The organism is Microbacterium sp. AK009 (assembly GCF_013410955.1).
GTDB lineage: Bacteria > Actinomycetota > Actinomycetes > Actinomycetales > Microbacteriaceae > Microbacterium.
On record NZ_JACCCG010000001.1, the window covers coordinates 761,719 to 817,196 of the forward strand.

Consider the following 55,478-nt stretch of genomic DNA (forward strand, 5'->3'; position numbering starts at 1 on the left):
CCAGTTGTAGACCCTGGCCCCACCGCCCCGCCCCCACGCTGATCGGGGGTGACGCGTGATGGATTACGTCATGTTGGGCGTGGGGCTCCTGCTGACCGTCGGCACCGGCCTGTTCGTCGCGAGCGAGTTCGCGCTGGTGAATCTCGACCGTGCCGACCTCGAGGCCCGCCAGGAGGCGGGGGAGTCGCGGCTGTCGCTGACCATCAGCGCGCTGCGCATCACCTCCACGCACCTCTCGAGCGCCCAGCTGGGCATCACCCTGACGACGCTGCTGACCGGGTACACGATGGAGCCCGCGATCTCCAACCTGCTGCGGCCGGTCCTGGTCGGCTGGGGATGGCCGGAGGGCGTGGTCGTGGCGTTGTCGTCGATCATCGGGGTCTCCATCGCCACGGTGTTCTCGATGATCATCGGCGAGCTCGTCCCGAAGAACTTCGCGCTGGCCGTCCCCCGCCAGACCGCCAAGCTCGTGATGCCCTTCCAGGCGGCGTTCACCACGGTCTTCCGTCCCGCCATCCGGCTTCTCAACGGCAGCGCCAACGCGGTGCTGCGAGCCCTCGGCGTCGAGCCGAAGGAGGAGCTGTCGGGAGCGCGCACGGCCGAGGAGCTCTCCAGCCTCGTCCGACGTTCGGCGAGCGCCGGCGTCCTGGAGAAGGACACCGCCAGCCTCCTGGACCGGAGCTTGAACTTCGCCCGGCTCACCGCGGCCGACGTGATGACGCCGCGCCCCAGCATCCATGCCCTGTCGTCGTCGGACAGCGCGGACGACGTCATCCAGCTCGCGCGTCGGACGGGTCATTCGCGCTTCCCCGTGACGGGGGAGTCGATGGACGACATCACCGGCATCGTGCACCTGAAGGCCGCGATCGGCGTGCCGCGGGAGCGGCGTGCCGACGTGCCGGCCGCGGCGCTGGCGAGCGAGGTCCTGCGGGTGCCCGAGGCGGTGCACCTCGACGCCCTGGTTTCGGAGCTGCGGGCCCGCGGATATCAGATGGCCGTCGTCGTCGACGAGTACGGCGGCACGGCGGGCGTGGTCACCCTCGAAGACCTCGTGGAGGAGATCGTCGGCGAGGTGCTCGACGAGCACGACCGCCGCCGCGCCGGCATCGTGCGCGGAAGCGGCTACGTGAGCTTCCCCGGCGAGCTGCGCCCCGACGAGGTGCGCGACCGCACCGGCATCCGCATCCCCGAGGGAGACGTGTACGACACCGTGGGTGGATTCATCATGAGCGTCCTCGAGCGCATCCCCGCCGTCGGCGACACGGTGAGCATCGAGGACGGCGACCTGGAGGTGCAGCGGATGGACGGCCGCCGCGTCGACCGGGTGCGCTTCACCCCGGCGGTCGTCGCCGCCCACACCCCGGCGGGGGGTGAGGATCGATGAGCGATTGGGCGGGACTCGCCTGGCTGGTCGTGCTGCTCCTCGGCAACGCCTTCTTCGTCGGCGCCGAGTTCGCCGTGATCTCGGCGCGGCGCTCGCAGATCGAGCCGCTGGCAGAGAGGGGCGTGCGCGCCGCTCGCACCGCGTTGTACGCCATGGAGCACGCGACCCTGATGCTCGCGACCTCGCAGCTGGGCATCACGATCTGCTCGCTGTTGATCCTGAACGTCTCCGAACCCGCCATCCACCACCTCCTCGAAGAGCCGCTGGCCCTCACGGGCCTCCCCGAGGGACTCGTCGACGCGATCGCCTTCGCCATCGCGCTCGTGCTGGTGTCGTACCTCCACGTCGTCTTCGGCGAGATGGTGCCGAAGAACCTCGCCTTCTCGGTGCCCGACCGCGCGGTGCTGATGCTCGCCGCCCCGCTGGTGTGGGTGTCCAAGGTCTTCCACCCGGTGATCTTCACGCTCAACTGGATCGCCAACCACATCGTGCGGCTGTTCCGGGTGGAGCCGAAGAACGAGGCCGCCTCGACGTTCACGCTCGAGGAGGTCGCCACGATCGTCAACCAGTCGCGCATCGAGGGTGTACTGGACGACTCGGCCGGGACGGTCGCGGCGGTGATGGAGTTCACCGACAAGCAGGCGAAGGACATCGCCGTGCCCCTGGCCGACCTCGTGACCCTCCCCGAGACCACCACGCCCGGCGACATCGAGCGTGCCGTGGCCCGGCACGGCTTCTCGCGGTACGTCATCGTCGGCGCCGACGGCGCCCCGGTGGGCTACGTGCATCTGAAGGACATCCTCCGCGTGGCCGAGGGGCCGGATGCCGCGGTGAACACCCCCATCCCGCCCAAGCGCATCCACCACATGGTGCCGGTGCAGGAGACCACCGACCTCGAGGACGCCCTCGCGCTCATGCGGCGCGACGGTCGCCACCTCGCCCAGGTGCGCGACCAGGGCGGGACGACCACCGCGGTGCTCTTCCTCGAGGACGTCATCGAAGAGCTCGTCGGAGAGGTGCAGGACGCGACGCGGCGCCGTCGCTGAGGCCGAGGCGAGGATCCGGACCCCTGAGTAGGGTGACGGGATGAGCACCTGGGACCTGTCCGCCACCGCGGCAGAGCTGCACGCCCCCACCGGCACCGACGACAAGTACCGCCGAGGCGTCATCGGCATCCGCACCGGCTCGGAGCAGTACCCCGGCGCCGCGGTGCTGGGCGTCGAAGCGGCGTGGCGGACCGGTGTCGGCATGGTCCGATACCTCGGTCCCGACCGGCCCACCGCGCTCGTCCTGCACCGCCGACCCGAGACGGTCACCTCGAGCGGGCGGGTGCAGGCCTGGGTGATCGGGTCGGGAACGGATGCCGCAACCAGGCCGCGCGGCGAGGGGTCGGCGCTTCGCGACATCCTCTCCCGTCCTGAACCGGTCGTCGTCGACGCCGGTGCCCTCGACCTCGTCGCCGACGGAGCGCGCGAGGGCGGGGTGCGGATCCTCACGCCGCACGATCGGGAGCACGACAGGTTGCGGGAGGCTGTCGGGCTGCCCCCCCTCGGCCCCGACGCCGGCGATCGGCGCGTCGATGGAGCCTCCGAGACCGCCCGCCGCACCGGCGCGGTGGTGGTGCTGAAGGGTGCGCGGACGGTCGTCGCTGAGCCGGGGGGATGGCACGCCGTGATCGCACAGGACGGCACCTCGTGGCTGGCGACCGCCGGCACCGGAGACGTGCTCGCGGGCGTCCTCGGCGCGGTCATGGCCGGTGCGGCGGCCCGCGAGGAGCGGGGGACGAACGCCGGGGATGGCGGGGGAGAGGCCGGTCTCGTGCCGTGGGCCCGGCGCGCCGCCGCCGCGGTGTGGCTGCATCAGCGCGCGGGCGCGCGGGCCGCCGAGCGGGCTGCGGGCGGCGCAGGGCGCGGTGGCGGACCCGTCACGGCGCTGGATGTGGCCGGGGCCCTCCCCGCCGTCGTCGCCGACGTGCTCGCCGACTGAGTCCGGCGCAGCGCCTTCGGGCAGACAGGGCGGTGCGGGCACCGCGTCCTAGGATGGGCGCGTGTCGAAGCGGGCGGTGCTCTGGGTCGCGTTCGTGCTGGTGCATGTCGCGGTGGCGGTGCTCGGCTTCCTCCAACCCAATCAGCCGATGGGCGATGTGTACATGGTCTACGAGCCGTGGGCGAGCCGCGCGGCGGCCGGCGCAGGGGTCGTCGGGATCACCGAAACCTGGGTCTACCCCGCCCTGGCACTTCTTCCCCTCCTCCTCACCCATGTGCTCGCGCCGCTGTTCGGCTCCTACATCGTCGCGTGGGCGGTCGTCGTCACCCTCGCGGATGCCGTGGCCTTCGCGCTCCTCGTCGGGCGGGGCCGGTCGCAGGGCCGGACGGTCGCGGCGTGGTTCTGGCTGGTGTTCATCCTGGCGCTGGGTCCGGTGGGGATGTACCGCCTGGACGCGATCACCGTGCCCCTCGCCGTCGCGGGCTGCCTCTGGCTGCTGACCCGCCCCTGGCTTGCGGCGCTCCTCCTCGCCGCGGCGACCTGGATCAAGGTGTGGCCCGCGGCGCTCCTCCTCGCCGCCGTGATCGCGGTGCGCCGCCGACTCGCGATCGTCGGCGCCGCCGCGGCGCTGTCGACGATCGTGATGGGGGTCGTCGTCGCCGTCGGCGGCGTCGCGCACGTGTTCGGCTTCGTCTTCGACCAGACCGAGCGCGGCCTGCAGGTCGAGGCCCCGGTCAGCGCGTTCTGGCTGTGGCGCGCCGTCGCGGGCTTCGCAGACTCGCGCGTGTCCTACGACGACGACCTCCTCACCTGGCAGGTGAGCGGCCCCGGGGCCGCGGCGGTGAGCGATGCGATGACCGCCGTGATGGTGGCGGCGATGGCTCTGCTGACGGTGATCGGAGCGGTACGCATACGCCGCGGCATCCCGTTCCTGCGGGTCTTCCCCGCTCTTGCGCTCGGCCTCGTGCTGGTGTTCATCGTGACCAACAAGGTCGGTTCGCCCCAGTACCTCACCTGGATCATCGCGCCGCTGGTCGTCGGGCTGGTTCTCGACCGTGACCGCTGGTGGTCGCCGGCCTGCCTGGCGCTCGTCGCAGCCGCCCTCACCCAGCTGGTCTACCCGCTCTGGTACGACCGCGTGCTCGGCGGGGACCCGATCGCCGTGGGCGCGCTCACGCTCCGCAACATCCTCCTCGTGGCGCTCCTGGTGTGGAGTGTCGCGCTGCTCGTCCGAACGCCCCGGCGCTCGCCGGCACCCGTCGTCGTCGACACCCTGACCTGATCCGCCACCCGAGAGGACCCCATGCTCGTCGCCTTCTCCGTTGCTCCGAGCGGCACCGGCCGCTCCGACGGCTCCGTTCACGATGCCGTCGGAGCCGCCGTCCGTGTGGTGCGCAGCTCCGGGCTGCCGCACCGCACCACGTCGATGTTCACCGAGGTGGAGGGGGAGTGGGATGAGGTGATGGACGTCGTCCGGCGAGCGACCGAGGCGGTCCTGCCCTTCGGCTCGCGGGTCTCACTCGTGCTCAAGGCCGACATCCGGCCGGGGCGGACGGGCGAGATCGACGCCAAGATCGAGCGCCTCGAGCGCGCGATCGGCGACGAATCCCGCCCCGACGTCGAGGCGTGACCGCGTCGGTGCCCGACGAGCCGGGGGCGGCGTCTGCGTCCGCGGCCGATCGGCTGGCCCGGGTGCTCGCCGACGCGTCCGGGCAGTCGCGCCCGCGCGTGGAGCGAGACGGCAACGATCCCGACGTTCCCGTCGCAGGCACCGCGGTCCTGCTGCGCGATACGGCCCGCGGACCGGAGGTGCTCATGCTGGAGCGCCCCGGCCGGGGGTCCTTCGCCGGGGCGTGGGTGTTCCCCGGCGGCAAGGTCGAGCCCGGTGATGCCGAGGGTGCGGGAGCGGCCGGTGAGGAAGCCGCGGCGCGGCGCGCGGCCGCGCGGGAGACGCGCGAGGAGGTGGGCCTCGTGCTCGACGGCGAGGCCCTGACCACGCTCTCGCGGTGGGATCCGCCTCCGGGCCTTGCGCTTCGGATCCGCACCTGGTTCTTCGTCGCGGGTCTGCGCGGTGACCTGGCCGCCGAAACGGACGGCCTCGCCCTCGCCGACGGAGAGGTCGTGCGCGCGCAGTGGCTTGCGCCCGGCGCGGCACTTGCCGCGCACGGGCGGGGGGACCTCGTGCTGTATCCGCCCACCTGGGTGACCCTTCACGACCTGGTCGACGCGACGAGCGTCGACGAAACGCTGCGGAGAACCCGGATGGCCCGGGTGCGGCGCTTCGACACGGTGGCTCGGACGGGACCCGACGGTCCGATCCTTCTCTGGGCAGAGGACGCGGAGTTCGACGCGCCCGGTCCTGGCATCGCCCGTCACCGGCTGGAGATCGGACGTCTCCCGTGGCGGTACCTGCGCAGCTAGGTCGCGAGCAGTCGCCCGAGGTGGAGTCCCACCGGCGAGGTCTCGATGAGGAAGCCGTCGTGGCCGAAGTCGCTGACGAGCTCGACAGCGCGGTCGCCGTCGATGTTGTGGCGGAGTCCGCGCGCGATGCGGTGCTGGCCGTCGACGGGGAAGAGGCGGTCGCTGTCGATCCCGAGCACGAGGGCGCGGGCCGTCACCCGCCCCAGGGCGCTTTCGACCCCGCCGCGGTCGCGGCCGATGTCGTGCGAGTTCATCGCCTCGACGAGGGTCAGGTAGCTGTTGGCGTCGAAGCGACGGGTGAACTTGTTGCCGTGGAAGTCCAGGTAGCTCTCCACGGCGAAGCGCCCGCCGTGGCCGAGCGGGCTCACCCCCGACTGCCACGACCGCTGGAAGCGCTGGTTCAGCTCTGTCGGCGAGCGGTAGTTCAGCAGGGCCATCCGTCGCGCGAGCGCGAGCCCCCGATGCGGACCGTCGCCGTCGCCGGCGTCGTAGTACTCGCCGCTCTGGAAGCGGGGATCGATCCGGATCGCCTCGAGCTGCACCGAGTTCAGCGCCACCTGGTCGGCCGTCGTCACCGGCGGGGCCGACAACACTGCCATCCGTTCCACCCGTTCCGGGTGCGAGACGGCCCACTCCAGCGCGTGCATCCCTCCCATCGAGCCGCCGACCACCGCACCCCAGGCGTCGATCCCCAGTGCGTCGGCGAGCCGCACCTGGGCGGCGACCTGATCGCGGACGGTGAGGTAGGGGAAGCGGGAGGCCCACTCGTAGCCGTCGGGCGCGATGCTCGCGGGTCCCGTCGAGCCCTGGCATCCGCCCAGCATGTTCGGCGCGACGACGAACCAGCGGTCGGTGTCGATCGGCCTGCCCGGGCCGACGATGTCGTCCCACCAGCCGTCGGTGGGGTGCCCGGGCCCCGCCTCGCCGGTGACGTGGCTGTCGCCGGTGAGGGCGTGGAGGACCAGCACCGCGTTGTCGCGCGCCGGGTTGAGCTCACCCCAGGTCTCGAACGCGATGCGGATGCCGGGGAGTTCGCGCCCGCCCTCGGTGCGGAACGCGCCGAACGCGGCGAACTGGCGTGCTCCCGCGGGGTCGCCGTCGCGCCAGGCTCCGGTCACGGGCGGGCGGCCGAGGAGCAGACGGGCGTCGGCCTCGGTCACGGGTGCGCTCGGCACCGTGTCTTCGGAGGTCTGCCAGTCCATGCCTGCCATTCTCGCCGCTGGTCGCGCCGGCCAGCGCTCTGTTACGACCCGGGCTATGGTGGGGCCGGGGGGACGGACGTGAACACAGCACACGACACGACGCGCCGCGAGATCATCGCGCAGTACGGCGTCGTCGGGGAACCCCCTGAGCCCGACCTCGAGGGTCTGGTGCAGCTGGCCGCGACGATCTCGGGCGTGCCGACCGCGGTGATCAACATCATCGACGATCGGCACCAGCATCAGATCGCCACGGTGGGGATCTCTCCCTCCGTCTGCGCCCGAGAGGACTCGATGTGCGCCGTCGTCTTCGCGGGTGCCGAGCGGGTCGTCGTCAGCGACGCGCGTCGCGACGAGCGGTTCGCGGCGAATCCGTTCGTCACCGGTGACATCGCCCGCATCAGGTTCTACGCCTCGAGCCCGCTCGTGACGCCGAGAGGAGTCCCGATCGGGACGCTGTGCGTCTTCGACGACACCCCCGGCCTGCTCACCGAGGAACAGGGCCGCGCGCTCGACGTCCTCGCCCATCAGGTGGTCGACGTGTTGGAGCTGCGCAGACTCGCGCGTGAGCTCAGACGATCCAACGACGCGCTGGAGGGTTTCGCCCGCCAGGTGAGCCACGACCTGCGCAACCCCCTCACCGCGATCAGCGGCTTCCTCGAACTCGCCGTCGACAGTCCGGAGCTCGCCGACGCACCCGTCGCGGCCCGCGCGATCGAGAGGGCGGAGGCAGCGGCCCACCGCATGTCCGTGATGTTGGACGATCTCCTCGCGTTCGCCCGCGTGGGCGGCGTGCCGCCCACCACGGTGAGTGTCGATGTCGGGGATCTCCTCGACGAGATCCAGGAGGATCTGCACGCAGCCCTCAGCGAGAGCGGTGCCCGCATCGATGTCACGGCCTCGACCGAGATCGAGGGAGACCGCACCATGCTCCGCGTCCTGGTGGAGAACCTCGTCGCCAACGCGGTGAAGTTCGCCGCCGCCGCAGGTCGCAGGCCGCACATCGATGTCCACGTGGAGAGGTCGTCATCGGGCATCCGGCTGATCGTCGACGACGACGGTCCGGGCATCCCCGAAGACGAACGTGAACGCGTCTTCGGGCTGATGGAGCGGGGCCACAACGCGCTCGCACCGGGCCTCGGGATCGGGCTGGCCACCTGCCGTCGCATCGCCGAAGCGCACGGCGGGCGGATCGGCATCAGCGATTCCCCGCTCGGCGGGGCCCGCGTGTGGGTGACTCTGCCCGGATCTCGCCGTTTCGAGCCCGCCGCGGTCTGAGCGCACGATGATGGGAGCATGGCGCGCTTCCTTCTCATCGCCGCATCCAGCGACATCGGTCAGGCCACCGCAGAACTGCTCCGACACAGCGGGCACGAGGTCGTCACGACGGCGCGCGGCGAGGGCACCATCACTCCCGACCACGTCGTGGACGCCACCGACTTCGCCGCCGTCGATGAGGTCTTCGCTGCGGCGGGAGAACTCGACGGCGTCGCCTGCTTCGCCGGGTCGCTGCTGCTCAAGCCCGCGCATCTGACGACCGCCGAAGAGTACGACGACGTGATCGCCGCGTCGCTCACAACCGCATTCGCGACCGTGCGGGGTGCCGGCAAGCACCTGAAGCGGGGCGGATCGGTCGTGCTCGTGTCATCCGCAGCGGCTCTGCACGGAACCGCCAATCACGAGGCCATTGCCGCCGCGAAATCGGGGGTGATCGGGCTCGCGCTGTCTGCGGCTGCGACCTACGCGTCGCGGAATCTCCGTGTCAACGCCGTCGCGCCGGGGCTCACCGAGACGTCGCTGACTGCATCGCTGACCGAGACCGAGGGGGCGCGGAAGGTGTCGGAGGCGATGCACGCCCTCGGGCGCCTGGGCAAGCCCGACGACGTCGCACGGGCGGTGGCCTTCCTGCTGGACCCCGCGAACGACTGGGTCACCGGTCAGGTGCTCGCCGTCGACGGGGGCCTGGCACGAGTGCGCCCGCGCATGAAGGTCTGACGCGGGGCGCGCGCGCCGCGCGCGCTCTCACGCCGGCGCGCCCGCGCCCCCCGCGTTCACGCGCCCACGCGGCTTTTCGCGCTCGTGAGGGCGAAAAGGGGCGAATTGGTCCGCGTGAGCGCGGATCTCCTCGTGGCGGAGAAGAGCGGGGCGAGCGTCACCCGCACGCAAGCAACGCCCCGCGAGCGGTCCAGCTGCTCGCGGGGCGTCGACGTGGAGCGGGTCAGGCGCGGGCGGCCTCCGACACGCGGCGCGCGGCTGCGAGGGCCTGCTCCAGGTCGGCCGTGAGGTCGTCGACGTTCTCGATCCCCACCGACAGACGCACGAGACCCGGGGTGACCCCCGCCGTCAGCTGCTGCTCCGGGGTCAGCTGCGAGTGCGTGGTGGATGCGGGGTGGATGACGAGCGAGCGGACATCGCCGATGTTGGCCAGGTGGCTGAACAGAGTCAGCGAGTTCACGAACTCGCGACCGGCGTCCACGCCGCCCTTCAGCTCGAACGACAGCACGGCGCCCACACCCTTCGGCGCGTAGCGGTTGGCTGCGGCGTACCACGGCGAGGTGGGAAGGCCCGAGTAGTTCACCGAGGCCACGTCGGACTGGTTCTCCAACCACTCCGCGATCTCCTGGGCGTTCTGCACGTGCCGCTCGATGCGCAGCGACAGCGTCTCGATGCCCTGCAGCAGCAGCCAGGCGCTGTTGGGGGAGATGGACGCGCCGAGGTCGCGCAGCAGCTGCACCCGCGCCTTGATGATGTAGGCCAGGCCGTCGCCCACCGCCGCGGTGTAGCTCGCGCCGTGGTACGAGGGGTCGGGCTCGGTGAACCCCGGGAAGCGGTCGACGTTCTTCGACCACTCGAACGACCCGCCGTCGACGATGACGCCGCCGATGACGGTGCCGTGACCGCCGAGGAACTTCGTCGCCGAGTGCAGCACGATGTCGGCGCCGTGCTCGAACGGGCGGATCAGGTACGGGGTGGCGATGGTGTTGTCGACGATCAGCGGCACACCGGCCTCGTGCGCCACGTCGGCGACGGTGCGGATGTCGAGGACGTTGATCTTGGGGTTGCCGATCGTCTCGGCGAAGAACGCCTTCGTGTTCGGCCGCACCGCCCGACGCCACTCCTCGGCGTCATCCTGGTTCTCGACGAAGGTGACCTCGATGCCGAGCTTGGCCAGGGTGTACTTGAACAGGTTGTACGTGCCGCCGTAGATCGAGCTCGACGAGACGAAGTGGTCGCCCGCCTGGGCGAGGTTGAGGATCGCGAAGGTCTCGGCGGCCTGGCCGCTGGAGACCAGCAGTGCGCCGGTGCCGCCCTCGAGCGCCGCGATGCGCTGCTCGACGACATCCTGCGTGGGGTTCTGGATGCGGGTGTAGATGTTGCCGAACTCCGCAAGGGCGAACAGGTTGGCCGCGTGGTCGGTGTTGTCGAACACGTAGGACGTGGTCTGGTAGATGGGCGTCGCGCGGGCCTTCGTCACCGGATCGGGCTGTGCGCCCGAGTGGATCTGCTTGGTCTCGAAACGCCAGTTCTCGGGGGCGGACATGGGCGGCTCCTACCGGTCGATGGGTGTCGCGGCGGGTTCCGCGACCTCTTCGAGGGTACGGAAGGGCCCCCTTGTCGACAACGCCGGGGAAATGTGACGTAATGCGGGCGCGCGCGGGCCGTGCGTCCGGCGCCGGGTGCTGCTTGTAGCGTGAGGAGTATGACCGATGCCTCGACGACGGATGCTGCAGATCGACCGACCGCCCGGCGTGCGGTGGTGACAGGGGCCAGCTCGGGAATCGGCGAGGCGACGGCGCGGAAGCTCCGCGCGCTCGGCTGGGACGTCGTCGCCGTGGCGCGGCGGGCGGAGCGGCTCGCGGCGCTGAAGCACGAGATCGGCGTGGTCGCGTTCGCCGCCGACCTCACCGCCGGAGCCGATGTCGAGGCGCTCGCCGAGTGGCTGGCGGAGACCGGACCGGTCGATGCCCTCGTCAACGTCGCCGGGGGAGCTCGCGGCACCGACCGCGTCGAGGACGGCGACCCGGACGACTGGCAGTGGATGTTCGAGGTCAACGTGCTCGCCACGCAGCGCCTCACCGCCGCCCTGCTGCCGCTGCTGCGCCGCACGGCGGCCGATCGGGAGTCGCACGCCGACGTTGTCTTCGTCACCTCGACCGCCGCGCAGATCGCCTACGCCGGCGGTGCCGGCTACAACGCGGCGAAGGCCGGGCAGTCGATGATCGCGCACGCGCTGCGCCTCGAGCTCAACGGCGAGCCGCTGCGGGTCATCGAGATCGCGCCGGGAATGGTGCAGACCGAGGAGTTCACGCTCAACCGCCTCGGCGGTGACCGCGCCGCGGCCGACCGCGTGTACGAGGACGTCCAGGCGCCGCTCACCGGCGACGACGTCGCCGACGTCATCGGCTACGCCCTGTCGGCGCCCGGGCACGTCAACCTCGACCTCGTCACGATGCGACCGGTCGCGCAGTCGGCGCAGCACCTCCTGGCCCGCGGGCCGCTGCACGTGCGCAGCGCCGGATGATGGCTCGTTCGCTCGACGAACTGGCCACCGCAGGTCTTCTGGATGCCGGGTGGGCGGCCGCCCTCGCCCCCGTCGCCCCCGACATCGCCGCCCTCGGCGAGCGCCTGCGCGCCGAGACCGCAGCGGGTGGGCACTACCTCCCCGCGGGTGACCGCGTGCTGCGCGCCTTCTCCCGCCCGCTCGATGAGGTGAAGGTGCTCATCGTCGGACAGGATCCGTACCCCACGCCGGGTCATCCGATCGGCCTCTCCTTCGCCGTCGATCCGCGTGTGCGGCCGCTGCCGCGGAGCCTTGGGAACATCTATCGCGAACTGAGCGACGACCTCGGCATCGACCCCGTCGCCCACGGCGATCTGTCGGCGTGGAGCGGCCAGGGCGTCATGCTGCTGAACCGCGTGCTCACCGTCCGTCCCGGGGAGCCCGGCTCCCACCGCGGCTGGGGCTGGGAAGGCGTCACCGATCACGCCATCCGCGTCCTCGCCGCACGTGATCGACCGCTCGTGTCGATCCTCTGGGGGAGGGATGCCGCAACCCTCCGCCCGCTCCTGGGCGACACCGCCGTCATCTCCTCGGCGCATCCGTCGCCGCTCTCGGCCAGCCGAGGATTCTTCGGGTCGCGGCCGTTCTCACGCGCGAACGAGATGCTCGCAGCCCAGGGTGCGGAACCGGTGGACTGGCGCCTTCCGGCCGCCGCGTAGGCTGTCGCCATGCTGGAGGAGGAGTACGAGACGGCAAGGCGCCGGCTCCCCCGTCATCTCCGCCGCAGACCCGAGCCGGAGCGCCCGTTCTCGTTCGAGATCCGCCCGGTCGTCGACGGCGACATCCCCGACATCCGTGAGATCTACAACTACTACGTCACCAACTCGGTGGTGACCTTCGACGAGAAGAAATGGACCGTCGCGCAGTGGCGTGAGAAGGTCGCGCACCTGAACAAGCTCGGACTGCCGTTCCTCGTCGCCGAGTCGCCTTCCGGCCAGGTGCTCGGCTACGCCTACGTGCAGCCGATGTCGAGCAAGTCCGCCTACCGCTATTCCGTGGAGAACTCCATCTACCTCGGACAGGCCGCGACCGGGAAGGGCCTCGGTCGGGCGCTCCTGGAGGCCCTCATCACGGCGTGCGAACAGGCGGGGATCCGCGAGATGGTGGCCGTCATCAGCGACAAGGGCGCCGAAGCGTCGATCGCCCTGCACGAGAAGCTGGGATTCGAGGAGGTCGGCCGCATGGGCCGGGTCGGCTTCAAGTTCGGCCGGTGGCTCGGAACGGTGTACCTGCAGAAGTCGCTGAAGCCCGTGAAGAAACGGCGCACGCTCTTCGGCCGGTGATCAGCCGGAGCGACCGTGCTCGCGCACGCGCTCCACGAGGGTCTGCCACGCACCCTCCAGCTCCGCGTCGCCGAACTCGGCTTCGCGATCGGCGCCGTGCGCGATGGCGTGCACGCGCCAGCGGAACCGGTCGGCGCCCCGCGTCGGACGACGATCCCCGTCCCAGGGGCACGCATCGATCAGGGCGATCCAGGATGATGCGTCATCGCCCTCGACCTCGGCGCGCCATCGACGGGGGATTCCGGTGACACCGCCAGTGCGTTCCACCAGGATCACCACGACCGCGTCGTCGCGACCGCTCTCGTCTGTGTGCTCGACCATCCCCGTCCACGGTGCTCTCGGGGCCGCGACGGTCACCCGGCGAGGTCGACGCCGACGCCCGCCCAGGCGGCCCGCACGGCCGCTGCTTCTTCGGATGCTCCACCGTACTCCGACTCCGTGACGGCGACGGTCGCGGAGGCGAACTCGGAGAAGTTCGCGGTGGGGGAGAGGGCACCCGAGGTCAGGGTCAGGTACCACACCCGCCCCGCGTGCTCCCAGGCGTACCCGCCGAGCGCCGTGGCGAAGAGATGGAACGCCCGGTTGGGGATCCCGGAGTTGATGTGCACGCCGCCGTTGTCGTCGGCGGTCACCACGTAGTCGACCATGTGGCCCGGTTGCGGGTCGCGGCCGAGGATGTCGTCGTCGTACGCGGTGCCGGGCGCCGCCAGCGACCGCAGCGCGCGTCCCTGCACCGCAGGGGTGAAGATCCCCTCGCCGACCAGCCAGCTCGCCTCATCGGCGGTCTGACCGAGGTGGTGCTGTTCGACCAGCACACCGAAGACGTCGGCGACCGACTCGTTCAGCGCGCCGGATTGGTCCTGGTACTCCAGGCCGCCCGCGGCCTCGATGACGCCGTGGGCGAGCTCATGCGCGATGACGGTCAGCGAACCGGTGAAACCGGTGAACACCTCGCCGTCGCCATCGCCGAAGACCATCCGCTCGCCGTTCCAGAACGCGTTGTCGTAGTCGCGTCCGAAGTGCACGGTCGCCAGCAGAGGCCCGCCGGCGTCGTCGATGCCGTTGCGGGCGAAGGCGTCCCAGAACGCGTCGAAGGTGACCCCGAGCCCGGCGAAGGCCTCATCGACGGCGGCGTCGCCGGTGGCGGGGTCGTCCTCGCCCCGCACGCGGCGACCGGGGAGCACCTCGCGCCGCTCGGCGTCGGAGATGGTGCGATCGGGCGCGGGTGCGGTGTCCGCGGTGATCGTGCCGTCGTCGCCGATCGACAGGCGGAGCCTGCTCCGGGTGATGCGGTACGGCGGGGTGGCCTGCAGGGTGGCGCGCGCCGCGGCCGCCGCGTGGGCGAAGGTCGGCTCGCGCACCGAGGCGATCCGGGCCAGGAGATACGGAGGGATGATCGCGCGCATGGCGACCACGCTAACGGCCCCCTCCGACGTCCGGGCGACCGGCGTGGGGATCGATCGTGGGCACCGACGCCAGAAGGCGCCGCGTGTAGGCCACCTGCGGTTGCTGGAGCACCTTCTCGGTGGGTCCCTCCTCGACGATGCGGCCGTCCTTCATCACCAGCACCTCGTCGCAGATGCTCTGCACGACGCCGATGTCGTGGGAGACCATCACGAGCGTGAGATCGTCCGCGCGCCGGAGATCCGCCAGGAGCGCGAGGATCTGCGCACGCACGGTGACGTCCAGGGCGGAGAGCGGCTCGTCGCCGACGAGCAGGCGCGGGCGGTGCACGAGGGCACGGGCCAGAGCGATCCGCTGGCGCTGGCCGCCGGAGAACTCGTGCGGGAACCGCTCGGTCATCCCGGCCTCCAGTCCCACCTGTTCCAGGACCTCGCGCACCCGCGCCCGCCGGTCGCCCTCGATCCCGAGCGCCCACAGCGGTTCGCCGACGATGCGCCCCACGCTCATCCGCGGATCGAGCGAGGCGTACGGGTCTTGGAACACCACACCGGTCAGGCGCCGGAGCCAGTGCAGCGAGCGCGCGGACGCGGTCGCTTCGACGGCGCGCCCGTCGACCTCGACGGTGCCCGAGGTGGGTGCATCGAGCCCGAGGAGGAGGCGCACGAGAGTGGACTTCCCCGACCCCGACTCGCCGATGATGCCCAGGGCACTCCCGGCGGTGACGTCGACGTCGGCGTCCTCGAGGGCGGTCGTGTAGGTGCGCCGTTCGAACAGCGTGGTCTTCGGCAGGGCGTGCCGGCGGGTGAGGCGCCGCGCGCTCACGAGGACGTCGCTCAACGCGTCCTCCCCTCGGGGCGCCACAGCGTGGCGGTGGCGTCGCGCAGGAGTCCCCGCGTGACGGGGGAGGAGGGGCTCCGCAGGAGCGTGGCGACCGGGCCGGTCTCCACGATCCGCCCGTCCTCGAGGACCACGGCGTCGGTCGCGACCTGCGACAGGACCGCGAGGTCGTGGGTGATGAAGATCAGCGACATCCCGTCGTCGGAGACGAGAGCGCGCAAGAGCTCGAGGATCTCGGCCTGGATCGTGACGTCCAACGCGGTGGTCGGCTCGTCGGCGATGAGCAGGCGCGGCCGGCAGGCGAGGGCCATCGCGACCGCGACCCGCTGGCGCTGCCCTCCGGAGAGCTGGTGCGGGTAGCGCCTGACGATCCCCTCGGGGTCGGGAAGGGCGACGCGCGCCGCCTCGGCGACGGCGCGGGCCGCGGCATCCCTCCGGCTCACGCCCTCGTGGATGCGCACCGACTCGGCGATCTGCCGGCCGACCGTCCGGATGGGGTTCAGCGCCGTGCGCGGCTCCTGGAAGACGATGCCGATCTCGTCGCCGCGGAGTGCGGCCAGTTCGCGATCAGGGAGGTCGATGAGCTCGCGGCCGTTCCACTGCACACTTCCCGACGCGGTCGCGCCGTCGGGGAGGAGCCCGAGGATCGCCAGCGCGGTCAGCGACTTGCCCGACCCCGACTCGCCGATGAGACCCACCCGCGCGCCGTCGGGAACATCGAACGAGATGCCGTCCACGACGCGCCGGCCGTCGATCTCGACGACGAGGTCTTTCACCGACAGGCTCATGCGACGACCTCCGGCACGTGGCTCCGCGCGCGTCGGGCCGAACCCCCGCGACGCGAGAGGGTCGGATCGGTGGCGTCGCGGATGCCGTCCCCCAGCAGGTTCAGCCCGAGCACCGTGAAGGTGATCGCGAGCCCCGGCCACAGCACCGAGAGCGGGTACACGGTGAGGTACTGCTGCAACTGGGCGAGGAGCAGCCCCCACGACGGCTCGGTGGGGGGCGCACCGAAGCCCAGATACGACAGCCCCGCCTCGGCGAGGACGGCGACGGCCATGCCCCACGACAGCTGCACGATGAACACCGGTGCGACGTTCGGCAGCAGGTGGCGGACGAGGTTCTGCGCCGGGGTGAGACCCGAGGCCCGGCCGGCGAGCACGAAGTCGCTCTGCAGCACGCGCCGCAGCTCGGGCCGGGTGACGCGCGCGATGTTCACGCCGAACCCGATGCCGACAGCCCAGATCACCACCCAGAGCGACCCGCCCCAGACCGCCGAGATCATCATCGCGATGAGCAGGACCGGGAAGGCGATGAGGATGTCGACGGTCACCGCGACCGCTTCGCGCATCCACCGGCGGGTGAGGGCGCCGAGCGCGGCGAGGGCGAGACCGATGACGGTGGCGACGAGGCCTGCGCCGACGGCGACGATCACGGTCGTGCGCGAGCCGGCGATGAGGAGGCTCAGGATGTCACGACCCGTGCCGTCGGTGCCGAGCACGTGCGGCCAGCCGGGCGGTGCCCATCGGTTCGGGATGTCGACCTGCTGCGGGTCGAAGGGCGTCCACACGAGCGAGAGCACCGCGGTGAGGAGGATCACGGCGACGACGATGAGGCCGAATCGGCCGGTCGACAGCCGCCACAGCCGGTGGAGCGCCCTCATGCGGCCTCCCGCTGCCGGGGGTCCAGGAGGCGGTGGACGATATCGACGAGGAAGCCCACGAGCAGCACGAACCCGGTCAGGATCAGCAGCTCGCCCTGCACCATGGGGAGATCTCTTCTATCGACGTCGGCCACCAGCATCCGTCCGATCCCGGGAAGACTGAACAGCTGCTCGATGATCACGGCGCCCACGACGATGCCGGCGACCTGGAGCCCCAGCACCGAGATCACCGACAGACCGACGTTGGGGAGGCCGTGCCGGATGAGGGCGGTGTTGCGGGTCAGCCCCTTCGCCGCGGCCGTGCGGACGTAGTCCTGGCCGATCGCCTGGAGGGTGGCGCTGCGGACGAAGCGCAGGAGCATCGCACCCTCGATGATGCCGATGGTGAGCGCGGGAAGGATGAGGGCCCGGAACGCGTCGAGCGGCTGGCTCCAGCCGCCCCGGGGGAAGCCCTGGGCGGGGAGCCACCCGAGCCACACCGCGAAGACGACGACGAGCATCATGCCGGCCCACACCACGGGGACCGCGGCGAGGGCCTGCGCCCCGACGCTCAGCGCGGTGCCGTCGGCCCGCCCGCGGCGGAGGGCTGAGAAGACCCCGAGCGGGATGCTGAGGGCGAGGGCGAAGACGAGGGAGAGGATGCCGAGGGGGACCGTCACGCGCGCCTTCTCGGCGAGCTCGGCGGTCACCGTCAGGCCCGTGTAGAGAGACGTGCCGAGATCGCCGCGGAAGACGCCGCCGATCCAGTCGGTGTACTGCGCCCACAGCGGCGCGTTCAGCCCGAGATTCTCGCGGATGGCGGCGACCTGCTCGGGGGTGCTGTTCGTGCCGGCGATCTGCTGCGCGACGTCGCCGGGGAGCACCCGGAGGGTGAGGAAGATCAGCGCGCTGGCCACGAACAGCCCCAGCAGCAGCAGGGCTCCCCGGGTCAGCGCGTACCGGATCACTCGCTCTTGGTCAGCTCTGCGAGGTTGAGGCGGGCGTTGACGTTGTCGGCGGGCATGCCGTCGATGCCGGTGGCGACGGCGCTGACCCCGGCCCAGTTGTAGAGCCAGTCGGCCGCGGAATCCTCGGCGACGACGCGGGCGGCCTCGGCGAGGAGGGCGTCGGCCTCTTCCTCGTCCGTCGCGCGCAGCGACTGCTCGTAGAGGTCCTGCACCTCGGGGTTGTCGTAGGTGAAGTAGTAGTCCGGGTTCGCCCAGTTCTCGAAGTCGCGGGGCTCGGCGTGGTTGACGTAGCTGAGCTCGTAGTCCTTGTTGGTGTAGACGTCGTTGACCCAGACGCCGAAGTCCACCGCGTCGACCTCGAGGGTGATGCCGACCTCGTTGAGGTTGGACACCAGGATCTGCGGAATCGTCGTGCCGTAGAACGACGGGATCGTGAGGGTCAGCTCGAGGTCTTCCACCCCCGCCTCCTCCAGCAGCGCGCGCGCCGCTTCGGGGTCGTACGGTGCGGTGTCGCTGAGATCCTCGTAGCCGGGGTCGGGTTCGGGGATCGGGCCGTAGAGGGTCTGCCCGGCGCCGACCGCCTCGACGATGGCGTCGTGGTCGATCGCCTGACGGATCGCCTGGCGCACCCGCTGGTCGTCGAGGGGCGCGGCGGTGCTGTTCATCGCCAGCACGCTCTTGTCGGTGGCGGTGCCGAGCACCACGGTCCAGTCGCCGTTCTGCTCGATCTGCTCGGCGAGGTTCGGGTCGAATCCGGTGAGCACATCCACCTCGCCCGCGGCGGCGGCGTTCACCGCGGCCTGGTCTTCGGCGATGTACTGGAACACCACTTCGCCGACGCCGGCGGCGTCACCCCAGTAGGCGTCGTTGCGGGTGAGCGTGATGCTCGCCCCCTGCTGCCACTCGTCCAGCATGAAGGGCCCCGTGCCGTTGGCCGCGGTCTGGTAGTCGACCGTGTCGCCCTCCTTCAGGATGATCCCGGCGCGGCCGGTGAGGTTCCACAGCAGACTCGAGTCGGGTTCGGCGAGGGTGAGGGTGACGGTCTGCCCGTCGGCGGCGATCGAGGTCACGTTCGCCAGGCGCGAGGACTCGGCCCACTCGGGGGTGTCCTTCCGGGTCTGCAGCGACCACACGACATCCTGCGGGGTGAGTTCCTGACCGTCGTGGAAGGTGACCCCCTCTTCCAGGGTGAACGTGTAGGTGAGCCCGTCATCCGAGACCTCCCAGTCGCTCGCGAGTGCCGGGACGATCTCCTGGTCGGTGGTCCGTGAGACCAGGCCCTGGTAGACGTTGTCGATGAGGACCTGGTCGAGGGCCGCCCCGGTGGTCTGGCGGATGTCGAGGTTCCCGGGCTCAAGCACGAGGCGCACCGCGACCGAGGCGTCGGGGTTCGGCTCGCCCGTCGCGCCCGTCGGACCCGGTTCGGCGGAGGAGGTGCAGCCGGCGAGCACGAGGGCGGACGCGGCGAAGAGTGCGGTGGCGGCGAAGGCCGTGCGGCGAAGCATGTGATTCCTTTCGGGACGGCATCCGGGGGAGGGAGATGCCAGCCGGCTCGTCCGAGCGAGCCGTGGTGCGGATACAGCCTAGGGAACCGCCGGGAACCCTGACGAACCCGTTACACCGAACGCAACAGAAGCGTTAATCCTTCCCCGCGGCCCGGCGCACCTCCGCCGCCAGGGCGACGGGGGCGTCCTCCTGCAGATTGTGGCCGCCGGCGAGGGTGAGGACGGATGCCGCGGGCACGCGCTCCCGGAACACGTCGACGTCGGCGGCCGTGACGTAGCCGCGCTCGCCGCGGATCAGCTGCAGCGGGGCGCGGACGGCGGCGAGGTCTTCCCAGCCCGCCTCGCCGAGGACGGCGGCCACGGCGTCGCTTCCCGCTCCCTCGCCCGGGGGTCGGTCGCCCGCGGACGCGGCGGCTGCGAGGTGGGCGAAGTGGTGCTTCCACTCCACCCGCCCGTCGGCGCGGACGCGCGAGTTGAAGTACACGCCCCGCGCGGCCTTCTCCCGCGTACCGCCGCCGAGCCCGAACGCCATTGCCCTGTCCACGAGCTCGTCGCGGTCGGCCCAATCGGTGGGTCCGGAAAAGAAGCGGCGGATCTCGGCGGCCCCGGCGTTCGGGTCGAGGCCCGGCGTGATGTCGATCACGACGAGGCGGTCGACGAGATCGGGGCGGGCGGCGGCGACGGCGGCCGCGGTGAGACCCCCGAGCGACTGTCCGACGAGCACCTGGGGTCGATCGGTCCACGCGGTCATCGCCGCTGCGACGTCGGGTGCCAGCATCCGCCCGACGTACGCGGCGTCGTCGCGCCACGACGAATCGCCATGACCGGGCAGGTCGATCGCAAGAGCCGGGAGGCCGAGGGCGATGACGGTGGTGTCCCACGTGTGGGCGTTCAACCCCGCACCGTGGAGGAACGTCACCACGGGCCGGTCACCGGGTGAGTCGAACCACCATCGCAGGCCACTGACCACCCGCCCGTCGGCAAGATCGATCTGCAGGCGCTCGCCGCGGGGGAGCGGGCCGGTAAGCCCGGCGTCGGCGGCCTGTTCGGGCAGGAACGAGAACTCGTCAGCGGGTTCGGTCACGCCGCCATTCTGCCTCAGGCCCGCTCGCGGCCGCGCGGGTAGGCTGGCGCCATGATCGCGGAACAGCGCGTGCACCTGGCGAAATCGGCGCCCCCTGCCTACAGCTCCCTCGCGGGCCTGGCCAAGCAGGTCGGGGCGATCGCCGCCGAGGCCGGGATCGACGACCGCCTGAAGGAGATCGTGCAGATCCACGTCTCTCAGCTCAACGGCTGCGCCTACTGCGTGCGCGTGCACGTGGAGAAGGGCGTGAAGGCCGGGCTCGACGCCGACGTCGTCGCGCAGATCGCCACCTGGCGCGATTCGGGCGTCTTCTCCGAGCGCGAGCGGGCAGGTCTCGAGCTGGCCGAGGCCTTCACGTTCATCCACGACGACGGGATCCCCGACGACGTCTACGACCGGGTCGGCGGCGTCCTCAGCGAAGCCGAGTACGTCGCGCTCAGCTGGATCCTCATCTCCATCAACGCCTTCAATCGCCTCGCGATCGCCGGGCGGTACCCGGTTCCGACGCGAGAGACCAGCGCGGCGACCCCCCGATGACCCCCGGTGACCCGCTCGTCCCCGGCAGCGTAAATTTCCGTGACACCGGGGGGCTCCCGGCCGGCCATGGCCGGACGCGATCCGGCGTCCTCTTCCGGTCGGGGAACCTCGCCCAGCTTGACGACGACGGGGTCGCGGCGATCGAACGCCTCGGCATCCGCACCGTCGTCGACCTGCGCGCCGACGACGAGGTCGCCCACGCCCCGAGCCGCGTGGAGTCGCTTCCGGTGACGACGGCCCACGTGCCGCTCTTCCTCGGATCGGTGACCTCGTTCTTCACCCAGGACATGAGTCTGTCCGACATGTATCGCTCGCTCGCCGAGGAATCGGGTGCGCAGATCGTGACCGCGATCCGCGCGATCCTCGACGATCCGCCGGCCCTCGTCCACTGCACGGTGGGGAAGGATCGCACCGGAGTCACCGTCGCCGTCGCGCTCGCCGCGGCGGGTGTGGACCGCGAGGCGATCGTCGCCGACTACGCCCGCACCGAGGGACTCCTGCCCGAGTGGCGCAACCGCGACATCGTGGCGCGGCTGCGGCAGTGGCATCCCGAGGCCGTGCATCTGGAAGAGCTGGCCACCCGATCTCCGGCACCGGTGATGCGGGCGTTCCTCGACGACCTGGAGACGCGGTACGGGTCGGCGGCGGGCTTCCTCACCGCACACGCGATGACCGAGCAGGAGGTGCGGCGGCTTCGCGACGTGCTGGTCGAGGAGGACACCGTCGCCGACAGCTCCGCCCCCGCCGAGAAAGACCTCGCGTCGAACGACTCAGGTTAGGCAACCCTTCCTCGGGGGTATAGTGGTGGAGCCATGTCGAAGACCATCCCGTCGCCCACCGAGCACAACACCGCAGCGTGCCGCTCGTCGCGGCACACGCGCGTGCAGCACGTGATCGCCGCCGACGAGTCGTCGCTCGTCGAACTCGAGACGCTGCTGGCGACCCTTCCGCTGTGCTCGACCGGGCGGGTCTTCATCGAGATCCCCGACAGCTCCGCGCAGCGCGACATCGCCGTTCCGCCGCGGATGGTGCTCACCTGGCTCGACCGCTCCCGCCGGAGCGGCGCACCCGGCACGGGTCGCGGCTGCGCCTCGGGCGAGGCACTGTCCCGCGCGGTGATCGCCTGGGCTGACGAGATGCTCTGCGACGACGGTGACGCCACTCGCATCCATCTCCTCGGCGGCTACCTGGGCACCGTCGACATCGTCGAGCATCTCACCGGCGTGCGCGGGATCGACCCGTCGCACATCCGCACCCCGGCTCGGTACGGGCTCAGCTCCGCGCGCTGACGCGCCCCGACCTGCGGGGAAGGTAGCGGCCGTCCTCCAGTCCGGCCTCGATCTCGAAGCGATTGCGCAGCGGATCACGCCCCGCCAGCAGGTAGAGCACCGGCAGTAGCAAGCCGTAGCGGCGCCACTGGCGCTTGTGCACGGCCTCGTGACGGAGCAGGCGATCATCGATCGTGCCCGCGCCGGTGAGGAAGCAGTCGCCGACGCACACACCGCCGCGGGCGAAGGTCCACGACGGCATGCCGCGGAAGATCACCAGGCCGCCCCGGCGCTCGACCCGCCCCGTGCTCCACAGCCCGCCCCACACGCGACCGAGGGCGCACCCGTAGAGGTACCCGAGATAGCTGACCGGTGAGTCCAGGAGCACCGCCGGGATGAACCGATCGGGGTCGGGCCGGTCGTCCGTCACGCGAGCGCCCCGACGATGCGCAGGATCGTGCCGAGGTCGTCCACGGCGGCCTCCGGAGCGGCGGGGGAGAACTCCGTCAGCGTCGCACCGGCGAGCGGGAGGCGCGCGCGCACCGCGCGGATGACCCCGACCACCTGATCGACGGTTGCGCCGAACGGCACCGGGTGACTCACCCCGCCGATCACGCTCGGGTCGAGGACGTCCAGGTCGACGTGGAGATACACCCGGCCGGCGCCGGTCGCCACGACGGCGTCGGCGACCGCGTCGGGATCGATGAGGGCGTCCGCACCGAGGAGGACCAGTCCGGACGCCGGGGCGAAGTCCTCCTCCTCCGGGTCGAACTCGCGGGTCCCCGCGAGCAGCACGCGATCCGCCGGCAGCGGCGGGTCCAGAGCCAGCCCCGCGGGGGCGTCACCGAGAAGCGCACGCACGACCATGCCGTGGAATGCGCCGCTGGGCGATGTCGCCGGCGTCTGCAGATCGGCGTGCGCGTCGAGCCACAGGACGGCCACGTCGGAGGTGTCGAGTGCTGCGAGGGAGGGAAGGGCCACGCCGCAGTCGCCGCCGACGATGACCGCCGGCCCCTCGCCGTCGGTGACCGCGCGCGAGACCAGCTCGGCGATGCGTGTCAGGGAGCTGAACCGGCGCACTCCCGAGCCGAGGTCCTCGCCGGCCTCGGTGGGGACCTCGAGGATGGTCGTGGCCGTGCGAGGGAGATCGCCGGCGATCGCGAGCGCGCCGTCGATGAGACGCATCGCCCGTGACGACGACGACCCCTGCCACTGCGGGACGACGATGAACCGTGCCACGTCGACTCCTTCCGTGAGAACGGCGACGGGGGTGGGCGATCGTGCGCCCACCCCCGTCGATGCGATCAGACCGCGTCGGGGCTGGCCGGCAGGGCCTGGGGCGTCGGGCCCCCGGTCTTCAGCGCAGCCAGCCGCGCCTCGACCTCGGTGAGCTCACCGACATCCTCCAGTGCGTTGAACTGAGCGTCCAGGCTTGAAGCGGCCAGTTCCTGCTTGCCCTGGGCCAGGGCCTCCTGGCGGCGGACCTTGTCTTCGAACCGGCCGAGCTCGCTGGTGGGGTCGAGCACGTCGATCGAGCGGACCGCGTCGTGCACCTTGGTCTGGGCCTCGGCGACCTTCGCGCGCGACAGCAGCTCGGAGCGCTTGGACTTCAGCTGGTCCAGCTTCTGCTTCATGCCGTTGAGGCCGTCCTTGAGCTTGTCGACGACCTCGGTCTGGGTGGCGATGGTCGGGGCGATCGCTCGCGCCTCGTTCTCCTCGCTGATCTGGCGCTGGAGCGCGATCTTGGCGAGGTTGTCGAACTTGTCGGCGTCCACGGTGTTGCCCTGGGCGCGCAGCTCGTCGGCCTTGCGGCTGGCCGCGAGCGCCTTGTTGCCCCATTCGGCCGCCGCCTGCACGTCCTCCTGGTGGTCGCGCTCGAGCAGGCGCAGGTTGCCGATGGTCTCGGCGATGGCCGACTCGGCGTCGGCGATGGAGTTGGTGTAGTCGCGCACCAGCTGGTCGAGCATCTTCTGCGGATCCTCGGCCTGGTCGATGAGGGCGTTGATGTTCGCTCGGACGAGCGTGGAGATGCGACCGAAGATGGACTGCTTGGCCATCATGTTTCCTTCCTGTCGGTACGTGGGGTGAGCCGGAGCTCGGGGTCGAACGATGTCGGTGGCGGTGGCGGTGGTGGGTGCGGAAGCGCTCGGCGGGTCAGAAGCGGCCACCTCCACGGCGTCCACGTGTGCCGCCCCCTCCGAAGCTACCGGTGCGGAATCCGCCGCCGCCCGATCGGCGCCCGAATGATGCCGACCCGCCGGAGCGCCGTGATGATCCGCCGCCTCCGCTGAGGAGGGAGTTGACCACGATGCCACCGAGGATCGCCCCGAGGACGTCGCTGCCGCCGCCTCCGGCTCGACCACCGCCGAACATGCCGTCGCTGCCGAATCCGCCGGCGTCGAACGCGCCGACATCCCGTTGGGCCGTGGCGAGGGCCTCGTCGGCGAGCGCCTGGGCGCGCTGCGCCTCGGCCAGCGCGGAGCGCGGATCGGAGGACTGCAACTGCTCAGCCCGGACGGCGGCGGCGCCGGCCTCGGCCAGCCGGGTGCGGGCGTTCGCGCCCACCGCTCCGCGCCGCGTCATGATGTAGTCCTCGGCGGCGGCGACCCGGGCGCGGGCGCCGGAGAGGGTGCGGGAGAGCGTCTCGGTCAGCCGGCGCTGCTCGGCCTGGGCATCGCGGATCCCCGCGACGAGCGCGTCCAGCTGCTGATCGGCGGCCTGGAGCCGCTGCAGCGTCGCGAACGGGTCGCGGGGGCTCGCCGAGATCTCGTCGCGGGCGAGCCCGGTGACCTGCCGCGTGGCGGTGACGGCGGCGGCGACCTGCCCGTCGGGGTCGGGAAGCGCCCCCGACGCGGCCATCTCGCGCTCGAGCTCGGCGATGAGATCGGATGCCGCCTTCTCGGCGGCGCTCAGATCGGTGGCCAGCTTCTCCACCGCGTTCTCGAGCACCTCGGCCTGGTCGACGGCCTCTTCGGCGGCGCGGATTCCGACGGCGGCCTCGCCGCCGTCGCCGCTCTCCAGGGCGGCCCGGGCCCCGGTCAGCTGCTGCTCGGCGAATCCGAGGCGCTGGCGCGCCTGATCGACGTTGTCGGCGACCGCGCTGAGAGCGGTGTCGCGGTAGGTCGTGCGCAGCCGCGTCAGCCGCTCGTCGGCGACGCCGAGGCGGGCGACGGCGTGCTCACGCTCGCTCGATACCCGGGCGAGGGCCTCGGGCGCGGTGCGCTCGAGCTCGCGCAGCGCATCGAAATCCGCGGCCTTCTCGTCGAGCCCGGCGTTGGCGGCCTGGCAGAGCTGGAGGATGCGCTCGTTCCACTCCCGCCGGTCCGCTTCGGTGTCGGCGATCTCGTCGTCGAGGCGCTGCTTGAGCGTGAAGGCCTCAGCGAGCTGCGCCTTGGCGGCGTCGAGGGCGGCGACGAAATCCGCGGTGGCGGCGTCGCCGAACTGAGCACGGGCGAAGCCGAGCTCCTGTTCGCTCGTGCGCACGGCGTCGTCGGTGTCGACCAGCGCCGAGGCGGACTGTCGCTCGAGTTCGGCCAGGGGAACCTGGGGGACCTCCGGCGAGCCGGTCTTCCCGCCGGCTCCGGCGGTGCGGCGGCGGCGCACGACGAGCCAGATGACGACGACGGCCGCGATCCCCACCAGGACGAGGACGAAGATCCACCCCGCCCCGGCGCCGGAGGTGGTGGCGGACTCGAAGCCGGCGACCGTCGTGGTCACGGCGCCCACCCAGTCTCCGTCGCGGAGGAAGGGCCGGATCTCTCCCTCGATGGCGGTCAGCTCGTCGGCCGACACCGGGCCTGCGCTGTCGGCGGAGATGTAGTACTCCCGCCCGTCGGTCGAGACCGCGAGCACGTACTGGTCGACGCCGAGGCCGTTGCGGGAGGCCACCTCGTCGGCCCACTGCTGGCTGCCCTCGGGGTTGGTGAACTCCGAGACGAAGACGGCGTAGAGGTCGATCCCGGTCTGGTCGTACAGCTCGGCGAGCTGATCCTGGACCGCCGATTCCTGCGCCTGGTCGAGCACGTCGGACTCGTCGACCACGTACCCGGCTCCCAGGTCCACCGGGTCGGTCGCCGACGCGGCGGGTCCGACCGCCACGAGGATCATCGTCAGCGCCGCCGTGACCGCCGCCGCCCATCGCGCACGCATGGATCAGCCTCCCACCGTGAGTCTATGCAGGGGGGCTGACGCCGCGGTAGGGAAACGTCCAGGCTCGCCCGATTCGCGGGTCGCTGCGTCACGCGACGGCAGCTGACGGGTAGGTTCTTCGCGGTCTCGGAGGGAAACGCATGGACGATCGATACGGTGGCGACGTGCTGTCGGCAGGGTGGCGCGAGCGCGGTCGTCCGGTGATGACGCGCGTGGCCGCCGAGCGCGACCTCGTCGTCGAGGTCGCAGACGACGGGTTCTGCGGAGCTGTGACCGGCGTCACCGGGGGGCTGGTCGAACTCGAAGACCGCCTCGGACGCCGGCGGGTGTTCCCGCTCGGCCCCGGCTTCCTCGTCGACGGAGCCGACGTGATCCTCGACCCGCCGCGCCCCGCAGCGGCATCGGCGCCGCGGCGCACGGCGTCGGGATCGTTCGCCGTCGCCGACGCGCGGGCGCGCACGGCTCGCGCGAGCCGCATCCTCGTCGAGGGGCGCCACGATGCCGAACTGGTCGAGAAGGTCTGGGGCGATGATCTGCGGGTCGAAGGTGTGGTGGTGGAGTACCTCGAGGGGGTCGATCATCTCGCCGATGTCCTCGACGCCGACCCGCCGGGTCCGCAGCGCCGCTACGGCGTGCTCGTCGATCACCTCGTGCCGGGCTCGAAGGAGTCGCGGCTGTCGACCGCGATCGAGGCGTCTCGCCACGGACCCTTCGTGCGGATCGTCGGGCATCCGTTCATCGACGTCTGGCAGTGCGTCACGCCGCGGGCGATGGGCATCAGCGCCTGGCCGGAGGTGCCGCGGGGCATCGAGTTCAAGGTCGGCGTCTGCCGCGCGCTCGGCTGGCCCGCCCGCGATCAGGCCGACATCGCGCGCGCCTGGCAGCGCATCCTCGGACGCGTGAGCTCCTACCGCGACCTCGAGCCGGCCCTCCTCGGCCGCGTGGAGGAGCTCATCGACTTCGTCACCGAAACCGGCACCGTCACCGAAACCGGCACCGTCACCGGAACCGGCACCGTCACCGAACCGGCGCCCTGACCGAACCCGGCGCCGTGTGAGGGGTCGGTAGCCTGGAGTCATGCCCGAAGCCGCCGACGTCCGCGTCTTCCGTGAGCGCCCGGTGTCGTTCGTCCGCCGCAGCGGCCGGATGTCGGAGGCGCAGGAACGCGCCTGGGACGAGCTGTCGGACCGCTACCTCCTGGAGATCCCGCGCGCGGAGGCCGCCACGAGCGTCCACCCGGGATCGACCATCGACCCCGAGCGGGTCTACGGCCGCCGCGCGCCACTGGTGGTGGAGATCGGGTCGGGGCAGGGGCACGCGATCGTGCACGCCGCCGCATCCCGTCCGGGCACCGACTTCCTCGCGGTCGAGGTCTTCCGTGCGGGCCTCGCCCGCACCATGCTCGACGCCGACCGGGCGGGAGTGGCCAATCTCCGGCTCGCCGAGGCGAACGCGCCGGAGGTTCTCACCCATCTCCTGCCGGAGGGCTCGGTGGACGAGCTGTGGATCTTCTTCCCCGACCCCTGGCACAAGAAGCGCCACACCAAGCGCCGTCTGATCGAGCCGGGCTTCCTTCCGTCGGTGCAGCGGGTGCTCCGCCCTGGAGGCGTCGTGCGCCTCGCTACGGACTGGGAGGATTACGCGCGGCAGATGCGCACCGTCTTCGATGAGGCGGCGGGGTTCGACCGTGACTTCGCGGGGGAGTGGGCCGAGCGTCATCCCGGCCGGGTCCTCACCGCGTTCGAGCGGAAGGGCGAGCGCGCCGGCCGGTCGATCCGCGACCTCACCTACCGCCGCACGGGGAGCCGCTGATGCCCGCCGTCGACGAGGTCACCGTCCTTCACCGCCCGGCGGTGTCGGCGAAGCTCGTCCCGGCGATCCTGGTGTGCCTGGCCGCGCCCGCGTTCTTCGTGCTGCTGCTGCCCTGGCTCGGGTGGGCGCTCCTCGCCGCCGGTCTCATCGCCGCCTTCCTGGTCGAGCGAGCCGATGCCCGCCGTGCGATGGCCTCCGGAAAGACAGCCGACGCGTTCGAGGGACGCCGGCCCCCCGGCATCCTCCGCGATCTGTCCCTCATCGCCGCCGGCCTGCTCATCGTCAGTGCGATCCCCCTGAAAGCCGAGCTCGACAACATCGCGATGCTGCGCTTCACCGTCGCCCTCGGCGGCGCGGTCCTCGTGCCCTATCTGATCTCGCGCTTCGTCTACCGCGACTACGCGATCCGCTTCCCCTGGCGAGGCGGCGGCCGATGGACCGCGTTGCAGTGGGGCTGGCTCGTCGGAGTGCTGGTGCTCGGGTGGCTGATCCTGCCGTTCTACTTCATCACCTCGGGGGTCTACCAGAACTGGCCGGTCGTGGACACCCCCGACCTCGTCGCCCGACTGTTCGTCGGCGTGGGTGCGGTGGGGATCTGGGACGAGCTGTTCTTCATCTGCACGTGCTTCGCACTGCTGCGGCGGCACTTCCCCGACGTGCAGGCGAACGCCCTGCAGGCGATCATCTTCGTGTCGTTCCTCTGGGAGCTCGGCTACCGCGCGTGGGGGCCGGTGCTGACCATTCCGTTCGCGCTCCTGCAGGGCTACATCTTCATGCGCACGCGGTCGCTCGCCTACGTCGTCACGGTGCATCTGCTCTTCGACGCGGTGGTGTTCGCCGTCCTCGTGCACGCTCACAACCCGGGGCTTCTCGACGCCCTGTTCTTCGTCCCCAGCCCCTGAGCGCGGCGCGCGTCGCGGCCGTCGGAGGCGGGGCGCGACGTCTCCGCTCGCCGCAGCGGGCCGCTCCGCGGCATCCTTCGCCCTGTCGTCCTGGCGCGCGGGTCGTCCTCCTCATCGAGCTATCGAGCTCGGGCAGATCGTGTTCGGCCGCTGTGGGCGACCATTTCCGTCACCTCGATCTGGTGGGCGGGATCGGGGTGGCGCAATTGGTCGGTCTTCGGCGCTGTGGGCGACCATTTCTGCCACCTCGATCCAGTGGGCGGAATCGGGGTGGCGCAATTGGTCGGTCTTCGGCGCTGTGGGCGACCACTTCTGCCACGTCGATCCGGCTGGCGGGGAGAAGGTGGCGCAGATGGTGGGGTTGAGCGCGTCAAGGTGACAATCTGCGTCACTTCGATCGCTCGCGGGGCGGCGGGGCGCGGAGAACGTGGCGCAAATGGTGGGGTTGGGCGCGTCAAGGTGACAATCTGCGCCACGTCGATCGGGCGACGCGCGTAGAGCTGAACGCGCGCGGCACCGCGATCACGCCGAGATGAAGGAGTGCCCCCGACAGGAATCGAACCTGCGACCTTTGGTACCGGAAACCAACGCTCTATCCCCTGAGCTACGGAGGCGTACCGGTCGAGATTACCACCCGGGCGGCGGCCTTCCCGACGGTCAGGGGGTGACGACGTCCGCGTCCACCGGCGCGTCGGCGACCACGTCGGCACCTTCGCCGAGCGTGCGGACGGCCTCGGCGACGCGGTCGGCGAGGTAGGCGTGGCCCTCGGTGGAGGGGTGGTCGCGGCCGATGCCGGTGTCGATCACGGCGTCGTAGTTGGCTCCGGTGATCCATTCCTCATCGATGGGGGAGATGTACCACCAGCCACGGCCGGCCGCGAGAGCAGCGAGGTCGTCGTCGATCTCGGCGGTCGCGGCCTCCACCGGCAGCACCTGCGGTGCGGGGCCGAGGATCACGACGGTGGCCTCGGGGTAGGTCGCCGCGACCGCATCCCAGGCCGCCGTGACGGCCTCGGAGTACCCCGCGGGGTAGAGGCGGCGGTCATTGATCGAGCCCTGCAGGATCACCAGGTCGGGGTCCAGCGCCGGGTCGAGCGCCGCCACGCGCTCACCGAACGACCCGCCGTCCAGGCCCGGCTTCAAGTAGCCACTGCCGCGAACACCGTTCACCACGACCTCAGCGCCCAGGCGATCGGCCAAGAGGTACGCGTAGCCGAGCGATGGGTCGCTGGCGGCGGAGCCGAAGGTCCACGAGTCACCGAACACGAGGATGCGAGGGGCTTCGGGGAGTGCCAGGGGCGCGAGCTGGATGACCGCATCCTCGGGCGCGGCGACGGCCACGGGAGGGGCCGGAGGCGGCGTCAACCAGGCTCGGATGCCGGCGACGGCGGCCACGGCGCCGACGGCGACGGCGAGCGCCAGCACGGCCGCGATCAGGCGGCCACGCCACGACAGCCGGGGGGCGAGGGGACGGGTCACACGGGAAGGGTAGATCACTCCTGCCGCGGCACCGAATCCGACGCTCTCGGAGCATGCGAGGATACTCCGGTGCCGCGTGTCGTGACCGCTGAATTGGACCTGGAGATCTGGTCTCCCGTCGACCTCATCCTCCAGGTCGCGGCGACCCGCCACACGCCTCTCGCCGAGGAGTCGCTGACGCTGCGGCAGGGGGATCGCGAGTACACGCCCACCGAGATCGTCGACCAGAACGGCAGCCGGCTTCACCGGATCACCGGTGAGGCCGGCGTGCTCGAGGTGCGCTACCGCGCCGTGGTCACCGGCCCCGCCGCTGCCACCGAGCCGCGCGACCTCGAGACCATCACCTACCTGCGCCCGAGCCGGTACTGCCAGTCGGACGAGGTGTTCGCCCAGGCGCGCCGCCAGTTCCGCGGTCTCGAGGGCGCCGAGCTGCTGACCGCCGTCGAGGACTTCGTCGCCTCGAGCACGACCTACGCGCCCGGGCTCAGCCAGGGCACCGACAGCGCGGTCACGACGCTGATGACCGGGCAGGGCGTCTGCCGCGATTACGCGCACGTCGTCATCGCGCTGCTGCGGGCGATGGACGTGCCGGCACGCTACACCGCCTGCTACGCCCCGGGGCTCACGCCGATGGACTTCCACGCCGTCGCCGAGGCGTACCTCGACGGGGCGTGGTACGTCGTCGACGCGACCCGCCTGGCCGATCGGCGCTCGCTCGTGCGCATCGCCACCGGCAGGGACGCTGCCGACTGCGCGTTCCTCAGCTACCACGGCGGTGCGGTGGGGCTGCAGCACCTGCGGGTGAATGCCGAGTGGATGACGGGAGCCGACGCCGACCCGGACCTCCCCGGCGGAGCGGACGACCATCGCGCGCTCGTGCGGATCGGCTGATCCGCGGCATCCGGCGGGTGCCGACGCCACATCTAGACTGGTCGGGCTATGAATCCCGACACGCTTTCCGCCGCCCTGCTCGACGTCATCACCCCGCTCGCCGAGGCCCGACGTCCGGGCGCGAGCGAAGGGCTGACGGCGGCCGATCTCGTGCTGGAGCGGCCGAAGAACCGCGACCACGGCGACTGGGCCTCCAACGCCGCGCTGAAGCTGGCGAAGGCGGTCGGGGCGAACCCGCGCGAGTTCGCCGGTGAGATCGCCGAGCGGCTGCGCACGGTCGACGGCATCGCCGAGGTCGAGGTGGCAGGACCCGGCTTCATCAACATCCGACTGGATGCCGCTGCCGCGGGCGCACTGGCGAAGCAGATCGTCGAGGCGGGGGAGGCTTACGGCACCGGTGATGTGCTGGCCGCGGAGGTCATCAACCTGGAGTTCGTCTCCGCGAACCCGACGGGTCCGATCCACCTCGGGGGAACCCGGTGGGCCGCCGTCGGCGACGCGCTGGCACGCCTGCTGTCCTCGCAGGGTGCGCGGGTGACCCGCGAGTACTACTTCAACGATCACGGGGCGCAGATCGACCGGTTCTCGCGCAGCCTCCTCGCGGCCCACGAGGGTCGGCCGACCCCGGAGGACGGGTACGGCGGCGCGTACATCGGCGACATCGCTCGGCGGGTGGCGCTGGCCTATGACGGCGACATCGACGCGCTCGAGCCCGCGGCCCGGCAGGAAGTCTTCCGCGAACTCGGCGTGGGGTTCATGTTCGACGAGATCAAGGCCAGCCTGCACGAGTTCGGTGTCGACTTCGACGTGTACTTCCACGAGAACGACCTGCACGACTCCGGCGCCGTCGAGCGGGCCGTCACCCGGCTTCGCGAGCTCGGTCACATCTACGAGTCGGAGGGTGCCACGTGGCTGGCGACGACGCAGTTCGGCGACGACAAGGATCGTGTCGTCATCAAGTCGGACGGGCAGCCGGCCTACATCTCGGGTGATCTTGCGTACTACCTCGACAAGCGCGAACGCGGCTTCACCCAGTGCATCATCATGCTCGGGGCCGACCATCACGGGTACGTCAAGCGGATGATGGCGATGTGCGCCGCGTTCGGAGACGAGCCCGGCCGCACTCTGCAGATCCTGATCGGACAGATGGTCAATCTGGTCAAGGACGGGCAGCCGATGCGGATGTCCAAGCGCGCCGGAACCGTCGTGACGATGGAGGATCTGGTCGAGATCGTCGGCGTCGATGCCGCACGCTACGCGCTGACGCGCAGCTCGGCCGATTCGAATCTGGATGTCGACCTCGACGTTCTGCAGAAGCGCACCAACGACAACCCGGTCTTCTACGTCCAGTACGCCCACGCCCGCACCCACAACGTCTCGCGCAACGCCGCGGACTCCGGGGTGGACCGGTCGGAGTTCGCCCCCGAGCTGCTCACCCACGAGACGGAGTCGGCGCTGCTCGGGGCCCTCCAGGAGTTCCCCCGTGTCGTGGCGTTCGCCGCCGAGGTGCGCGAGCCGCACCGGGTCGCGCGCTACCTCGAGGAGCTCGCCGGGCTCTACCACCGCTGGTACGACAACTGCCGCGTCATCCCGCTCGGGGATCAGCCCATCGAGCCGGTGCACCGCACCCGTCTGTGGCTGAACGATGCCACCGGCCAGGTGCTCCGCAACGGCCTGACGCTCCTCGGCGTCTCGGCACCCGAGCGGATGTAGGACCGTGACCCGGGGGGACACCCAGCCGACGCAGCCGCTCCCCGAGTGGGCGTTCGCCACCGCGCCCGCCCCGCGCCGACGCCGCCGGCTCTGGCCGTGGCTGCTGGCCTTCTTCGTGGTCGCCGGCCTTGCGGTCGTGGCCTGGTTCGTGGGGGAGGCCGTCGCGCGCGACCTCGTCGTCCGCACCGTCCGCGAGCAGGTGATCACCACCCTCGCCCTCCCCGCCGATCAGCAGATCGACGTCGAGGTCGAAGGGGCCGTCCTCCCGCAGCTGATCCGCGGGACCCTCGACGACCTGACGATCTCCTCGGACGCCGTCACGATCGGGCCGTTGACGGGTGACATCGATGTCCGCGTCCAAGGGGTGCCGATCCGGGGGGATGCCGACCTGGCGGACGGATCTGGATCGGTCACCCTCGACACGGCGCAGCTGCAGGCCCTCCTCGCGAGCCTCGAGGGCTTCCCCGACGGTGCCGAGGTCGCGCTCGACGCTCCCGACGTGCGCCTGTCCACCGCGTTCCCGGTGTTCGGCGTCGACGTGCCGGTCACGATCGCGGTCGTCCCCTCGGCGGTGCAGGGCGACCTCGCCCTCACCCCCTCCTCGGTGTCGGTGGCGGGCGCGGAGCTCACCGCGGACGGCGTGCGCGACCAGTTCGGCGGACTCGCCGACGGCGTGCTGCGCACCTGGACCGTCTGCATCGCCGGCGACCTGCCGGCGGGGATCACCCTGACCGACCTCGCCGTGGCAGGCGACCGGCTGACGGGATCGTTCGATGTCGACCCCGCCATCATCCGCGACGTCGCGCTGCAGGAGAACGGCACGTGCGCATGACGGGTCGGATGCTGCCGGATGCCCCGCGACCGGTGAGCGGTGGGGCTCTGCCCTAGACTGCAAGGACTGCCCGACACGTGAGTCTTCCGGTCGAGGCAGCCCGTCACACCGGCGATCCCGGTCGACGTCGCGCCGAAGCATCCACTGATTGGTCTCCCACCCGTGTCCGCCGCCCCATCGCCCGGCTCGTCCGCCGCTCGAGACGTGCCCGTGGATCCGAACGCGCTCGCCGCCGCCGTGTGGCCTGCGGGTGCGCACCGCGACGGCGCCGGGGAGCTCGTCCTGGGCGGGGTCGCGGCGACGGAGCTCGCGGCGCGGTTCGGCACCCCGCTGTATGTGATGGACGAGTCGGAGGTGCGTGAGCACGCCCGCCGTGCACGCGCAGCCTTCGAGACCGCCGCCGCCGCGCACGGCACCGCGGCGCGTGTCTACTACGCGGGCAAGGCGTTCCTGTCCACCGAGATCGTGCGCTGGGTCACCGCCGAGGGCCTGGGGGTCGACGTCGCCAGCGGCGGAGAACTCGCCATCGCGATCGCGGGCGGAGCGGATGCCGCGGCCCTGGGTTTCCACGGTAACAACAAGAGCGTCGCCGAACTCGAGCGGGCGCTCGACCTGGGCGTCGGCTCCATCGTGGTCGACAGCCACATCGAGATCGAGCGTCTGGCCGCTCTGACGGCGCGGGCCGACGCCGGGCACACCGGCCCGCAGACCGTGTTCGTGCGGGTCAACAGCGGCGTGCACGCCGAGACCCACTCGTTCCTGGCCACCGCGCACGAGGACCAGAAGTTCGGCTTCGCCCTGCACGACGCGCCGGCCGCGGTCGCCCGGATCCGCGAGATCCCGGGCTTGCGCTTCGGCGGGCTGCACTCGCACATCGGGTCGCAGATCTTTGGCGTGGCCGGATTCCGCGAGGCCGCCGCGCGTCTCATCGACCTGCACGCCGCGCTGCTCGAGGGCGGTGAGGTCCCCGCCCTGAACCTCGGCGGCGGGTTCGGCATCGCCTACACCGAGGCCGACGAACCGACCGACATCGCAGACCTCGCCGCCGCCATCGTCGGCGCGGTCGCGGAGGAGTGCGCGGCCCGCGGCGTCCCCGTTCCGCGCCTCGCGTTCGAGCCCGGACGCTCCATCGTGGGCCAGGCGGGCGTCACGCTGTACGAAGTCGGCACGGTCAAGCCCGTGCACCTCGAGTCCGGCGTCGACCGGCTGTACGTGAGCGTCGACGGCGGGATGAGCGACAACGCCCGCACCGCCCTCTACGGTGCGCAATACTCCGCGCGTCTCGCATCACGCACGAGCACCGCCGTCGCCGCGCTCAGCCGGGTCGTGGGCAAGCACTGCGAGGCCGGCGACATCGTGGTCGACCTCGAGTACCTGCCCCGCGATGTCGCCCCCGGCGATCTGCTCGCCGTGCCGGCGACCGGCGCCTACTGCTACTCGCTCGCCAGCAACTACAACGCCGTGCCCCGGCCCCCGGTCGTCGCCGTGCGCGACGGCGAGGCCCGGCTCATCGTCCGCGGCGAGAACGTGGACGACCTCCTCGCCCGAGACGTCGGCGCCGCGCCGCGGCCTGCCGACGCGTCAACGAAGGGACCCCATGCCTGACTACCGTCGCTTGCGCGTCGCGCTCCTGGGAGCCGGCGCCGTCGGCTCGCAGGTCGCCGCTCTGCTGCGTCTGCACAGCGCCGAGCTCGCCGATCGGGCCAGCGCCAGCCTCGAGCTCGCCGGCATCGCGGTGCGAAACCTCGACGCGCCTCGCGAGACGGACCTGCCCAAGGAGCTGTTCACCACCGACGCCGAAAGCCTCATCGTCGGAGCGGACATCGTGATCGAGCTCATGGGCGGGATCGAGCCGGCGCGCACCTACCTCCTGCAGGCGATCAACTCGGGCGCCGACGTCGTCACGGCCAACAAGGCGCTCCTGGCCACCCACGGCCCCGAGATCTTCGACGCCGCCGACCAGGTCGGCGCGCAGGTGTACTACGAGGCCGCCGCGGCGGGCGCGATCCCGATCATCCGGCCGCTGCGCGACTCGCTCGCCGGTGACCGCGTGCAGCGAATCATGGGCATCGTCAACGGCACGACGAACTACATCCTCGACCGCATGGACACCGAGGGTGCCGAGTTCGCGGACGTGCTCGCCGACGCGCAGCGCCTCGGGTACGCCGAGGCCGACCCGACGGCGGATGTGGAGGGCTACGACGCCGCTCAGAAGGCCGCGATCCTGGCGAGCCTGGCCTTCCACACCTCGGTCCCGCTGGAGTCGGTCCATCGTGAGGGCATCACCGGGATCGACAAGGCGATGATGGATGCCGCGCGGCATGCGGGTCTCGTGATCAAGCTGCTCGCCGTCTGCGAGCGCCTGCGCGACGGCGACTCCGAGTCGATCTCGGTCCGGGTGTACCCCGCGCTCATCGACCGCACCCACCCCCTCGCCAGCGTCCACGGGGCCAACAACGCCGTGTTCGTCCAGGCCGAGGCCGCGGGCAACCTCATGTTCTACGGCGCAGGCGCCGGCGGCGTGCAGACCGCCTCGGCCGTCCTTGGCGATGTGGTCTCGGCCGCGCGGCGGCATATCGCCGGCGGCGTCGGCGTGGGGGAGTCCACCCGCGCCAATCTCGCCGTCGTGCCGATCGGCCAGGTCACCACGCGGTACCAGATCACCCTCGAGGTCGACGATCAGCCGGGGGTTCTCGCCACGGTGGCGGGCATCCTGTCCGAGGGCCGGGTGTCGATCGCGACCGTCGAGCAGACGGTCGCCGGCGAACCCGTCCCCGGCGGCGGCACCGCGCCCCAGACCCCTGAGAACACCGCGCGCCTGGTCATCGGCACGCACAAAGCCAAGGAGCAGGACCTCAGCGAGACCGTGTCACGACTGGCCGGCAGCGGCGTCGTCGAGCGGGTCGTCTCGGTGCTGCGAGTGGAAGGAGAGTGACATGGCGCACGTCTGGCGGGGAGTCCTCCGCGAATACGCCGATCGACTGGGAGTGACCGACGACTCCACCGTGGTCACCCTGGGAGAGGGCGGAACGCCCCTGCTGCCGGCGCCGGCCCTGTCGCGGCGCACGGGTGCCGACGTCTGGGTGAAGTACGAGGGGATGAACCCCACCGGATCGTTCAAGGACCGCGGCATGACGGTCGCGCTCTCGCGCGCGGTCGAGCACGGCGCGAAGGCGGTCATCTGCGCCTCCACGGGCAACACCTCCGCTTCGGCGGCGGCCTACGCCGCACACGCCGGCATCACCGCGGCCGTGCTCGTGCCCGAGGGCAAGATCGCCATGGGCAAGCTCAGCCAGGCCGTGGCGCACCAGGGCCGGCTCATCCAGATCCGCGGCAACTTCGACGACTGCCTCGAGATCGCACGCGAGCTCGCCGACAACTACCCGGTGCACCTGGTGAACTCGGTCAACCCCGACCGCATCGAAGGCCAGAAGACCGCGGCCTACGAGGTCGTCGAGGTGCTCGGCGATGCGCCGGATTTCCACTTCATCCCCGTCGGCAACGCGGGCAACTACACCGCCTACTCGCGCGGCTACCGCGAAGAGGTCGAGCGGGGAGTCGCCACGCGCGTGCCGCGGATGTTCGGCTTCCAGGCGGCCGGCAGCGCGCCGCTGGTGACCGGCGCGGTCGTGCGTCATCCTGAGACGATCGCCAGCGCCATCCGGATCGGCAACCCTGCGTCCTGGCAGTTCGCCCTCGAAGAGCGCGAGGCCACCGACGGCTTCTTCGGGGCCATCGACGACGAGCGCATCCTCGCCGCGCAGAAGCTCCTCTCGGCCGAGGTCGGCATCTTCGTCGAGCCCGCGTCGGCGATCAGCGTCGCCGGGCTGCTCGACCGCGCCGAGGCCGGGGTCATCCCCGCCGGGGCGCGCGTGGTTCTCACCGTCACCGGGCACGGGCTGAAGGACCCGCAGTGGGCGCTGCGCAACGCCGACGGCTCACAGGTCGAGCCGACGGTCGTCGACGCCGCGACCACCGAGGTCGCCTCGGTGCTCGACCTGGCCCCCGCCGCGGCACCGGCGTGAGCGGGGTGCCCGTGGGGCGAGAAGTCGTCGTGCGGGTGCCGGCGACGAGCGCGAACCTCGGTCCCGGCTTCGACACTCTCGGCCTCGCTCTCAGCGTCTACGACGAACTCACCGTCACGGCCCTCGAACCCGGCCGCCTCGAGATCGAGGTCGAGGGACAGGGGGCGGAGGGTGTGCCGCGCGACGCGTCGCACCTGGTGGTCAAGGCCATCCGGTATGCCTTCGACGCGTTCGGGCGCGAGATGCCGGGGCTGCGCCTGCGCGCCGTGAATGTCATCCCGCACGGGCGGGGACTCGGTTCCTCCGGCGCGGCGGTCGTCTCGGGACTCCTCGCCGCGAAGGGGCTCCTCGCCGGCGATGTCGACCTCGACGACGACACCCTGCTTCGCCTGGCCACCGAGATGGAGGGCCACCCCGACAACGTCGCGCCCGCCCTCTTCGGCGGACTCACGATCGCCTGGGTCGACGACGGGCGTCCGCAGCACAAGAAGCTGCTCGTGCACCGCGGTGTCGCACCGCTGGTGTTCGTTCCCGAGTTCACGATGTCCACGGCGGTCGCGCGGAGCCTGCAGCCGCTCCAGGTGCCGCGAGAGGACGCCGTGTTCAACGTCTCGCGGTCGGCGCTGCTGATCGCCGCGCTCACCCAGAGCCCCGAGCTGCTGCTCGCGGCCACGGAGGACAAGCTGCACCAGAACTACCGCGCACAGGCGATGCCCGACACCGACAGGCTGGTGCGGGCGCTGCGCGCGGTGGGGTTCGCCGCGGTCGTCTCGGGGGCCGGTCCGAGCGTGCTCGTGCTCGCCGACGGGCCCGGTCGGCGCCTCGAGGCGGTCGCCGTCGCCGAGCGCGCCACCGACACCCCGTGGGAGGCCCTCATGCTGGCCGTCGACGTCAAGGGTGGTACAGTGAAGGAGTACGCGGAGGGTTCCACGTGATACGTGAATCTGGCCTCCGTCGCAATTCTGCGAAACCACCGCACACCTCTCGTCCTGCCGCAGCGCTCTAGCCACGCCAGGTCGCCGGGATCCGGACGAGATCCTGCTTTGCCGCGCGTGCGGTCATCGTGCACCGTCTGACATTCATCTGCCTGCAACCTGCTGACAAGGAGAACTCGTGGAGTCCATCTCCGAGGTCCACACCCCTGACGACACCACCGACGAGCGCGCTGACGCGCCTGAGGCGGCCGCCACGGACCCGAACACCACCCCCGACAACCAGGCCGAGGCCGCCCAGGCCGACGCCGCCGCTCCCGAGGGCGCCGCTCCGGCGGACGCGGAAGAGAGCACGGATGCCGCCGTCGAGGCGACGCCGGCCGACGCGGCCGCTGCAGAGCCCGCCGCTGCCGAGGCGCCCGCCGCTGATGGCGCTGCCGAGGCGCCGGCCGCTGAGGAGGCGCCCGCCGACGCACCTGCTGACGAGGCGCCCGTCGAGACCGCGCCGCGCAAGCGCGCGCCCCGCCGCGCCAAGACCGAGGGCGCCACCGCGACCACCCGCCCCAAGCGCACCCGCGCCACCAAGGCGGAGAAGGCTGCGGCGGAGGACGCCGCGCCCGCCGCCGAGCAGCCCGCCGCGGATCAGCCCGCCGCAGAGCAGCCCGCCGCCGAGACCGCGACCTCCGCGGTTGAGACCGTCGCCGCTGCCGATGAGACGACCGCCGACGCCGCGTCCACCGAGGACGCCGCCGACACCGCCGCTGCTGCGTCGGAGACGCCCGCGTCTGACGGCACGCCGGCGGGCGATGCGGCGGCGAGTGCCGACGAGCAGGTCGACGACACGTCGACCTCGTCCGAAGGCGACGCCGAGACGGGCAGCCGCGACGACAACGCCGACGAGACTCCGTCGCGCGGCCGGAGCCGCAACCGCAATCGCAACCGCAATCGCGGCGGCCAGAACGGGAATGCGCAGGAGCCCGGCAACGGGCAGGGCGGCCAGAACCAGGGCGGCCAGAACCAGGGCGGCCAGAGCCAGGGCGGCAACGGCCGCGGCGGGCAGAACCCGAACGTTGCCGCGAACGCCGGCCCCGAAGCATCCGACGAAGACACCTCCTCGACGGGCGGCCGCGGTCGCCAGCGCAACAAGCGCCGCGGTCAGGGCCAGGTCGACGAGTTCGAGACCGAGATCAACGAGGACGACGTCCTCATCCCGATCGCGGGCATCCTCGACGTGCTCGACAACTACGCCTTCGTCCGCACCACGGGCTATCTCCCGGGTCCGCAGGACGTGTACGTCTCGCTCGGCCAGGTGAAGAAGTACAACCTGCGCAAGGGCGACGCCGTCGTCGGATCGATCAAGCAGCCGCGTGAGGGCGAGCAGTCCAGCCGTCAGAAGTACAACGCGCTGGTCAAGGTCGACGCGGTCAACGGCCTGTCGGTCGACGACGCCGCGGAGCGCGTGGAGTTCGGCAAGCTCACGCCGCTGTACCCGCAGGAGCGCCTGCGCCTGGAGACGGCTCCCGAGAAGCTGACGCAGCGCATCATCGACCTCGTCGCCCCCATCGGCAAGGGTCAGCGCGGTCTCATCGTCGCGCCTCCGAAGGCGGGCAAGACGATCGTGCTGCAGCAGATCGCCAACGCCATCGCGATCAACAACCCCGAGGTGCACCTCATGGTCGTGCTCGTCGACGAGCGCCCCGAAGAGGTCACCGACATGCAGCGGACGGTCCGCGGCGAGGTCATCGCCTCGACCTTCGATCGCCCCGCCGAGGACCACACCACCGTCGCCGAGCTCGCCATCGAGCGGGCCAAGCGCCTGGTGGAGCTCGGTCGCGACGTCGTCGTGCTGCTGGATTCGATCACGCGCCTCGGCCGTGCCTACAACATCTCCGCGCCCACCTCGGGTCGCGTGCTCACCGGCGGGGTCGACGCATCGGCCCTGTACCCGCCCAAGCGGTTCTTCGGCGCGGCTCGCAACATCGAGAACGGCGGGTCGCTCACGATCCTCGCCACGGCGCTGGTGGAGACCGGCTCGAAGATGGACGAGGTGATCTTCGAGGAGTTCAAGGGCACCGGCAACAGCGAGCTGCGCCTGAACCGTCAGCTCGCCGACAAGCGCATCTTCCCCGCTGTCGACGTCAACGCTTCGTCGACGCGACGCGAAGAGATGCTGATGTCGGCCGACGAGGTCAAGATCACCTGGAAGCTCCGGCGCGCCCTCGCGGGCCTCGATCCCCAGCAGGCGCTGGAGGTCGTGCTCGGGAAGCTCAAGGAGACCGGCTCGAACGTCGAGTTCCTCGTGCAGATGCAGAAGTCCATGCCGGCGCCCGCGCAGGGCGGTCACGGCGGCCACGGCAGCGGCCACGGTCACGACAACAGCATCCGCTGAGCGGGGAGCCGGTGGCTGAGCCCGCGATGTGGGAGTCCGTCCGCGCGCTGATCGACGAGCACGCGGCGGTGCAGCACGAGCTGTCCGATCCGGCCGTGCACGCCGACGCCGCGCGCGCGAAGCGCGTCAACCGGCGGTACGCCGAGCTGTCGCGCATCGTCGCGGCGCACGAGGCGGTGCTCGCGGCGTCCGAAGATCTGGATGCCGCGCGCGACCTCGCCCGGGAGGATGCGTCCTTCGCCGAGGAGGTCCCGGCGCTGGAAGCCCGGCTGACGGAGGCGCAGGAGAAGCTGCGGCGCTTGCTGATCCCACGCGATCCGGATGACGCCCGCGACGTGATCATGGAGATCAAGGCCGGCGAGGGCGGCGCCGAGAGCGCGCTGTTCGCCGCCGACCTGCTGCGGATGTACCTGCAGTACGCCGCCGCGAAGGGCTGGAAGACCGAGCTCCTCGAGCGCACCGAGTCCGACCTGGGGGGCTACAAGGATGTCCAGGTCGCGATCAAGGGTTCCTCGTCCGACCCCGCGCAGGGCGTCTGGGCGCATCTGAAGTACGAGGGCGGTGTGCACCGCGTGCAGCGGGTTCCCGCCACGGAGTCGCAGGGGCGGATCCACACCTCCACCACCGGTGTGCTCGTCTTCCCCGAGGTCGATGAGCCCGAAGAGGTGCAGATCGACCCGAACGACCTCAAGATCGACGTCTTCCGCTCCTCAGGCCCGGGCGGCCAGTCGGTGAACACGACCGACTCGGCGGTGCGCATCACCCACCTTCCGACCGGGATCGTCGTGTCGATGCAGAACGAGAAGTCGCAGCTGCAGAACCGAGAGGCCGGTATGCGGGTGCTGAGGGCCCGGCTCCTCGCGCGTCAGCAGGAGGAACGCGATGCTGCGGCATCCGATGCCAGGAGGTCGCAGATCCGCGGGATGGACCGCTCCGAGCGCATCCGCACCTACAACTTCCCCGAGAACCGCATCGCCGACCACCGCACCGGGTACAAGGCCTACAACCTCGACCAGGTGATGGACGGCGCGCTGGAGCCGCTCATCGAGTCGTGCATCGCTGCGGACGAGGAGGAGCGGCTCGCCGCCCTCGGGGGCGACGCCTGACGGCGAGGGCCCCCGGGTTTCCCGCGGCAGCGCCCGCTCCCGGGCGCAGATCCGCGTACGAACGGTGATCGGCGCGCGGCCCTCTCCGCGGCGCACGGGAGGAGATTTGCGCACGGGAGGATGCGCGCGGAGGATTTGACCTCCCACGTGCGGATCTCCTCCGCTGTGCGGCCATGGGAGCGCCGCGGGGGCGGCATGGGAGCGCCGCGGGGGCGCCAGGGAGCGCCGCGGGACGCCGCGGGCCGCCGCGGGCGGGTCAGGGCACCGGCGGATGGGGGAGCGGCCCGCGAAGACGCTCGAGCTGCGCCGCAGCGGCGAGGATCGTCCGCTCTCCGCCCGGCCGACCGATGAGCTGCACGCTCACCGGGTGCCCGCCGCTGAGCGTCACCGGGACCACGAGTGCGGGAAGGCCCGCGACGTTGACGAAGCTGCTGAACGGCGCGTACTGCACCTGCTGGGCGAAGCATCGCTCGGGATCGATACGGTCGTACCAGCCGATGGGGCGCGGCGTCTGCGCGAGCGCCGGCGTGAGCACCACGTCGTAGGGAGCGAATGCGCCGATCGTCTCCCGCTCGAAGACCCGGGCCTCGGCCAGGGCGCCGAGCAGCACCCGTGCGTCGAGGGCACGTCCCTCTCGCACGAGCCACGCGGTGAGCGGCTCGACGATCTGCAGGTCGTCGTCGGTGAGGGGGATGCGGGCGGCGCTCGCGCGCCACAGCACCCGGAAGAGCGGTCCGTACCGGTGCGGCCGCCACGCGGCATCGGTCACCTCGTGTCCGGCGGATGCGAGAACCCTCGCCGCCTCGCTCAGCGCGTCGACCGCGGCGGGGTCCACATCGATCTCGATGTCGTCGTCCCACGGCGACACCGCGGTGACGCCCACGCGGAGGGGAGGCGGATCCGCGAGCGTTGCCGGAAGGAACGGCGGGGAATCGACCGCGCGCACCGAGAATCCGTAGGGGGCGAGTCCGCACAGCGCGTCGAGGAAGAATGCCGCGTCGGCGACCGTCCGGGCGATGGGCCCGGTGACCGCGAGTCCCTCCGGGGCGTCGAGACCCGACCCGAGGGGGAGGCGACCCCGGGACGGCTTCAGCCCCACCACTCCCACGGTGGCGGCGGGGATCCGGATCGACCCGCCGCCGTCCGACGCCGGGGCGATCGCCAGCACTCCCGCGGCCACCGCCACCGCGGCGCCCCCGCTCGACCCGCCCGCGCCGTGGGCGGGATCCCACGGGTCGCGCGCCCAGGCTCCGCCCCCGACGGGCTCGGTGAAACCCGTCAGACCGAACTCCGACGTGCTGGTCTTGCCGATGCTCACCGCGCCCGCGCGGTCCAGGGCCCCGGCGAGCGGGTCGGATGCCACGGGGACGACGTTCTCGCGGGCGCGCGATCCATACCGGGTGGGGACGCCGGCGCGCGCCACCAGATCCTTGTCGGCGATCGGGATGCCCCAGAGCGGCCCGTCCGGCGGAGCGGCGTCCCGCCGCGCCGCCTGCTCGAGGGCGTGCTCGGCGGTCACCTCGACGAAGGCCCCGAGCGCACGCGTCTCCGCTGCCCGGGCCAGAGCGGCCTCGACGACCTTGACCGAGCGCAGCTCGCGACGCCGCAGTGCCGCCGCGACATCGACCGCCGACATCCCGAGGAGTTCGCTCACCCTCCGACCCTAGTCAGCCCGGCCGTGTCCGCCCTCGGCGTGGCGGGGACCGACCAGCCCGCGTCCGAGAGGTGCCGGGCGTACCCTGAGCGCGTGATCATCTTCCTCATCCGCGCGCTCATCTTCCTCGTCTCCGCCGCGCTCGGGCTCATCGTGGCGGATCTCCTCCTGCCCGGATTCCGCATCGACTGGGCCAACTGGTGGGGTTTCGTCCTGGCGATCGTCATCTTCGCGGTGCTGCAGAGCATCCTCACCCCGTGGATCGCGAGCGTCGCCCGCAGGAACGCGCCCGCCCTCCTCGGCGGGATCGGCATCATCTCGACGCTCGTGGCCTTGATCGTCGTCGTGCTCATCCCCGGGGCCGGCCTCACGATCGGCCAGCCGCTCGTGCTCACCTGGATCCTGGCGCCGGTGATCGTGTGGCTCGTCACGGCGCTGGCGACGCTGCTTCTGCCGATGATCTTCCTCAAGCGCAGGATCGATGATCGACGCGACGGCGCCAAGCGGGCCTGAACCGGCTCAGATCACGTACTCCGGCGCGGTCAGAACGTCGCGGGTGTCCATTCCCTCGCCCCGCGGCCGAGGCTTGGCCGGCACCCCTACCAGCACGCTGTCGGCGGGGGCGTCCTTGGTCACCACGGCGTTCGCTCCGACGACGCAGCGCGCGCCGATCGTGATCGGCCCGAGGATCTTCGCGCCCGCACCCACGGCGACGCCGTCGAGCAGCGTGGGGTGGCGCTTGCCGCCCTCGCGCTGCCGGCCGCCGAGGGTCACGCCGTGGTACAGCATCACGTCGTCACCGACTTCGGCGGTCTCGCCGATGACGATCCCCATGCCGTGGTCGATGAAGAAGCGACGACCGATGACCGCACCCGGATGGATCTCGACGCCGGTTGCCCAGCGGGTGACCTGCGAGCCGAGGCGGGCGGCGAAGCGCAGGCGCCGCCGCCACAGCGCGTGCCACACCCGGTGCGCCCAGATCGCGTGAAGCCCCGGGTACAGCAGAGCGATCTCCACCGCGCCGCGCGCGGCGGGGTCGCGCAGCTTCGCTGCGGCGATGTCCTCGCGCACCCGCGCGAGGGCTCGGGTGAGGATCATGCCGGTGCCGCTTGTTCTTCGCGGAGGTCCGCGTACATCGCGGTCGAGAGGTAGCGCTCGCCCGAATCCGGCACGATGACGACGATCCGCTTCCCGGATGCCTCTGGTCTGCGAGCGATCTGCAGGGCCGCGCTCACCGCGGCGCCCGCCGACATCCCGGCGAGGATGCCCTCCCGAGTGGCCAGGTCTCGGGCGACCCTGATCGCATCGTCGAAGTCGGCGTCGACGATCTCGTCGACGACGCTGCGGTCGAGCACATCGGGGACGAAGTTGGGGCCGATTCCCTGGATGCGGTGCCCGCCGGCTCGGCCCTCGGTGAGGATGGGGGAGTCCTTCGGCTGGACGAGGACGACCCGGACGGCGGGGTTCCGCTCCTTCAGCACCCGACCCACGCCGGTGACGGTGCCGCCGGTGCCCGATCCGGCGACGAAGTAGTCCACCCTCCCGTCGGTGTCGCGCCAGATCTCCTCCGCGGTCGTCCGGCGGTGGATCTCGGGATTCGCGGGATGCTCGAACTGCCGGGCGAGGACAGCGCCGGGAGTGTCGGCGGCGATCTGCTTCGCGGTACGGACCGCCTCCGTCATCCCCTTGTACGGATCGGTGAGGACGAGTTCTGCGCCGTACGCCTTCAGGAGCGTCCGTCGCTCCTTCGACATCGAGGCCGGCATCGTCAGGATGACGCGGTAGCCGCGGGCGGCTCCGACCAGGGCGAGAGCGATGCCGGTGTTCCCACTCGTGGACTCGACGATCGTGCCGCCGGGTCGCAGCTCGCCCGCCGCCTCTGCGGCGTCGATGAGCGCGATGCCCAGGCGGCACTTCACGCTCGCGCCGGGGTTGTAGAACTCCAGCTTGGCGACGACCTCAGCGTTCATGCCCTCGGTCAGGGCGTTCAGCCGCACGAGAGGCGTGCCGCCGAACGCGGTGGTGATGTCGGGATGGATAGCTGACACGGGAATGGTTCTCGCCGCCGGGAGGACCCGGTTCACTCCTCGCGGAGGTCGGCGTACAGCGGCGTGGAGAGGTAGCGCTCGCCGAAGGACGGGATGATGACGACGATGTTCTTGCCCGCCGTTTCCGGACGCGCCGCCAGCTGCAGCGCGGCCCAGACTGCGGCGCCCGACGAGATGCCCACGAGGATGCCCTCGCGAGCTCCGACGTCACGCGCCGTGGCGACGGCGTCATCGAACTCGACGTCGAACACCTCGTCGATGACGCCCTGGTCGAGGATGGCGGGAATGAAGTTCGGGCCGATTCCCTGGATCTTGTGAGGCCCCGGGGTGCCCTTGGTCAGCAGCGGCGAGTCGGCCGGCTCCACCGCGACGATCTTCACCCCCGGCACACGCTCCTTCAGTACCTGCCCGACACCGGTGATGGTGCCGCCGGTGCCGATCCCGGCGACGAGGTAGTCGACGGCGCCGTCGGTGTCGCGCAGGATCTCCTCGGCGGTGGTCTTGCGGTGGATGGCGGGGTTGGCCTCGTTCTCGAACTGGCGGGCGAGGACCGCGCCCGGGGTCTCGGACACGATCTCCTGCGCCTTGGCGACGGCGCCCTTCATGCCACCGGCAGGATCGGTCAGAACGACCTCGGCGCCGTATGCGCGCAGCAGGATACGTCGCTCCATAGACATCGACGAGGGCATCGCCAGGATGACCCGGTATCCGCGGGCGGCGCCGACCATCGCCAGTGCGATGCCGGTGTTGCCGCTCGTCGCCTCCACGATGGTGCCGCCGGGCTTCAGATCACCCGACGCCTCCGCCGCGTCGACGATCGCGATGCCGAGGCGGTCCTTGACGCTGGATGCGGGATTGTAGAACTCCAGCTTCGCGACGACGGTGCCAGGGAGGCCCTCGGTGACCCGGTTCAGTCGGACGAGCGGCGTGTCGCCGAAGGCGGACGTGATGTCGGGGTGGATGCCGGGCATGGCTGTCCTTTCGGGCGGTGGGGTGACCACAAAAGCCTACGGGAGCAGCGGCGAGGCGGCCCGAATGTGACAGTCTGGACGGCGGTCATGAACTTCTCTCCCGCCGATTGCCCGCTCGCGGACGCGCTCCGCGACGCCCGCGTGCGGCTCGAACGAGCCGGCATCGGGGGCGCCGACGTCGACGCCGAACTCCTGGCCGCCCATGTGCTGGGGGTCGGTCGGGGGGAGGTGCAGGCCGCGGTCATCCGGGGTGCTTCTCTGGATGCCGCCCAGCGGGCGCGCTTCGATGACATCGTCGCCCAGCGGGCCACGCGCGTCCCCCTCCAGCACCTCACCGGCTCCGCGCCGTTCCGGCACCTGGAGCTGCGGGTCGGTCCGGGAGTGTTCGTCCCCCGCCCGGAGACCGAGATGGTCGCGCAGCTGGCCATCGATGCCCTCCGCGCCGCGGCCTCACCCGAGCCGGTGGCGGTGGATCTCGGAACCGGCAGCGGCGCCATCGCGCTGGCGCTGGCCACCGAGGTCCCCCACGCGCAGGTGCACGCGGCCGAGAACGATGTCGAGGCGTTCGTCTGGGCCAAGGAGAACTTCGCCGCTGCCGGTGTCCCGAACGCCCGCCTAGCCTTCGTCGACCTCGCGACGGCCTTCGGTGAGCTCGACGGGACGGTGTCGGTCCTGGTGTCCAACCCCCCGTACGTCCCCGACGACGCCGTCCCGCGCGACCCGGAGGTGCGGTTCTTCGACCCGCCGGCGGCGCTCTACGGCGGCCCCGACGGTCTGGATGTCGTCCGGGTGCTGAGCGGCGTCGGCATGAGACTGCTGCATCCGGGCGGTCTGCTCGTCCTCGAGCACGGCGAATGGCAGGGTGCCGACATCCGTGCTCTCTTGATGGCGGACGGATGGCGCGCCGCAGCGACCCACCGGGATCTCACGCTCCGCGATCGCGCGACCACCGCACTGCGGCCCTGATCCCCGACCTCGCGCCCAGGGGCCTCCAGGGCTCGGAGAGGTCGGGGCCGTAGACTCGTGGCGTCATGTCTACCCTCTTCGATTGCCGTGACGACGAGCAGCTGCTCCCCGGCATGCGGCAGGCCCGGCAGGCCATCAGCCGCGGCGACCTCGTCGTGATGCCCACCGACACCGTCTACGGCGTCGCCGCCGACGCTTTCAACGCCCGCGCGGTGCAGCGGCTGCTCGATGCCAAGGGCCGGGGACGTCAGTCGCCGCCGCCGGTGCTCGTGGCCGGGCAGGCGACGCTCCGGGCGCTGGTGGCGGAGGTCCCCGAGCCGGTCGAACGCCTGGTCGCGGAGTTCTGGCCGGGCGGTCTGACCATCGTCCTGCCCTCGCAGCCGTCGCTGTCGTGGGACCTCGGGGAGACCCACGGCACCGTCGCCGTCCGCATGCCCGCTCACCGCATCGCGCTGGAGCTGCTGGAGGAGACCGGGCCGCTGGCGGTCTCCAGCGCCAATCTCACCGGACGCCCGGCCGCGGTGCAGATCAGCGAGGCCCAGGCCATGCTCGGCGAGGACATCGCGGTCTACCTCGACGGCGGACCTGCCGACGTCGGGGTCGCCTCGACGATCGTCGACGCGACACCGCTGGTCGTTCGTGGTTCCGAGCCGCGCGTACGGATCCTCCGCGACGGCGCGATCGGACGGGATCGGCTCCGCGAGGTCCTGGGCGATCTCCTGGAGGCTCCGCAGCCGGCGCCGTCGGGCGACGCCGAGTGAGAGCGGACGGCGGAGAGTGAAGCAGTACGTCTTCACGGTCCTGTTCACCGCCACCGTCACCTTCGTGCTGACGTGGGTGGTCTGGCGGCTGAGCCTGCGCTTCAAGCTCTATCCCGGCATCCGCGAGCGCGATGTCCACAAGACCCCCACCCCGCGCCTGGGGGGAGTGGCGATGTTCCTCGGGGTGGTGGCTGCCTTCCTGGTGTCGTCGCAGAACCCCTTCTTCTCCATCGTCTGGCTCGAGCCGCGGACGATGATCGCCATCCTCGTCGCCACCGCGCTGATCGTCGTCGTCGGCGTCGCGGACGATCTGTTCGATCTCGACTGGATGGTCAAGCTCGGCGCGCAGTTCGTCGCGGCCGGCATCATCGCGTGGTTCGGCGGCCTGCAGATCTACACGCTGCCCATCGGCGACCTGGTCCTCGGCTCGGGCTGGCAGAGCTTCCTTCTCACCGTCCTGTCGATCGTGATCGTCATGAACGCGGTCAACTTCATCGACGGTCTGGACGGACTGGTCGCCGGCGTCTGCCTCATCGCCAACGTCGTGTTCTTCGCCTACTCGTACCTGCTGGCTCGCGACACGGGACAGAACACCTACTTCAACCTGGCCACCCTCATCGCGGCGGTGCTGATCGGGGCGTGCATCGGCTTCCTCCCGCTGAACTGGAGCCCGGCGAAGCTCTTCATGGGCGATTCCGGCGCCCTGATGCTCGGCCTCCTCATGGCCTGCTCGGCGATCTCCATCACCGGGCAGCTCTCGCCCGAACTGCTCGACCCCGAGCGCTTCGGCCGCTCCCAGCTGCTGGGCGCCTTCATCCCGATCATCCTGCCGATCGTGGTGGTGCTGCTTCCGCTGCTCGATTTCGGCCTCGCCGTGATCCGGCGCATGCGGGCCGGGAAATCCCCGTTCTCGCCCGACCGCAAGCACCTGCACCATCGCATGCTCGACATGGGGCACAGCGATCGCGACGCCGTTCTCATCTTCTATTCATGGACCGCCGTGGTGAGCCTCGCGGTGCTGCTGATGTACGTCGGCACCCAGGAGGAATGGCCGGGAGACTATCTCCTGGGTGTCGCCCTCGGTGCCGTCGGGGTCATCGCCTGCCTCGTGGTCACCCTTCTCCCCGCTCGCCAGCGCGGCCGTACCGCCGCCGACGTCCCCCAGGAAGCCTCATGACCTCCGATGTGTCCAGCAATCCGATCCTTCGCACGACCCTGTTGTGGTCGGGGGTGGTCACCGTGGTGCTCGCCGTCGTCGCGGCGATCGTCGGGGGCCTCGTGGCGGGGACGGACGGGGTGTGGAGCGCCCTGTCGGGTGTGATCCTCGCCGCGGTCTTCCTCGGCATCACCGGCGCCAGCATCCTCATCGCCAACCGCTGGTTCGGCGACCCGCTCTACATCCCGGTCTTCTTCGGCATCGTCATGGGCGGCTGGATCCTCAAACTCGTCATCTTCATCGTCGCCCTCATCATCCTGCGTGGGCAGCCGTGGCTGGAAGGTCCCGTGTTCTTCGTCGCGGTGGTGGTGAGCGTCCTGGCATCGCTCGCCATCGACGTGGTGGTGCTCACCCGGATGCGCATCCCCCACGTCAGCGACGTCGCGCTCCCTACCACGGACCCCGATGACGACCTGAACCGGCCTCTCGACGGCGACAAGGACCCGGACACCGGGAAAAACGCCGCCCCCTGAGTTTGATAGGGTGGTGTCTGCGCCCGCCCGCCGCTCTGCGCGCGTCTGCGGAACGACTCTCACCGACCATCGTCGCAACGGTCCCCGACCGGTGCCCCGAAGCTGGAGCCCGCGCTGTCTACTCAAGCTGCGACCCTGATCGCGAATGCCTCGTCGTCCGACGGTGAGTTCCACCCGCCCTCGATCTCGGACTTCTTCCCGCCGAACATCCTCGAGGGCCTCGGGCTTCCGATCGAGTTCACGCGCATCAACCTCGTGCAGGTGCTCGCGACGATCGTGCTCATCCTCGTCTTCGTCATCGGCACGCGCCGCATGCGGATCGTCCCGACCCGCTTCCAGAGCGTGGTGGAGATGGGCCTGGACTTCGTCCGCGTCAACATCGCGCACGATCTGCTCGGCCGCAAGGACGGCGACCGCTTCCTGCCGCTGCTGACGACCATGTTCTTCATGATCCTGTTCATGAACATCACCGGCATCATCCCCGGGTTGAACATCGCGGGCACCAGCGTCATCGCGGTGCCGCTGCTGCTGGCGATCGTGTCGTACGTGACCTTCATCTACGCGGGGCTGCGCAAGAGCCCGAAGAACTTCATCAAGAACTCCCTCTTCCCCTCGGGGGTCCCGCCGTTCCTCTACATCATCGTCACGCCGCTGGAGTTCCTCTCCACCTTCATCATCCGGCCGGTGACGCTGACCCTTCGACTGCTGATGAACATGATCGTCGGGCACCTCATGCTCGTGCTGTTCTTCTCGGCGACCCAGTTCTTCCTCTTCACCGCCGACGGCCTGTGGAAGGCCTTCGGCGTCGGCACCCTCGCCTTCGGGCTGGCCTTCACTCTCTTCGAGATGCTGGTCGCCTTCCTGCAGGCCTACGTCTTCACGATCCTCACCGCGGTCTACATCCAGCTCGCGGTCGCGGAAGAGCACTGAGCGGGCGGGCTCCGGCCTACCCACCCAACCGAAAGGAAACACACCCGTGGATGCAACTACGGTTCTCGCCCAGGTCACCGGTTCGATCGCGACCGTCGGCTACGGCCTCGCCGCCATCGGCCCCGCCATCGGCGTGGGCATCGTCGTCGGCAAGACCATCGAGGGCGTCGCTCGTCAGCCCGAGCTGGCCGGTCGCCTCCAGGTCCTCATGTGGATCGGTATCGCGTTCACCGAGGCGCTCGCGTTCATCGGCATCGCCACCGGCTTCATCTTCGGCGCCTGATCCCCCTTCCCCACGTTTAAGGAGACGAGATGCTGAACGCTCTTGTCACTCTCGCTGCGGAAGAGGGTGAGTCGCAGAACCCGCTGCTGCCGGCGTACTACGACATCATCTGGTCAGCGGTGTGCTTCATCGTCATCCTGGCGGTGTTCTGGCGCATCGTGCTGCCGCGCATGCAGAAGCTGCTCGACGAGCGCGCTGCCGCGATCGAAGGCAACATCGCCAAGGCCGACGAGGCCCAGCGCAAGGCCGAGGCCGCGCTCGAGGAGTACACCGCTCAGCTCGCCGACGCCCGGCGTGAAGCCGGCGAGATCCGCGATGCCGCCCGCGAGGACGGCAAGAAGATCCTCGCCGAGGCGAAGGACGCCGCAGCCTCCGAGGCCGCGCGCATCACCGCCACCGCGCACGCCCAGATCGAGGCGGAGCGTCAGTCGGCGCTGGTGTCGCTGCGCAGCGAGGTGGGCACGCTCGCCCTCGATCTCGCCGGCGGTGTGATCGGCGAGACCCTCTCCGATGACGCGAAGGCTCAGGCGGTCGTCGACCGCTTCCTCGCCGAGCTCGAGGCCGACGAGGCCGCCAAGGCCGCAGCCGGTCAGAAGCAGGGCCTCTGATGGGAAGCGCGACCACGCAGGCTCGAGTGTCGAGCATCGCCGCACTGGATGCTGCGGCGATCACCGACCTCGAGGTGGCGCGTGAGCTCTTCGGGGTCGCGCGCGCGGTGGGGGAGACCCCGCAGCTGGCCTCGGCTCTCGCCGACGCGTCGGCGCCGGCACCTGCCCGACAGAAGGTCGTCGACGACGTCTTCGGGCGTCAGGTGTCGGCCACCACGCGCACCCTCCTGGGCGCCGTGGTCGCCGAGCGCTGGTCATCGGCCGCCGACCTCGTCGAGGGCATCGAGGAGCTGGCGGTGCGTGCCGCCGCCGTGGCGGAACCGCAGGCCGACGTCGAGGCCGACCTGTTCGCCTTCTCCCGAGTCGTCGCCGACAACGGGGAGCTCGAGCTCGCTCTCGGCAGCCGCCTGGGCGACCCGGCGGCCAAGGGCCGGCTGGTGTCCTCCCTCCTGACGGGTCGTGCCAGTGCGTCGGCGATCGTCATCGCCGACGCCCTCGTGCAGCAGCCTCGTGAGCGCCGCGTGCGTCAGCTCCTGACCTGGGCGATGCGCATCGTGGCTGACCAGCGCGGCCGAAAGGTCGCCACGGTCGTCACCGCCGTCGCGCTCAGCGACGCGCAGATCGAGCGTCTGTCGCGGACGCTCTCGGCCCGCTACGGCGCCGAGGTCTCGATCAACACCGTCGTCGACCCGACCGTGGTCGGCGGTCTGCGCGTGCAGATCGCGGACGACGTGATCGACGCCAGCGTGTCCTCGCGCCTCGCCGACCTCCGCCAGCGGCTGGCGGGCTAACAGACTTCCCGTGCGCTTCCCAGGAAGCGGCGGAGCATTCGGGGTCACACTCGACGGTGAGGCCCCACCGAACGAAGGAAGATCATGACAGACCTCTCTATCAGCCCCGACGTCATCCGTGACGCGCTGAAGGACTTCGTCGCGGCGTACGAGCCCACGGGCGCCGCCGCCACCGAGGTCGGTACCGTCATCGACGCGGCCGACGGCATCGCGCACGTCGAGGGCCTCCCCGGCGTCATGGCCAACGAGCTGGTGACGTTCCAGGACGGCACCCAGGGCCTGGCGTTGAACCTCGACGAGCACGAGATCGGCGTCGTCGTCCTCGGCGACTTCGCCGGCATCGAGGCCGGCCAGGAAGTGACCCGCACCGGCGAGGTGCTCTCGGTCGCCGTCGGCGACGGGTACCTCGGTCGCGTCGTCGACCCGCTCGGCAACCCGATCGACGGCCTCGGCGAGGTCGCCACGACCGGCCGCCGCGCCCTCGAACTGCAGGCGCCCGGCGTCATGCAGCGGAAGTCCGTGCACGAGCCGATGCAGACCGGGATCAAGGCGATCGACGCGATGATCCCGATCGGTCGTGGCCAGCGTCAGCTGATCATCGGCGACCGCCAGACGGGCAAGACCGCCATCGCGATCGACACGATCATCAACCAGAAGGCCAATTGGGAGTCGGGCGACCCGACCAAGCAGGTGCGCTGCATCTACGTCGCGATCGGGCAGAAAGGCTCGACCATCGCTGCGGTGAAGGGCGCCCTGGAAGACGCCGGCGCGATGGAGTACACGACCATCGTCGCCGCCCCCGCCTCCGACCCCGCCGGCTTCAAGTACCTCGCGCCCTACACCGGTTCGGCCATCGGCCAGCACTGGATGTACGACGGCAAGCACGTCCTCATCGTCTTCGACGACCTCACCAAGCAGGCCGAGGCCTACCGCGCCGTGTCGCTGCTGCTGCGTCGCCCGCCGGGCCGCGAGGCATACCCCGGCGACGTGTTCTACCTGCACTCGCGTCTGCTGGAGCGTTGCGCGAAGCTGTCCGACGAGCTCGGCGCCGGTTCGATGACGGGTCTGCCGCTCATCGAGACCAAGGCCAACGACGTCTCGGCCTACATCCCGACCAACGTGATCTCGATCACCGACGGCCAGATCTTCCTGCAGTCCGATCTGTTCAATGCCAACCAGCGTCCCGCGGTCGACGTGGGCATCTCGGTGTCGCGCGTCGGCGGCGACGCCCAGGTGAAGTCGATCAAGAAGGTCTCGGGAACGCTGAAGCTCGAGCTCGCGCAGTACCGCTCGCTCGAGGCGTTCGCGATGTTCGCCTCCGACCTCGATGCCGCCTCCCGCCGCCAGCTCGCGCGTGGCGCACGACTCACCGAGCTGCTGAAGCAGCCCCAGTACTCGCCGTACCCGGTCGAGGAGCAGGTCGTTTCGATCTGGGCGGGCACCAACGGAAAGCTCGACGCCATCGACGTCGAAGACGTCCTGCCGTTCGAGCGCGAGCTGCTGGACTACCTCCGTCGCAACACGACGATCCTCGATCGCCTCCGCGACTCCAACGTCCTCGATGACGACACCGTCGCCGAACTGGACAAGAAGGTCGACGAGTTCATCCTGGAGTTCCGCTCCGGCAAGGGCCAGTCGATCAACCGTCCCGGCAGCGATGAGGTCGCCGCCGCCGAGGCCGAGGACGTCAACCAGGAGAAGATCGTCAAGGGCCGTCGCTGAGCGGAACCGGTAAAGGATCATGGGCGCACAACTGAGGGTCTACAAGCAGAAGATCAATTCTGCCCAGACCACGAAGAAGATCACGAAGGCGATGGAGCTCATCGCTGCTTCGCGGATCCAGAAGGCGATGGCGCGCGTGCGCGCGTCCTCGCCCTTCGCCCGCGCGGTGACCCGCGCGGTCTCCGCGGTGGCGACGCACTCCAACGTCGATCACCCCCTGACGCAGGAGCGGGCGACCATCCGCCGTTCGGCCGTGGTCATCTTCGCGTCGGACCGGGGCCTGGCGGGTGCGTTCAACTCCCAGATCCTCCGCGAGGGCATGGAGCTGGCGGCGCTGCTGAGGTCGGAGGGCCGCGAGCCGGTGTTCTACCTCATCGGTCGCAAGGCCGTCGGGTACTTCCAGTTCCGCCGCATGGAGGCCGCCGCGGAGTGGACGGGTGACACCGATACGCCGCAATTCCACACCGCCGAGGAGATCTCGGCCACCCTGCTGGACGCGTACAACCGCGGCGGCGAGCAGGGCGGGGTGGATGAGATCCACCTCGTGTACAACCGGTTCGTCAGCATGATGACCCAGAGCCCCGAGACCGTGCGTCTTCTGCCGCTGGAGGTCGTCGAGGCCGAGGAGGAGTCGTCGGCGCAGGTCTACCCGCTCTACGAATTCGAGCCGGACGCCGAGACGGTTCTCGACGCGCTCCTGCCCGTCTACATCCAGAGCCGCGTCTTCAACGCCCTCCTGCAGTCGT

The 55,478-nt window shown here is 71.0% G+C and carries 56 protein-coding genes and 1 tRNA gene (1 of these 57 running past the window's edge); 37 read left to right on the forward strand and 20 right to left on the reverse strand.

All coding sequences use genetic code 11. The features are described from left to right. Window positions 1–58 precede the first annotated feature (58 nt). From HDC37_RS03560 to HDC37_RS03585, 6 genes are all read left to right on the forward strand, one after another. Entirely contained in the window at window positions 59–1,384 is a 1,326-nt protein-coding gene (locus HDC37_RS03560) for a hemolysin family protein (protein ID WP_179558976.1), read from the forward strand. Next, window positions 1,381–2,430, forward strand: coding sequence for a hemolysin family protein (locus HDC37_RS03565; RefSeq protein WP_179558977.1), 1,050 nt, complete (start codon window positions 1,381–1,383; stop codon window positions 2,428–2,430). The genes HDC37_RS03560 and HDC37_RS03565 overlap by 4 nt, the downstream gene beginning before the upstream one ends. A 40-nt stretch (window positions 2,431–2,470) precedes the next feature. Further along, window positions 2,471–3,370: an ADP/ATP-dependent (S)-NAD(P)H-hydrate dehydratase gene (locus tag HDC37_RS03570; RefSeq protein ID WP_179558978.1), complete on the forward strand. Its 900-nt coding sequence runs from the start codon at window positions 2,471–2,473 to the stop codon at window positions 3,368–3,370. A gap of 61 nt (window positions 3,371–3,431) precedes the next feature. Continuing rightward, on the forward strand, window positions 3,432–4,652 hold the full coding sequence (locus tag HDC37_RS03575; RefSeq protein WP_179558979.1) for a glycosyltransferase 87 family protein: 1,221 nt from the start codon (window positions 3,432–3,434) through the stop codon (window positions 4,650–4,652). Window positions 4,653–4,673: 21 nt separating this feature from the next. Continuing rightward, window positions 4,674–5,000 carry a thiamine-binding protein gene (locus HDC37_RS03580; protein WP_179558980.1) on the forward strand — a complete coding sequence of 109 codons (327 nt, stop codon included), beginning with the start codon at window positions 4,674–4,676 and terminating at the stop codon, window positions 4,998–5,000. After that, a complete protein-coding gene (locus tag HDC37_RS03585; protein ID WP_308472069.1) occupies window positions 4,997–5,791 on the forward strand; it encodes an NUDIX domain-containing protein in 795 nt (264 codons plus the stop codon). The genes HDC37_RS03580 and HDC37_RS03585 overlap by 4 nt, the downstream gene beginning before the upstream one ends. On the opposite strand, the gene HDC37_RS03590 is transcribed toward HDC37_RS03585, so the two are convergent. Beyond that, window positions 5,788–6,993 (reverse strand): homoserine O-acetyltransferase, encoded by a 1,206-nt coding sequence (locus tag HDC37_RS03590; RefSeq protein ID WP_179558981.1) that lies wholly within the window; start codon window positions 6,991–6,993, stop codon window positions 5,788–5,790. The genes HDC37_RS03585 and HDC37_RS03590 overlap by 4 nt on opposite strands. 78 nt (window positions 6,994–7,071) lie before the next feature. Here HDC37_RS03590 and HDC37_RS03595 point away from each other — a divergent pair, with 78 nt between their 5' ends. Further along, complete coding sequence (locus tag HDC37_RS03595; RefSeq protein ID WP_179558982.1) at window positions 7,072–8,268, forward strand: GAF domain-containing sensor histidine kinase; 1,197 nt, start codon at window positions 7,072–7,074, stop codon at window positions 8,266–8,268. 18 nt (window positions 8,269–8,286) lie between these two features. Beyond that, window positions 8,287–8,985 (forward strand): SDR family NAD(P)-dependent oxidoreductase, encoded by a 699-nt coding sequence (locus HDC37_RS03600; RefSeq protein WP_179558983.1) that lies wholly within the window; start codon window positions 8,287–8,289, stop codon window positions 8,983–8,985. Window positions 8,986–9,208: 223 nt separating this feature from the next. On the opposite strand, the gene HDC37_RS03605 is transcribed toward HDC37_RS03600, so the two are convergent. Then, a complete protein-coding gene (locus tag HDC37_RS03605) occupies window positions 9,209–10,531 on the reverse strand; it encodes a bifunctional o-acetylhomoserine/o-acetylserine sulfhydrylase (protein ID WP_179558984.1) in 1,323 nt (440 codons plus the stop codon). A gap of 159 nt (window positions 10,532–10,690) precedes the next feature. Here HDC37_RS03605 and HDC37_RS03610 point away from each other — a divergent pair, with 159 nt between their 5' ends. The 3 genes from HDC37_RS03610 to HDC37_RS03620 are packed head-to-tail and all read left to right on the forward strand — an operon-like array spanning window position 10,691 to window position 12,834. Next, window positions 10,691–11,512, forward strand: a complete 822-nt coding sequence (locus HDC37_RS03610; RefSeq protein ID WP_179558985.1) for an SDR family oxidoreductase — start codon at window positions 10,691–10,693, stop codon at window positions 11,510–11,512. Next, on the forward strand, window positions 11,512–12,210 hold the full coding sequence (locus HDC37_RS03615) for a uracil-DNA glycosylase (protein WP_179559119.1): 699 nt from the start codon (window positions 11,512–11,514) through the stop codon (window positions 12,208–12,210). Before HDC37_RS03610 ends, HDC37_RS03615 begins: the two co-directional genes overlap by 1 nt. Before the next feature lie 9 nt (window positions 12,211–12,219). After that, window positions 12,220–12,834, forward strand: a complete 615-nt coding sequence (locus tag HDC37_RS03620) for a GNAT family N-acetyltransferase (RefSeq protein WP_179558986.1) — start codon at window positions 12,220–12,222, stop codon at window positions 12,832–12,834. Here the strand turns inward: HDC37_RS03620 and HDC37_RS03625 are convergent, their stop codons facing one another. From HDC37_RS03625 to HDC37_RS03660, 8 genes are all read right to left on the reverse strand, one after another. Next, window positions 12,835–13,155, reverse strand: coding sequence for a protealysin inhibitor emfourin (locus HDC37_RS03625; protein WP_179558987.1), 321 nt, complete (start codon window positions 13,153–13,155; stop codon window positions 12,835–12,837). It abuts the gene before it with no gap. 32 nt (window positions 13,156–13,187) lie between these two features. Then, entirely contained in the window at window positions 13,188–14,240 is a 1,053-nt protein-coding gene (locus tag HDC37_RS03630; protein ID WP_179558988.1) for a M4 family metallopeptidase, read from the reverse strand. Window positions 14,241–14,250: 10 nt separating this feature from the next. Then, window positions 14,251–15,075: an ABC transporter ATP-binding protein gene (locus HDC37_RS03635; protein WP_257021242.1), complete on the reverse strand. Its 825-nt coding sequence runs from the start codon at window positions 15,073–15,075 to the stop codon at window positions 14,251–14,253. After that, window positions 15,072–15,863: an ABC transporter ATP-binding protein gene (locus tag HDC37_RS03640; protein WP_179558989.1), complete on the reverse strand. Its 792-nt coding sequence runs from the start codon at window positions 15,861–15,863 to the stop codon at window positions 15,072–15,074. The genes HDC37_RS03635 and HDC37_RS03640 overlap by 4 nt, the downstream gene beginning before the upstream one ends. Next, window positions 15,860–16,738, reverse strand: a complete 879-nt coding sequence (locus HDC37_RS03645) for an ABC transporter permease (RefSeq protein ID WP_179558990.1) — start codon at window positions 16,736–16,738, stop codon at window positions 15,860–15,862. Before HDC37_RS03645 ends, HDC37_RS03640 begins: the two co-directional genes overlap by 4 nt. Continuing rightward, window positions 16,735–17,685 (reverse strand): ABC transporter permease, encoded by a 951-nt coding sequence (locus tag HDC37_RS03650; RefSeq protein WP_179558991.1) that lies wholly within the window; start codon window positions 17,683–17,685, stop codon window positions 16,735–16,737. The genes HDC37_RS03645 and HDC37_RS03650 overlap by 4 nt, the downstream gene beginning before the upstream one ends. Continuing rightward, window positions 17,682–19,190 (reverse strand): ABC transporter substrate-binding protein, encoded by a 1,509-nt coding sequence (locus HDC37_RS03655; protein ID WP_179558992.1) that lies wholly within the window; start codon window positions 19,188–19,190, stop codon window positions 17,682–17,684. The genes HDC37_RS03650 and HDC37_RS03655 overlap by 4 nt, the downstream gene beginning before the upstream one ends. Before the next feature lie 133 nt (window positions 19,191–19,323). Continuing rightward, on the reverse strand, window positions 19,324–20,274 hold the full coding sequence (locus tag HDC37_RS03660) for an alpha/beta fold hydrolase (protein WP_179558993.1): 951 nt from the start codon (window positions 20,272–20,274) through the stop codon (window positions 19,324–19,326). Between the two features lie 51 nt (window positions 20,275–20,325). On the opposite strand from HDC37_RS03660, the gene HDC37_RS03665 reads away from it, so the two are divergent. From HDC37_RS03665 to HDC37_RS03675, 3 genes are read left to right on the forward strand one after another with little or no spacing between them, the layout of a single operon-like run. Continuing rightward, window positions 20,326–20,811, forward strand: coding sequence for a carboxymuconolactone decarboxylase family protein (locus HDC37_RS03665; protein WP_179558994.1), 486 nt, complete (start codon window positions 20,326–20,328; stop codon window positions 20,809–20,811). Further along, on the forward strand, window positions 20,808–21,590 hold the full coding sequence (locus tag HDC37_RS03670) for a tyrosine-protein phosphatase (protein WP_179558995.1): 783 nt from the start codon (window positions 20,808–20,810) through the stop codon (window positions 21,588–21,590). The genes HDC37_RS03665 and HDC37_RS03670 overlap by 4 nt, the downstream gene beginning before the upstream one ends. Before the next feature lie 33 nt (window positions 21,591–21,623). Continuing rightward, window positions 21,624–22,100 carry an SIP domain-containing protein gene (locus tag HDC37_RS03675; RefSeq protein WP_179558996.1) on the forward strand — a complete coding sequence of 159 codons (477 nt, stop codon included), beginning with the start codon at window positions 21,624–21,626 and terminating at the stop codon, window positions 22,098–22,100. Here HDC37_RS03675 and HDC37_RS03680 read toward each other — a convergent pair. The 4 genes from HDC37_RS03680 to HDC37_RS03695 all read right to left on the reverse strand — a co-directional run bounded on the left by HDC37_RS03680 (window position 22,084) and on the right by HDC37_RS03695 (window position 26,228). Beyond that, window positions 22,084–22,509, reverse strand: coding sequence for a Fe-S oxidoreductase (locus HDC37_RS03680; RefSeq protein ID WP_179558997.1), 426 nt, complete (start codon window positions 22,507–22,509; stop codon window positions 22,084–22,086). The two genes, HDC37_RS03675 and HDC37_RS03680, sit on opposite strands and share 17 nt — an antisense overlap. Further along, a complete protein-coding gene (locus HDC37_RS03685; RefSeq protein ID WP_179558998.1) occupies window positions 22,506–23,318 on the reverse strand; it encodes an arginase family protein in 813 nt (270 codons plus the stop codon). Before HDC37_RS03685 ends, HDC37_RS03680 begins: the two co-directional genes overlap by 4 nt. Before the next feature lie 65 nt (window positions 23,319–23,383). Beyond that, a complete protein-coding gene (locus HDC37_RS03690; protein WP_179558999.1) occupies window positions 23,384–24,136 on the reverse strand; it encodes a PspA/IM30 family protein in 753 nt (250 codons plus the stop codon). A gap of 97 nt (window positions 24,137–24,233) precedes the next feature. Further along, a complete protein-coding gene (locus HDC37_RS03695) occupies window positions 24,234–26,228 on the reverse strand; it encodes a TPM domain-containing protein (protein ID WP_179559000.1) in 1,995 nt (664 codons plus the stop codon). Between the two features lie 140 nt (window positions 26,229–26,368). Here HDC37_RS03695 and HDC37_RS03700 point away from each other — a divergent pair, with 140 nt between their 5' ends. Genes HDC37_RS03700 through HDC37_RS03710 form a run of 3 tightly spaced genes read left to right on the forward strand, consistent with a single transcriptional unit; the run spans window position 26,369 to window position 28,942 of the window. Further along, complete coding sequence (locus HDC37_RS03700) at window positions 26,369–27,265, forward strand: DUF3097 family protein (RefSeq protein WP_179559001.1); 897 nt, start codon at window positions 26,369–26,371, stop codon at window positions 27,263–27,265. Between the two features lie 40 nt (window positions 27,266–27,305). Further along, a complete protein-coding gene (trmB, locus tag HDC37_RS03705; RefSeq protein ID WP_179559002.1) occupies window positions 27,306–28,040 on the forward strand; it encodes a tRNA (guanosine(46)-N7)-methyltransferase TrmB in 735 nt (244 codons plus the stop codon). After that, window positions 28,040–28,942 (forward strand): CPBP family intramembrane glutamic endopeptidase, encoded by a 903-nt coding sequence (locus HDC37_RS03710; protein ID WP_179559003.1) that lies wholly within the window; start codon window positions 28,040–28,042, stop codon window positions 28,940–28,942. Before trmB ends, HDC37_RS03710 begins: the two co-directional genes overlap by 1 nt. 541 nt (window positions 28,943–29,483) lie before the next feature. Here the strand turns inward: HDC37_RS03710 and HDC37_RS03715 are convergent. Beyond that, window positions 29,484–29,556: transfer RNA gene (locus HDC37_RS03715), tRNA-Arg, on the reverse strand. A 43-nt stretch (window positions 29,557–29,599) separates the two neighbouring features. Continuing rightward, window positions 29,600–30,421 (reverse strand): SGNH/GDSL hydrolase family protein, encoded by an 822-nt coding sequence (locus HDC37_RS03720; protein ID WP_308472070.1) that lies wholly within the window; start codon window positions 30,419–30,421, stop codon window positions 29,600–29,602. Between the two features lie 69 nt (window positions 30,422–30,490). Here HDC37_RS03720 and HDC37_RS03725 point away from each other — a divergent pair, with 69 nt between their 5' ends. The 9 genes from HDC37_RS03725 (at window position 30,491) to prfA (ending at window position 42,309) form a co-directional block, all read left to right on the forward strand. Next, entirely contained in the window at window positions 30,491–31,312 is an 822-nt protein-coding gene (locus HDC37_RS03725; protein ID WP_179559004.1) for a transglutaminase family protein, read from the forward strand. A gap of 48 nt (window positions 31,313–31,360) precedes the next feature. Then, window positions 31,361–33,025 carry an arginine--tRNA ligase gene (gene argS / locus HDC37_RS03730; RefSeq protein ID WP_179559005.1) on the forward strand — a complete coding sequence of 555 codons (1,665 nt, stop codon included), beginning with the start codon at window positions 31,361–31,363 and terminating at the stop codon, window positions 33,023–33,025. A gap of 4 nt (window positions 33,026–33,029) precedes the next feature. Continuing rightward, window positions 33,030–33,857, forward strand: coding sequence for a DUF2993 domain-containing protein (locus HDC37_RS03735; RefSeq protein WP_179559006.1), 828 nt, complete (start codon window positions 33,030–33,032; stop codon window positions 33,855–33,857). Between the two features lie 162 nt (window positions 33,858–34,019). Further along, the gene (gene lysA / locus HDC37_RS03740; protein ID WP_179559007.1) at window positions 34,020–35,462 is read left to right on the forward strand and encodes a diaminopimelate decarboxylase; all 1,443 of its coding nucleotides are present in this window, start codon (window positions 34,020–34,022) and stop codon (window positions 35,460–35,462) included. Then, a complete protein-coding gene (locus HDC37_RS03745; RefSeq protein WP_179559008.1) occupies window positions 35,455–36,792 on the forward strand; it encodes a homoserine dehydrogenase in 1,338 nt (445 codons plus the stop codon). The genes lysA and HDC37_RS03745 overlap by 8 nt, the downstream gene beginning before the upstream one ends. Window position 36,793: 1 nt before the next feature. Further along, a complete protein-coding gene (thrC, locus tag HDC37_RS03750) occupies window positions 36,794–37,882 on the forward strand; it encodes a threonine synthase (protein ID WP_179559009.1) in 1,089 nt (362 codons plus the stop codon). 5 nt (window positions 37,883–37,887) lie between these two features. Next, window positions 37,888–38,817 carry a homoserine kinase gene (gene thrB, locus HDC37_RS03755; RefSeq protein WP_308472082.1) on the forward strand — a complete coding sequence of 310 codons (930 nt, stop codon included), beginning with the start codon at window positions 37,888–37,890 and terminating at the stop codon, window positions 38,815–38,817. Window positions 38,818–38,995: 178 nt separating this feature from the next. After that, window positions 38,996–41,203, forward strand: coding sequence for a transcription termination factor Rho (rho, locus tag HDC37_RS03760; protein WP_179559011.1), 2,208 nt, complete (start codon window positions 38,996–38,998; stop codon window positions 41,201–41,203). Window positions 41,204–41,229: 26 nt separating this feature from the next. After that, window positions 41,230–42,309 (forward strand): peptide chain release factor 1, encoded by a 1,080-nt coding sequence (gene prfA / locus HDC37_RS03765; RefSeq protein ID WP_179559122.1) that lies wholly within the window; start codon window positions 41,230–41,232, stop codon window positions 42,307–42,309. A gap of 256 nt (window positions 42,310–42,565) precedes the next feature. Here the strand turns inward: prfA and HDC37_RS03770 are convergent, their stop codons facing one another. Continuing rightward, the gene (locus tag HDC37_RS03770; protein WP_179559012.1) at window positions 42,566–43,963 is read right to left on the reverse strand and encodes an amidase; all 1,398 of its coding nucleotides are present in this window, start codon (window positions 43,961–43,963) and stop codon (window positions 42,566–42,568) included. Between the two features lie 93 nt (window positions 43,964–44,056). Between HDC37_RS03770 and HDC37_RS03775 the strand changes: the two genes are divergently transcribed. Next, window positions 44,057–44,476, forward strand: coding sequence for a hypothetical protein (locus tag HDC37_RS03775; RefSeq protein WP_179559013.1), 420 nt, complete (start codon window positions 44,057–44,059; stop codon window positions 44,474–44,476). A gap of 6 nt (window positions 44,477–44,482) precedes the next feature. On the opposite strand, the gene epsC is transcribed toward HDC37_RS03775, so the two are convergent. From epsC to cysK (HDC37_RS03790), 3 genes are read right to left on the reverse strand one after another with little or no spacing between them, the layout of a single operon-like run. Next, a complete protein-coding gene (gene epsC / locus HDC37_RS03780) occupies window positions 44,483–45,061 on the reverse strand; it encodes a serine O-acetyltransferase EpsC (protein WP_179559014.1) in 579 nt (192 codons plus the stop codon). Beyond that, the gene (cysK, locus tag HDC37_RS03785; RefSeq protein ID WP_179559015.1) at window positions 45,058–46,011 is read right to left on the reverse strand and encodes a cysteine synthase A; all 954 of its coding nucleotides are present in this window, start codon (window positions 46,009–46,011) and stop codon (window positions 45,058–45,060) included. Before cysK (HDC37_RS03785) ends, epsC begins: the two co-directional genes overlap by 4 nt. A gap of 32 nt (window positions 46,012–46,043) precedes the next feature. Continuing rightward, entirely contained in the window at window positions 46,044–46,982 is a 939-nt protein-coding gene (cysK, locus tag HDC37_RS03790) for a cysteine synthase A (RefSeq protein ID WP_179559016.1), read from the reverse strand. Between the two features lie 87 nt (window positions 46,983–47,069). Between cysK (HDC37_RS03790) and prmC the strand changes: the two genes are divergently transcribed. From prmC to HDC37_RS03840, 10 genes are all read left to right on the forward strand, one after another. After that, on the forward strand, window positions 47,070–47,948 hold the full coding sequence (gene prmC / locus HDC37_RS03795; RefSeq protein ID WP_179559123.1) for a peptide chain release factor N(5)-glutamine methyltransferase: 879 nt from the start codon (window positions 47,070–47,072) through the stop codon (window positions 47,946–47,948). Between the two features lie 65 nt (window positions 47,949–48,013). After that, window positions 48,014–48,709, forward strand: coding sequence for an L-threonylcarbamoyladenylate synthase (locus tag HDC37_RS03800; RefSeq protein WP_179559017.1), 696 nt, complete (start codon window positions 48,014–48,016; stop codon window positions 48,707–48,709). A gap of 16 nt (window positions 48,710–48,725) precedes the next feature. Further along, window positions 48,726–49,886 carry an MraY family glycosyltransferase gene (locus tag HDC37_RS03805; RefSeq protein WP_179559018.1) on the forward strand — a complete coding sequence of 387 codons (1,161 nt, stop codon included), beginning with the start codon at window positions 48,726–48,728 and terminating at the stop codon, window positions 49,884–49,886. Further along, a complete protein-coding gene (locus tag HDC37_RS03810) occupies window positions 49,883–50,398 on the forward strand; it encodes a hypothetical protein (protein ID WP_257021243.1) in 516 nt (171 codons plus the stop codon). Before HDC37_RS03805 ends, HDC37_RS03810 begins: the two co-directional genes overlap by 4 nt. 135 nt (window positions 50,399–50,533) lie before the next feature. Further along, complete coding sequence (gene atpB, locus HDC37_RS03815) at window positions 50,534–51,328, forward strand: F0F1 ATP synthase subunit A (protein ID WP_179559124.1); 795 nt, start codon at window positions 50,534–50,536, stop codon at window positions 51,326–51,328. A 46-nt stretch (window positions 51,329–51,374) separates the two neighbouring features. After that, window positions 51,375–51,611 (forward strand): ATP synthase F0 subunit C, encoded by a 237-nt coding sequence (gene atpE, locus HDC37_RS03820; protein WP_124292836.1) that lies wholly within the window; start codon window positions 51,375–51,377, stop codon window positions 51,609–51,611. Window positions 51,612–51,640: 29 nt separating this feature from the next. Beyond that, window positions 51,641–52,219, forward strand: coding sequence for a F0F1 ATP synthase subunit B (locus tag HDC37_RS03825; RefSeq protein WP_179559019.1), 579 nt, complete (start codon window positions 51,641–51,643; stop codon window positions 52,217–52,219). Then, a complete protein-coding gene (locus HDC37_RS03830; protein WP_179559020.1) occupies window positions 52,219–53,010 on the forward strand; it encodes a F0F1 ATP synthase subunit delta in 792 nt (263 codons plus the stop codon). The genes HDC37_RS03825 and HDC37_RS03830 overlap by 1 nt, the downstream gene beginning before the upstream one ends. Before the next feature lie 84 nt (window positions 53,011–53,094). Beyond that, the gene (gene atpA, locus HDC37_RS03835) at window positions 53,095–54,732 is read left to right on the forward strand and encodes a F0F1 ATP synthase subunit alpha (protein WP_179559021.1); all 1,638 of its coding nucleotides are present in this window, start codon (window positions 53,095–53,097) and stop codon (window positions 54,730–54,732) included. A 19-nt stretch (window positions 54,733–54,751) separates the two neighbouring features. Continuing rightward, window positions 54,752–55,478: the 5' portion of a F0F1 ATP synthase subunit gamma gene (locus HDC37_RS03840; RefSeq protein WP_179559022.1), read on the forward strand. It continues 170 nt past the right edge of the window; 727 of the gene's 897 nt are visible here — the first part of the coding sequence; its start codon is at window positions 54,752–54,754; its stop codon lies off the right edge, out of view.

What these genes read in the sequence shown, in the direction of transcription:
- HDC37_RS03560 (WP_179558976.1), top strand. Translation starts at nt 59, where the DNA reads ATGGATTACGTCATGTTGGGCGTGGGGCTCCTGCTGACCGTCGGCACC.
- HDC37_RS03565 (WP_179558977.1), top strand. Translation starts at nt 1,381, where the DNA reads ATGAGCGATTGGGCGGGACTCGCCTGGCTGGTCGTGCTGCTCCTCGGC.
- HDC37_RS03570 (WP_179558978.1), top strand. Translation starts at nt 2,471, where the DNA reads ATGAGCACCTGGGACCTGTCCGCCACCGCGGCAGAGCTGCACGCCCCC.
- HDC37_RS03580 (WP_179558980.1), top strand. Translation starts at nt 4,674, where the DNA reads ATGCTCGTCGCCTTCTCCGTTGCTCCGAGCGGCACCGGCCGCTCCGAC.
- HDC37_RS03590 (WP_179558981.1), bottom strand. Translation starts at nt 6,993, where the DNA reads ATGGACTGGCAGACCTCCGAAGACACGGTGCCGAGCGCACCCGTGACC.
- HDC37_RS03600 (WP_179558983.1), top strand. Translation starts at nt 8,287, where the DNA reads ATGGCGCGCTTCCTTCTCATCGCCGCATCCAGCGACATCGGTCAGGCC.
- HDC37_RS03605 (WP_179558984.1), bottom strand. Translation starts at nt 10,531, where the DNA reads ATGTCCGCCCCCGAGAACTGGCGTTTCGAGACCAAGCAGATCCACTCG.
- HDC37_RS03610 (WP_179558985.1), top strand. Translation starts at nt 10,691, where the DNA reads ATGACCGATGCCTCGACGACGGATGCTGCAGATCGACCGACCGCCCGG.
- HDC37_RS03615 (WP_179559119.1), top strand. Translation starts at nt 11,512, where the DNA reads ATGGCTCGTTCGCTCGACGAACTGGCCACCGCAGGTCTTCTGGATGCC.
- HDC37_RS03620 (WP_179558986.1), top strand. Translation starts at nt 12,220, where the DNA reads ATGCTGGAGGAGGAGTACGAGACGGCAAGGCGCCGGCTCCCCCGTCAT.
- HDC37_RS03625 (WP_179558987.1), bottom strand. Translation starts at nt 13,155, where the DNA reads ATGGTCGAGCACACAGACGAGAGCGGTCGCGACGACGCGGTCGTGGTG.
- HDC37_RS03630 (WP_179558988.1), bottom strand. Translation starts at nt 14,240, where the DNA reads ATGCGCGCGATCATCCCTCCGTATCTCCTGGCCCGGATCGCCTCGGTG.
- HDC37_RS03640 (WP_179558989.1), bottom strand. Translation starts at nt 15,863, where the DNA reads ATGAGCCTGTCGGTGAAAGACCTCGTCGTCGAGATCGACGGCCGGCGC.
- HDC37_RS03645 (WP_179558990.1), bottom strand. Translation starts at nt 16,738, where the DNA reads ATGAGGGCGCTCCACCGGCTGTGGCGGCTGTCGACCGGCCGATTCGGC.
- HDC37_RS03655 (WP_179558992.1), bottom strand. Translation starts at nt 19,190, where the DNA reads ATGCTTCGCCGCACGGCCTTCGCCGCCACCGCACTCTTCGCCGCGTCC.
- HDC37_RS03665 (WP_179558994.1), top strand. Translation starts at nt 20,326, where the DNA reads ATGATCGCGGAACAGCGCGTGCACCTGGCGAAATCGGCGCCCCCTGCC.
- HDC37_RS03670 (WP_179558995.1), top strand. Translation starts at nt 20,808, where the DNA reads ATGACCCCCGGTGACCCGCTCGTCCCCGGCAGCGTAAATTTCCGTGAC.
- HDC37_RS03675 (WP_179558996.1), top strand. Translation starts at nt 21,624, where the DNA reads ATGTCGAAGACCATCCCGTCGCCCACCGAGCACAACACCGCAGCGTGC.
- HDC37_RS03690 (WP_179558999.1), bottom strand. Translation starts at nt 24,136, where the DNA reads ATGGCCAAGCAGTCCATCTTCGGTCGCATCTCCACGCTCGTCCGAGCG.
- HDC37_RS03695 (WP_179559000.1), bottom strand. Translation starts at nt 26,228, where the DNA reads ATGCGTGCGCGATGGGCGGCGGCGGTCACGGCGGCGCTGACGATGATC.
- HDC37_RS03700 (WP_179559001.1), top strand. Translation starts at nt 26,369, where the DNA reads ATGGACGATCGATACGGTGGCGACGTGCTGTCGGCAGGGTGGCGCGAG.
- trmB (WP_179559002.1), top strand. Translation starts at nt 27,306, where the DNA reads ATGCCCGAAGCCGCCGACGTCCGCGTCTTCCGTGAGCGCCCGGTGTCG.
- HDC37_RS03710 (WP_179559003.1), top strand. Translation starts at nt 28,040, where the DNA reads ATGCCCGCCGTCGACGAGGTCACCGTCCTTCACCGCCCGGCGGTGTCG.
- argS (WP_179559005.1), top strand. Translation starts at nt 31,361, where the DNA reads ATGAATCCCGACACGCTTTCCGCCGCCCTGCTCGACGTCATCACCCCG.
- HDC37_RS03745 (WP_179559008.1), top strand. Translation starts at nt 35,455, where the DNA reads ATGCCTGACTACCGTCGCTTGCGCGTCGCGCTCCTGGGAGCCGGCGCC.
- thrC (WP_179559009.1), top strand. Translation starts at nt 36,794, where the DNA reads ATGGCGCACGTCTGGCGGGGAGTCCTCCGCGAATACGCCGATCGACTG.
- prfA (WP_179559122.1), top strand. Translation starts at nt 41,230, where the DNA reads ATGTGGGAGTCCGTCCGCGCGCTGATCGACGAGCACGCGGCGGTGCAG.
- epsC (WP_179559014.1), bottom strand. Translation starts at nt 45,061, where the DNA reads ATGATCCTCACCCGAGCCCTCGCGCGGGTGCGCGAGGACATCGCCGCA.
- cysK (WP_179559016.1), bottom strand. Translation starts at nt 46,982, where the DNA reads ATGCCCGGCATCCACCCCGACATCACGTCCGCCTTCGGCGACACGCCG.
- prmC (WP_179559123.1), top strand. Translation starts at nt 47,070, where the DNA reads ATGAACTTCTCTCCCGCCGATTGCCCGCTCGCGGACGCGCTCCGCGAC.
- HDC37_RS03800 (WP_179559017.1), top strand. Translation starts at nt 48,014, where the DNA reads ATGTCTACCCTCTTCGATTGCCGTGACGACGAGCAGCTGCTCCCCGGC.
- HDC37_RS03810 (WP_257021243.1), top strand. Translation starts at nt 49,883, where the DNA reads ATGACCTCCGATGTGTCCAGCAATCCGATCCTTCGCACGACCCTGTTG.
- HDC37_RS03825 (WP_179559019.1), top strand. Translation starts at nt 51,641, where the DNA reads ATGCTGAACGCTCTTGTCACTCTCGCTGCGGAAGAGGGTGAGTCGCAG.
- HDC37_RS03830 (WP_179559020.1), top strand. Translation starts at nt 52,219, where the DNA reads ATGGGAAGCGCGACCACGCAGGCTCGAGTGTCGAGCATCGCCGCACTG.
- atpA (WP_179559021.1), top strand. Translation starts at nt 53,095, where the DNA reads ATGACAGACCTCTCTATCAGCCCCGACGTCATCCGTGACGCGCTGAAG.